The sequence below is a fragment of the Mycolicibacterium xanthum genome (genome assembly GCF_019710635.1).
GTDB classification, from domain to species: Bacteria; Actinomycetota; Actinomycetes; order Mycobacteriales; family Mycobacteriaceae; genus Mycobacterium; species Mycobacterium xanthum.
The window spans coordinates 1-57,671 of the sequence record NZ_JAIFZS010000013.1 but is presented as its reverse complement, the minus strand read 5'-3'; the positions used below and the strand labels follow the sequence as shown (position 1 = coordinate 57,671).

General features: G+C 67.7%; 40 protein-coding genes (1 of these 40 running past the window's edge). 21 read left to right on the top strand and 19 right to left on the bottom strand.

The features are described from left to right. From JDV09_RS07910 to JDV09_RS07885, 6 genes are all read left to right on the top strand, one after another. Positions 1–266 carry the 3' portion of a hypothetical protein gene (locus JDV09_RS07910; RefSeq protein WP_221368572.1) on the top strand. Its footprint begins 91 nt before the window's first position, so the window shows 266 of its 357 coding nt (coding positions 92–357); its start codon lies off the left edge, out of view; its stop codon occupies positions 264–266. A gap of 179 nt (positions 267–445) precedes the next feature. Then, entirely contained in the window at positions 446–2,551 is a 2,106-nt protein-coding gene (locus JDV09_RS07905) for a glycoside hydrolase family 183 protein (protein ID WP_221368571.1), read from the top strand. A gap of 163 nt (positions 2,552–2,714) precedes the next feature. Further along, positions 2,715–5,081 (top strand): xanthine dehydrogenase family protein molybdopterin-binding subunit, encoded by a 2,367-nt coding sequence (locus JDV09_RS07900; protein ID WP_221368570.1) that lies wholly within the window; start codon positions 2,715–2,717, stop codon positions 5,079–5,081. A gap of 18 nt (positions 5,082–5,099) precedes the next feature. Further along, a complete protein-coding gene (locus tag JDV09_RS07895; protein WP_221368569.1) occupies positions 5,100–5,780 on the top strand; it encodes an SRPBCC family protein in 681 nt (226 codons plus the stop codon). Further along, positions 5,777–6,664 (top strand): FAD binding domain-containing protein, encoded by an 888-nt coding sequence (locus tag JDV09_RS07890; RefSeq protein WP_221368568.1) that lies wholly within the window; start codon positions 5,777–5,779, stop codon positions 6,662–6,664. Before JDV09_RS07895 ends, JDV09_RS07890 begins: the two co-directional genes overlap by 4 nt. Before the next feature lie 2 nt (positions 6,665–6,666). Beyond that, the gene (locus JDV09_RS07885; RefSeq protein ID WP_221368567.1) at positions 6,667–7,146 is read left to right on the top strand and encodes a (2Fe-2S)-binding protein; all 480 of its coding nucleotides are present in this window, start codon (positions 6,667–6,669) and stop codon (positions 7,144–7,146) included. Positions 7,147–7,255: 109 nt separating this feature from the next. Here the strand turns inward: JDV09_RS07885 and JDV09_RS07880 are convergent, their stop codons facing one another. Both JDV09_RS07880 and JDV09_RS07875 read right to left on the bottom strand, forming a co-directional pair. Continuing rightward, positions 7,256–8,098, bottom strand: coding sequence for an SDR family oxidoreductase (locus tag JDV09_RS07880; protein ID WP_221368566.1), 843 nt, complete (start codon positions 8,096–8,098; stop codon positions 7,256–7,258). A gap of 55 nt (positions 8,099–8,153) precedes the next feature. Then, entirely contained in the window at positions 8,154–9,077 is a 924-nt protein-coding gene (locus tag JDV09_RS07875; RefSeq protein ID WP_221368704.1) for an enoyl-CoA hydratase, read from the bottom strand. A gap of 40 nt (positions 9,078–9,117) precedes the next feature. Between JDV09_RS07875 and JDV09_RS07870 the strand changes: the two genes are divergently transcribed. Both JDV09_RS07870 and JDV09_RS07865 read left to right on the top strand, forming a co-directional pair. Continuing rightward, the gene (locus JDV09_RS07870; protein ID WP_221368565.1) at positions 9,118–9,282 is read left to right on the top strand and encodes a hypothetical protein; all 165 of its coding nucleotides are present in this window, start codon (positions 9,118–9,120) and stop codon (positions 9,280–9,282) included. Next, the gene (locus JDV09_RS07865; RefSeq protein ID WP_221368564.1) at positions 9,282–10,784 is read left to right on the top strand and encodes an alpha,alpha-trehalose-phosphate synthase (UDP-forming); all 1,503 of its coding nucleotides are present in this window, start codon (positions 9,282–9,284) and stop codon (positions 10,782–10,784) included. Before JDV09_RS07870 ends, JDV09_RS07865 begins: the two co-directional genes overlap by 1 nt. 30 nt (positions 10,785–10,814) lie before the next feature. Here JDV09_RS07865 and JDV09_RS07860 read toward each other — a convergent pair whose 3' ends face one another. Together JDV09_RS07860 and JDV09_RS07855 are read right to left on the bottom strand one after the other, a co-directional pair. Continuing rightward, positions 10,815–11,753 (bottom strand): 3-oxoacyl-ACP reductase, encoded by a 939-nt coding sequence (locus tag JDV09_RS07860; RefSeq protein ID WP_255605020.1) that lies wholly within the window; start codon positions 11,751–11,753, stop codon positions 10,815–10,817. Between the two features lie 13 nt (positions 11,754–11,766). Continuing rightward, the gene (locus JDV09_RS07855; RefSeq protein WP_221368563.1) at positions 11,767–11,958 is read right to left on the bottom strand and encodes a ferredoxin; all 192 of its coding nucleotides are present in this window, start codon (positions 11,956–11,958) and stop codon (positions 11,767–11,769) included. A gap of 139 nt (positions 11,959–12,097) precedes the next feature. On the opposite strand from JDV09_RS07855, the gene JDV09_RS07850 reads away from it, so the two are divergent. From JDV09_RS07850 to JDV09_RS07830, 5 genes are read left to right on the top strand one after another with little or no spacing between them, the layout of a single operon-like run. Then, positions 12,098–13,276: an acyl-CoA dehydrogenase gene (locus JDV09_RS07850; protein ID WP_221368702.1), complete on the top strand. Its 1,179-nt coding sequence runs from the start codon at positions 12,098–12,100 to the stop codon at positions 13,274–13,276. A gap of 16 nt (positions 13,277–13,292) precedes the next feature. Then, a complete protein-coding gene (locus tag JDV09_RS07845; RefSeq protein WP_221368562.1) occupies positions 13,293–14,396 on the top strand; it encodes an acyl-CoA dehydrogenase family protein in 1,104 nt (367 codons plus the stop codon). 33 nt (positions 14,397–14,429) lie between these two features. Beyond that, positions 14,430–15,932 (top strand): long-chain-fatty-acid--CoA ligase FadD17, encoded by a 1,503-nt coding sequence (gene fadD17 / locus JDV09_RS07840; RefSeq protein WP_372452864.1) that lies wholly within the window; start codon positions 14,430–14,432, stop codon positions 15,930–15,932. Positions 15,933–15,957: 25 nt separating this feature from the next. Beyond that, positions 15,958–17,517 (top strand): FAD-binding protein, encoded by a 1,560-nt coding sequence (locus JDV09_RS07835; protein ID WP_221368561.1) that lies wholly within the window; start codon positions 15,958–15,960, stop codon positions 17,515–17,517. Beyond that, positions 17,510–18,649, top strand: coding sequence for a 3-ketosteroid-9-alpha-monooxygenase, oxygenase component (locus JDV09_RS07830; RefSeq protein ID WP_221368560.1), 1,140 nt, complete (start codon positions 17,510–17,512; stop codon positions 18,647–18,649). Before JDV09_RS07835 ends, JDV09_RS07830 begins: the two co-directional genes overlap by 8 nt. Positions 18,650–18,655: 6 nt before the next feature. On the opposite strand, the gene JDV09_RS07825 is transcribed toward JDV09_RS07830, so the two are convergent. From JDV09_RS07825 to JDV09_RS07815, 3 genes are read right to left on the bottom strand one after another with little or no spacing between them, the layout of a single operon-like run. Further along, entirely contained in the window at positions 18,656–20,200 is a 1,545-nt protein-coding gene (locus JDV09_RS07825; protein WP_221368559.1) for an acetolactate synthase large subunit, read from the bottom strand. A gap of 22 nt (positions 20,201–20,222) precedes the next feature. After that, positions 20,223–21,344 carry an NAD(P)H-dependent flavin oxidoreductase gene (locus tag JDV09_RS07820; protein ID WP_221368558.1) on the bottom strand — a complete coding sequence of 374 codons (1,122 nt, stop codon included), beginning with the start codon at positions 21,342–21,344 and terminating at the stop codon, positions 20,223–20,225. 54 nt (positions 21,345–21,398) lie between these two features. After that, on the bottom strand, positions 21,399–23,051 hold the full coding sequence (locus JDV09_RS07815; RefSeq protein WP_221368557.1) for a medium/long-chain-fatty-acid--CoA/3-oxocholest-4-en-26-oate--CoA ligase: 1,653 nt from the start codon (positions 23,049–23,051) through the stop codon (positions 21,399–21,401). A gap of 68 nt (positions 23,052–23,119) precedes the next feature. Between JDV09_RS07815 and JDV09_RS07810 the strand changes: the two genes are divergently transcribed. Next, complete coding sequence (locus JDV09_RS07810; RefSeq protein WP_221368556.1) at positions 23,120–23,920, top strand: crotonase/enoyl-CoA hydratase family protein; 801 nt, start codon at positions 23,120–23,122, stop codon at positions 23,918–23,920. Between the two features lie 77 nt (positions 23,921–23,997). Here JDV09_RS07810 and JDV09_RS07805 read toward each other — a convergent pair whose 3' ends face one another. Next, complete coding sequence (locus JDV09_RS07805; RefSeq protein WP_221368700.1) at positions 23,998–38,763, bottom strand: BTAD domain-containing putative transcriptional regulator; 14,766 nt, start codon at positions 38,761–38,763, stop codon at positions 23,998–24,000. Between the two features lie 136 nt (positions 38,764–38,899). Here JDV09_RS07805 and JDV09_RS07800 point away from each other — a divergent pair, with 136 nt between their 5' ends. After that, positions 38,900–39,472: an HD domain-containing protein gene (locus JDV09_RS07800; protein WP_308124055.1), complete on the top strand. Its 573-nt coding sequence runs from the start codon at positions 38,900–38,902 to the stop codon at positions 39,470–39,472. A 116-nt stretch (positions 39,473–39,588) separates the two neighbouring features. Here the strand turns inward: JDV09_RS07800 and JDV09_RS07795 are convergent, their stop codons facing one another. The 3 genes from JDV09_RS07795 to JDV09_RS07785 form a co-directional block, all read right to left on the bottom strand. Continuing rightward, positions 39,589–40,797 (bottom strand): cytochrome P450, encoded by a 1,209-nt coding sequence (locus JDV09_RS07795; RefSeq protein ID WP_221368555.1) that lies wholly within the window; start codon positions 40,795–40,797, stop codon positions 39,589–39,591. Next, positions 40,794–41,489, bottom strand: a complete 696-nt coding sequence (locus JDV09_RS07790) for an acetoacetate decarboxylase family protein (protein ID WP_221368698.1) — start codon at positions 41,487–41,489, stop codon at positions 40,794–40,796. The genes JDV09_RS07795 and JDV09_RS07790 overlap by 4 nt, the downstream gene beginning before the upstream one ends. A 109-nt stretch (positions 41,490–41,598) precedes the next feature. After that, complete coding sequence (locus JDV09_RS07785; RefSeq protein ID WP_221368554.1) at positions 41,599–42,630, bottom strand: LLM class F420-dependent oxidoreductase; 1,032 nt, start codon at positions 42,628–42,630, stop codon at positions 41,599–41,601. Positions 42,631–42,688: 58 nt separating this feature from the next. Between JDV09_RS07785 and JDV09_RS07780 the strand changes: the two genes are divergently transcribed. Genes JDV09_RS07780 through JDV09_RS07770 form a run of 3 tightly spaced genes read left to right on the top strand, consistent with a single transcriptional unit; the run spans position 42,689 to position 45,948 of the window. After that, entirely contained in the window at positions 42,689–43,678 is a 990-nt protein-coding gene (locus JDV09_RS07780; RefSeq protein ID WP_221368553.1) for a Zn-ribbon domain-containing OB-fold protein, read from the top strand. Between the two features lie 9 nt (positions 43,679–43,687). Continuing rightward, the gene (locus tag JDV09_RS07775; RefSeq protein WP_221368552.1) at positions 43,688–44,755 is read left to right on the top strand and encodes a thiolase family protein; all 1,068 of its coding nucleotides are present in this window, start codon (positions 43,688–43,690) and stop codon (positions 44,753–44,755) included. Continuing rightward, a complete protein-coding gene (locus tag JDV09_RS07770) occupies positions 44,755–45,948 on the top strand; it encodes a thiolase family protein (RefSeq protein ID WP_221368551.1) in 1,194 nt (397 codons plus the stop codon). The genes JDV09_RS07775 and JDV09_RS07770 overlap by 1 nt, the downstream gene beginning before the upstream one ends. A 340-nt stretch (positions 45,949–46,288) precedes the next feature. On the opposite strand, the gene JDV09_RS07760 is transcribed toward JDV09_RS07770, so the two are convergent. The 4 genes from JDV09_RS07760 to JDV09_RS07745 form a co-directional block, all read right to left on the bottom strand. Then, entirely contained in the window at positions 46,289–47,599 is a 1,311-nt protein-coding gene (locus tag JDV09_RS07760; RefSeq protein ID WP_221368550.1) for an adenylate/guanylate cyclase domain-containing protein, read from the bottom strand. A gap of 117 nt (positions 47,600–47,716) precedes the next feature. Continuing rightward, positions 47,717–49,018, bottom strand: coding sequence for an adenylate/guanylate cyclase domain-containing protein (locus JDV09_RS07755; protein WP_221368549.1), 1,302 nt, complete (start codon positions 49,016–49,018; stop codon positions 47,717–47,719). A gap of 177 nt (positions 49,019–49,195) precedes the next feature. Further along, positions 49,196–49,810: a TetR/AcrR family transcriptional regulator gene (locus JDV09_RS07750; RefSeq protein ID WP_308124054.1), complete on the bottom strand. Its 615-nt coding sequence runs from the start codon at positions 49,808–49,810 to the stop codon at positions 49,196–49,198. 9 nt (positions 49,811–49,819) lie between these two features. Then, on the bottom strand, positions 49,820–51,058 hold the full coding sequence (locus tag JDV09_RS07745; protein WP_221368548.1) for an MFS transporter: 1,239 nt from the start codon (positions 51,056–51,058) through the stop codon (positions 49,820–49,822). Between the two features lie 145 nt (positions 51,059–51,203). Between JDV09_RS07745 and JDV09_RS07740 the strand changes: the two genes are divergently transcribed. Together JDV09_RS07740 and JDV09_RS07735 are read left to right on the top strand one after the other, a co-directional pair. Then, positions 51,204–52,349 (top strand): 3-ketosteroid-9-alpha-monooxygenase, oxygenase component, encoded by a 1,146-nt coding sequence (locus JDV09_RS07740; protein ID WP_221368547.1) that lies wholly within the window; start codon positions 51,204–51,206, stop codon positions 52,347–52,349. Next, positions 52,346–52,795, top strand: a complete 450-nt coding sequence (locus tag JDV09_RS07735; RefSeq protein WP_221368546.1) for a hypothetical protein — start codon at positions 52,346–52,348, stop codon at positions 52,793–52,795. Before JDV09_RS07740 ends, JDV09_RS07735 begins: the two co-directional genes overlap by 4 nt. A gap of 12 nt (positions 52,796–52,807) precedes the next feature. On the opposite strand, the gene JDV09_RS07730 is transcribed toward JDV09_RS07735, so the two are convergent. The 4 genes from JDV09_RS07730 to JDV09_RS07715 all read right to left on the bottom strand — a co-directional run bounded on the left by JDV09_RS07730 (position 52,808) and on the right by JDV09_RS07715 (position 56,527). Continuing rightward, positions 52,808–53,353, bottom strand: a complete 546-nt coding sequence (locus JDV09_RS07730; RefSeq protein ID WP_221368545.1) for a hypothetical protein — start codon at positions 53,351–53,353, stop codon at positions 52,808–52,810. A 115-nt stretch (positions 53,354–53,468) separates the two neighbouring features. Then, positions 53,469–54,614: a sulfotransferase family protein gene (locus JDV09_RS07725; RefSeq protein ID WP_221368544.1), complete on the bottom strand. Its 1,146-nt coding sequence runs from the start codon at positions 54,612–54,614 to the stop codon at positions 53,469–53,471. Further along, positions 54,614–55,396, bottom strand: coding sequence for an SDR family oxidoreductase (locus tag JDV09_RS07720; protein ID WP_221368543.1), 783 nt, complete (start codon positions 55,394–55,396; stop codon positions 54,614–54,616). The genes JDV09_RS07725 and JDV09_RS07720 overlap by 1 nt, the downstream gene beginning before the upstream one ends. Positions 55,397–55,399: 3 nt before the next feature. Beyond that, positions 55,400–56,527 (bottom strand): hypothetical protein, encoded by a 1,128-nt coding sequence (locus tag JDV09_RS07715; protein WP_221368542.1) that lies wholly within the window; start codon positions 56,525–56,527, stop codon positions 55,400–55,402. 106 nt (positions 56,528–56,633) lie between these two features. On the opposite strand from JDV09_RS07715, the gene JDV09_RS07710 reads away from it, so the two are divergent. Beyond that, the gene (locus JDV09_RS07710; RefSeq protein ID WP_221368541.1) at positions 56,634–57,521 is read left to right on the top strand and encodes an IclR family transcriptional regulator; all 888 of its coding nucleotides are present in this window, start codon (positions 56,634–56,636) and stop codon (positions 57,519–57,521) included. The last annotated feature ends 150 nt before the right edge of the window (positions 57,522–57,671 follow it).

Below are 57,671 nucleotides of genomic sequence, written 5' to 3'. Positions count from 1 at the left end.
ACCTGGCGGGGTTGCGCGAGCGCGGGAAGATCGAGCGGTTCGACCGGGTAGTGCTCAAACCGCAAACCATCGAGCTGGGCGGCTTCGTCCTGATCCAAGGGTCGGTCGAGCAGATCGACGAACTCCGCCGCGACGAGGAGTTCCAGGTCTGGCTCAACCGTGTGCAACTCGTCGCAGACCAGGTGGGAGTCGTCGACGCATGGCTCGGCGACGGCGTCGCCGAGGCCGTCGAGCTGTACGAGAAGGCGCTGGAGCGCCTCGACTGAACTGACCAGTCAATATGTGCTGGTTCTGGGCCCATCCGGCCGTGACATGGGCAAATGCGCAGGGGCACGGTTGCGATGTCATCGACGTGTCGATTCGGCTTTTGCTCCCCGGGCGCTGATCGATGCGCTTCAATGGTCACGGCGACCGAGGTCGAACTGGGCTCAACCGAAGGGGTTTCATGGGTGCCGCAGCGTATGTCGGCCGAGTCGGCGGTCTGGCCGTCGCACTGGGCGTCGGCTCAGCCGTATTCGTCGGCCAGGGGGTGGCCTGGGCCGAGGAGAACGATTCGCCCACCCCGACGTCGGGGTCGTCAGCAACCGTGGAGTCACCGACCTCATCCGACACCGAGACCGGGGCCGCGCAGGACGCCGACGACGAAGAGGCCGACGACGAAGAGGCCGAGCCCGAGGAAGAACCGGTCGTCGAGGACGAGGTCGACGAACCCGAGCAGGAAGCCGGGCCCGAGGAAGAGCCGGCCATAGCGGACGACGCGGGAGACCCCGAGGAGGAGGCCGAGCCGACCGGCGAGACCGAACCGACCGAGGAGCTCGAGCCGGAAACCGAACCGACCGAGGAGGTCGAGCCGAAACCCGCGCCGGAGCCCGAGGCGCCGGCTCCGGCGACGTACGCCGCACGGCAGGCCGTGGAACCGGTCGAGGACAGCATCGAGGTGCCCGCCGAGGAGCCCGACACCGACGAGGCGACCACGACGCCGGTCAACGATCCGGCCGAGCCACCCAAGGAGCCCACCACCGTCGCGGTGTTCGCCAGCGCGACCAGCCTGGCCGCTGCCGCCACCACGCCGGTCACGTTCGAGCCGGTCACGGAAGCGCCGCAGAAATTCACCCTGGCCACCGCGGTCGTCAATGTCGTGAACAGCATGATCGACTGGGCCCAACAGACGTCGAACCCGGGCCCGGGCAGCACCCCCCAGCCGCCGTTCCTGTGGGCCCTGCTGGCCTTCGCCCGGCGCGAGCTGGAGAACCTGTTCGCCGCGTACGGCGCGAACCACCCGGCCGGCAGCGTCGCCACGCAGACGACAAGCCTGGCCCTGGCCGAGGCGACGACGGCCGACGTCACGACCGCGGCCGCGGTGGTGCCCTACTCGCCGTTCCCGAACCCCCAGCTGAGCGAGTCCACCAACTTCGTCAGCTGGGTGACGGGCCCCTACATCTACGATGACCCGACACTGGCCAACACCAAGATCCGCTTCGACGTCCACGGCACCGATATCGGCGCCGTGTGGGACAACGGGATGGTCGACGACCCGAGCACCCCGCAGAACGAACACCAGGTGCTCATCGCCGTGGGTGACACGTTCGGCAGCGCGAACATGACCGGCAGGCACATCTACAACACGTTGTTCCGCAGCTCCGACGACGACCTGTCCGACGGGATGACCATCCCCAACGGGGAATGGTTCAACGGCAACATGTTCGGCGGCGCGCCGCTGTCGGGTCCGACGGAGGCGCGCCCCATCATCAACCGGCCCTCCTGGGCGCCGAACTCGGTGACGCTCATCCCGACCGCCGGCATCTCGGTGCCCACCGAGGTCACCGAGGAAACCCCGTTCGGCACCATCCAGTACGTCAGCTTCATGTCGGTCTCGAACTGGGGTTCCTCGGGCAGCTGGACCACCAACTACTCGGCCATCGCCTACTCCACCGACAACGGCGAGAACTTCACCGTCGCACCCGAAAGTGTGCGCTACAACTCGATTTTCAGCGGCGACAAGAACTTTCAGCAGTCGGCGTTCGTCGAGGGCGACGACGGCTACATCTACATGTACGGGACCCCCAACGGCCGAGGGGGCGCCGCCTATCTGGCCAGGGTCACGCCCGAGAACATCACCGATGTGTCCGAGTACGAGTACTACCAGGCGGCCTCATCGTGCTTGTTCTTCAGCACGCCGGAACAATGGGTGAAGAACAACCCGTCGTCGGCCTCGGCGATCATCGGCAAGTCGGGCGGTCCCTGTGGGGCCTTGCAGCCGGGCTACACGGTCAGCGAGATGTCGGTCCAGTACAACGAATACCTGGACCAGTACGTCGTGATGTACGGCGACCAGTTCAACAACATCGTCATCCGCACGTCCGACCGGCCCGAGGGAACCTGGTCGGACCCGACCGTGTTGATCGGCCAGCAGAACGGCGGCATCTACGCACCGATGATGCACCCGTGGTCACCGTCGACGACGGGCACCGGCTCGGATCTGTACTGGAACCTCTCGCTGTGGTCGGAATACAACGTCATGCTGATGCGAACCGACCTCGCCAAGCTGTGACCGGTCGTCGGTCGGACGAGAGGCCGGGCGACCGCTGACGGAGCCGTACCGACGAATCGACCACGATGCGTGAGGCGCCACGCCACGCGTGAGACATTCACAGTGGAAATGTCGCATTCGGATGGGATAACGTCGTTCTTCGATTCCGAGGAGAGTGATCCACGTGACCGACACCGCCGTCGATACCGTCACCGCGCGCTACGCCGGACGCCGGGTCGAACGTGTCGAAGACGGCCGTCTTCTCACCGGTCACGGCACGTTTGTCGACGACATCACCAGGCCGGGCATGCTGCACGCCTGCTTCGTGCGCAGCCCGTACGCCCACGCGGCCATCCGGCGGTTCGACGCCTCGGCCGCGCTGGCACTGCCGGGCGTGCACGCGGTGTTCACCGCCGCCGACCTGAACCCCGACGTCCGGGAGGCCTGGCACGCGGTTGCGGGCAAGAATGTTCCCGACACTCCACGCCCGCCGCTGGCCGAGGGTGAGGTCAAGTTCGTCGGCGACCCGATCGCCCTGGTCGTCGCCGAGAGCCGCTACCTCGCGGAAGACGCGATCGAGCTGATCGACGTCGACTACGATCCGCTGCCCGCCGTCGCCGACTTCACCAAGGCGGTCGGGCCCGGTGTCCCGGTCGTGCACGGGGCCTACCCCGACAACGTGGCCGGCGGGATGGGCGGCGCGCCCCCGGACGAGGACACCTTCGCCGGCGCCGCGCACGTCGCGTCGGCCCACGTCTACCAGCAGATCCACACCCCGGTGCCGATCGAGACACGCGGGATGGTGGTCGAGTGGCAGGCCAGCACCGGCGAGCTGACCGTGTGGGCGTCCACCCAGACCCCGCACGAACTGCGGGCGTTCGCCGCGCGGCTGCTGGGTGTCCCGGCCCAGCACGTCCGGGTCATCATGCGCGACACCGGTGGCGGGTTCGGCCAGAAGGTCGTCCCGATGCGGGAGGACATGTGCGTGCTGCTGGCGGCGCGGAAGGTGGCTGCGACGTCGAACGCGCATCGGGGCGCAGCGTCGCTGAAGTGGATCGAGGACCGCCGGGAGAACCTGATGTCGGCGGGGCAGGCCCGCCACGTCGACGGCGACGTGCGGATGGCCTTCGACTCCGACGGCACGATCCTGGCCGCCGACATCGATTTCGTCCAGGACGTCGGCGCCTACCCGACGCCGTACCCGGTGTTGACCACAGCCGCCATCGGGATGTTCTTCCCGGGTCCCTACCGGGTGCCCAAGGCCAGCTTCAACTACAAGACGGTGTTCTCCAACACCGCCGGGCTGGCCGCCTATCGCGGGCCGTGGCAGTACGAGACCCTGACCCGCGAGATCCTGCTCGACATCGCGGCCCGCAAGATCGGCATCGACCCGCTGGAGTTGCGCCGCCGCAACATCCTGCGCGGTGACGAGATGCCGTACTTCAACCCCAACGGCATGCCCTACGACCATGTCGCCCCCGCCGACACCCTCGAGCAGGCGGTGAAGATCCTCGACCACGAGGGATTCCGCAGGGCCCAGGCCGACGCGCTGGCACAGGGCCGCTACCTCGGACTGGGCTACTCGGCCTACATCGAGCCGACCGGCGCCGCGACCGGGAATCTGGCCTCCGAGGGCGCGATCATCAGGATGGAATCGACCGGCAAGATCAACGTCTACGTCGGCGGCGGATCGAGTGGCAACAGCATCGAGACCACCGTCGTACAGCTGACCGCCGACGCGCTGGGCGCCGACATCGCCGACGTCGCTGCCACCCAGGGCGACACCGAGGTAACGCCCTACGGAGCGGGTACCCAGGGCAGCCGCAGCGGGCCGATGACGGCGGGCGCGGTCAGCGAGGCCGGCGCGATCCTGCGCGGGCAGCTCGTCGCGATGGCCGCGGCACGGCTCGGCACCGACGAATCCGCGATCGAGCTGGTCGGCTCGAAAGCCGTTGTGCGCGATGACCCGTCGAAGTCGGTGAGCTTCGCCGACATCGCCTACCGGGCCTACTACGAACCCCAGCAGCTACCTGCCGGGATGTCGGCGACGCTGGAGGCGACCGCCCGATTCACCGCACCGCCGACCGCACCCATCCACTGGGCCAACGCCACCCACGCGTGCACCTGCGAGGTCGACATCGAGACCGGCCATGTCACGCTGACCCGCTACATCGTCAGCGAGGACGTCGGCCCGATGATCAACCCGAACATCGTCGAGGGCCAGATCGCCGGCGGCACCGTGCAGGGCATCGGCGGCGCACTGCTGGAGCAGATGTCCTACGACGACGACGGCAACCCGCTGTCCTCGACGTTCGTCGACTACCTGTTGCCCACCACGACCGAGGTGCCCGCGATCGAGTACGGGCACGTGGAGATCCCCGGGCCCGGTGTCGGCGGATACAAGGGCTGCGGCGAGGGCGGCGCGATCGGATCCACCCCGGCGGTGATCAACGCGATCAACGACGCGTTGGCCCCGCTGGGCGTCACGATCACCCGACTGCCCGCCACCCCGGCCGCGATCGTCGAGGCCGTCGAGCAAGCGCAGAAGTAGAGCCAGAGTGGAGCAATCATGGAGTTAGTCAACGAATTTCGGGTGCCCGTCCCGGCCGCGACGGCGTGGACGGTGCTGACCGATGTCGAGCGGGTCGCGCCCTGCATCCCCGGGGCCAAGCTGGTGTCGGTCGACGGCGACGACTTCACCGGGGAGGTCAAGGTCAAGGTCGGCCCGATCACGGTGTCCTACCAGGGCGAGGCCACCTTCACCGAGAAGGACGAGGCCGCCCAGCGGGTCGTCATCACGGCCACCGGCAAGGAGACCCGCGGCAGCGGCAACGCGGCCGCACTGGTCACCGCCCAGCTCAAGGACGAGGGCGACGTGACCGGAGTTGTGATCACCACCGACCTGACGATCTCCGGTAAGGCGGCGCAGTTCGGCCGCGGCGTGCTCGCCGATGTCGCGGCCAATCTGATCGGCCAGTTCGCCCAGCGACTGGAAGCAGACGTGCTGGGCGGCGCACCCGCCCCTGCGAACGCGGCCGCGGCCGCCCAGCCCCAAGCGGTCGCCACCGACGATTCCGTCGACCTGTTCAAGGTCGTCGCGGTGCCGGTGGCGAAGCGATACGCCCCCGTGCTGGCAGGGGTGGCGGTCGGCCTGGCCGCCGGCTTCCTGCTGGGCCGGCGCCGCAGGCGGTCCCACCTCCCGCCGGCCCTCGACGACCTGCTGGCCGCCCTGTCCCGGCTCACGTCATGAAGGCCGCCGCGTTCGCCTACCACCGGCCGGACTCGGTGAAAGAGGCCGTCGATATCCTCGCCGAGCTCGGCGAGGACGCGAAGATCCTCGCCGGCGGGCAGAGCCTGGTCCCGATGCTGGCGATGCGGCTGACCCATTTCGAGAACCTGATCGACATCTCCCGGCTCGACGAGCTGTGCGGCATCGACCTCGTCGACGGTGCGGTCCGGATCGGGGCCACGACGTCGCACGCGCTGGTCGGCCTGGACGACGAGGTGGCCGACTCGGTGCCGCTGCTGACGTTGGCCACCCCGCACATCGGTCACTTCCAGATCCGCAGCCGGGGCACCCTGGGCGGCGCGATCGCCCACGCCGACCCGGCCGCCGAGTACGCGGCCGTCGCGCTGGCCCTCGACGCCCGCGTCGAGGCGACGTCGTCGCGCGGCCACCGCGAGATCCCGGCGGGCGAGTTCTTCACCGGGCTGTGGGAGACCGCACTGGCCGGTGACGAGATCCTTACCGCGGTGCGGTTTCCGGTGTGGCCGGGCCGGTGCGGGTTCGCCGTCGAGGAGTTCGCGCGCCGCCACGGCGACTTCGCGATCGCTGGCGCCACCGTCGGGGTCCAACTCGACGGCGACGACCGGGTCGCGCGCTGCGCGATCGGTCTGCTCGGGCTGGGTTCCACCCCGCTGCGGGGCACCGCGGCGGAGCGGGCGGTGCTGGGCCGCACCGTGACCGACCTGGACGACGCCGGCCTGGCCGAGGTCGGTCGCGTGGCGATGGGCGCGATCGACGACATTCCCGCCGACCTGCAGGGCTCGGCGGCCTACCGCGCCAAGGTCGGCTCCACGATGGTGGCGCGGGCGCTCGCAAAGGCGCTCGCCGCGGCGAACGGGAAGGGGTGACGGTGCACGAGACACCGGTCGAGATCACCGTGAACGGGCATCCGGCGCGACATGAGGTGGAGCCCCGCCTGACGCTGGCCGACTATCTACGGGAGAAGTGCGGGCTGACCGGCACCCACCTGGGCTGCGAGCACGGCGCGTGCGGCGCCTGCACCGTGCTGCTGGACGGTCAGGCGGTGCGCTCGTGCCTGATCTTCGCGGTGCAGGTCGACGGGCAGGACGTGACCACGGTCGAGGGCATCGCGGGCGAGTCGGGCGAGCTGTCGCCCGTGCAGGCCGCCATGCGCGAATGCCACGGCCTGCAATGCGGTTTCTGCACACCGGGTTTCGTCACCAGCATCACCGCGCTGCTGCGCGACAACCCGTCGCCCACCGACGAGGAGATCCGCGAGGGTCTGTCGGGCAACTTCTGCCGCTGCACCGGATATCAGGGCATCGTCAACGCGGTGAAGCGGGCCGCCGAACTCCAGGGTCAGGGCTAGCTCGCCACCGCGCCGAACGTGCATCAATGGCCACCGCGCCGAGTGTGCATCCACTGCGAAAAGTCGGCGATTCTTTCGCAGCCGATTCACACTCGGCGGCGCGCGCGAGCTAGCTGGGCATCACCCCGCGCAGGCCCTCCGCGCCGAAGAGCGGCTCCAGCATCGCCGACAGGTCGGGGCCGCGGCGCAGTCCGTGGCCCCCGTCGACGTTGATGACCTGGCCGGTGATGAAACTTGCCGCATCGCTGAGCAGGAACACCGCCAGATTGGCGACATCCTCCACCTCGCCCACCCGCGGCAGCGGCGTGCACGCTGCATAGTCCTCGCTGAGCGCCGGCGTGTCGATGATCGGCGCCACCATGTCGGTGCGGGTCAGCCCGGGCCGGATGCCGTTGACGCGCACCGACGACGGACCGAGCTCGTCGGCGGCCACCATCATCAGGTTGTCGAGCGCCGCCTTGCTCGGACCGTACGCGCCGAACCATCGGTGGGTGTTGCTCGACGCGATCGACGAGATGCCGATGAACGACCCGCCGCCGCCACGCACCATCTCCCGCGCGGCGTGCTTCAGCACGTACATCGTGCCGTTGACGTTGAGGTCTACGGTGTTGCGCCAGGCCGCGGAGTCGATCTGGGTGAGCGGGCCGATCGTCTCGGAGCCCCCTGCACTGTGCACGACACCGTCGAGCCGGCCGTGCCACGCGGTCGCGGCCTCCACCAGCCGCGTCACCTCGTCCTCATCGGTCACGTCGGCCGGTTCGTACATCAGCGAGCCTGCACCCGCACCGGCCGCGGCCTTGATCTCGTCCGCGGCCGCCGCGAGCTTGTCGGCGTTGCGGCCCGCCAGCACCGCGTTGCCGCCCGATCCCCCGATCGCTGTCGCCACACCCTTGCCGATACCGCTGCCACCACCGGTGACCAGGTATGTGCGACCAGCCAACGAGAGCAGCACGGAAGACCCCTTCGACGTACAAGTAGAACTAACTAGAACAGGTTCCAGTTATACGTCACGGTTCGTCGCGGCGGGCCGGCTTCGGGGCACCCAGTGTGCGCCAGTCCGGAACGTCGGGCGGCATCCCGACCGGCCAGCGGTTCTCGTTGTGCGCGGCCCAGTGCGCGTGCCCGAGCTCGTGGACGTGGAACGCGTGGCGCAGCGCCTCGGTGAAGCCCATCGCGTCGCTGGCCGCGTTCACCGAATCCTTCAGCAGCAGCGCACCCATCGTCGGCCGTTCGGCGATGCGGCGGGCGAACTGCAGGGTCTTGTCATCCAGCTCGTCCCGCGGGAACACCTTCGACACCATGCCCAGCCGGTACGCCTCGTCGGCGTCGATGCAGTCCCCGGTCAGCAGTAGTTCCTTGGTCTTGCGCGGACCGAACTCCCACGGATGGGCGAAGTACTCCACCCCGGGCATCCCCATCCGCACCCCGACGACGTCGCTGAACTTGGCGTCGTCGGCGGCCACGATCAGGTCGCACGCCCAGATCAGCATCAGTGCGGCCGAGATGGCGTTGCCCTGCACCTGCGCGATGGTGATCTTGCGCAGGTCGCGCCAGCGGCAGGTGTTCTCGAAGTAGTAGTGCCACTCCTGCAGGTAGGTCCGCTCGGCGACCGAGTCCCTGGTCGCGCCGTTGATCGTGAATGTCGGGTGCTGGCCGGGGCCGGGGGTGCGCTCGGCCAGCGCCTGCTCCGAACCGAGGTCGTGGCCGGCGGAGAAGTTCTTGCCGCGCGCCGCCAGGATCACCACGCGGACCTGGTCGTCGGCCTCCGCCCGGCAGAACGCCTCGTCCAGCTCGACCAGCAGCGTCCGCGATTGCGCGTTCTGCGCGTCCGGCCTGTTCAGCCAGATCCGCGCGATCCGCCCCTCATCGAGGGTTTCGTATGTCACCTGTTCCGGGTTCGCCACGCCGTCCACCCTACGACTGGGGTACATCGGCCCTGGCACCACCCGAACCGTCACATACAGTTGTGTCATGCCTGCGAAATCAGATCCCGCCGAGATCGGCGACGTCGAACCCATCGCCGACAGCACCGAACGGCAGGCCCGCCGGGTCGTCGCCGCCTACGCGACCGACGCCGACGAGTGCCGGATCTTCCTGTCGATGCTCGGTATCGGACCGGCGAAACTCGACGCGTAATGACCCTCCAGAGCGGTCCCGAGGCCCGCTCCGGAGGTGCCGACTTCGTCGTCGTGGCCAACCGGCTGCCGATCGACATGGTCAAGCTGCCGGACGGCACCACCGAGTGGCGGAGAAGCCCCGGCGGCCTGGTCACCGCACTGGAACCGCTGCTGCGGCGGCGCCGGGGCGCCTGGATCGGCTGGCCCGGGGTACCCCAGGATCCGCACCACCCGGACGCCGCCGACGACGAGGTGATCGAGCAGGACGGCATGCACCTGGTCCCGGTGCGGCTGTCGGCCGACGATGTCGCCCAGTACTACGAGGGTTTCTCCAACGCCACGCTGTGGCCGCTCTACCACGACGTCATCGTCAAACCGATCTACCACCGCCAGTGGTGGGACCGCTACGTCGAAGTCAACCGGCGTTTCGCCGAGGCCACCGCGGAGGCCGCGGCCGAGGGCGCGACGGTGTGGGTGCAGGACTACCAGCTGCAGTTGGTGCCCAAGATGCTGCGGATGCTGCGCCCCGACCTGATCATCGGGTTCTTTCTGCACATTCCCTTCCCCCCGGTTGAGCTGTTCATGCAGATGCCGTGGCGCACCGAGATCGTCGAGGGGCTGCTGGGCGCCGACCTGGTGGGGTTCCACCTGCCCGGTGGCGCCCAGAACTTCCTGATCCTGGCCCGGCGGCTGGCCGGCGCCAACACCTCCCGCGCCAGCATCGGGGTCCGGTCACGCTTCGGCCAGATCCAGGTCGGCTTCCGCACGGTCAAGGTCGGTGCGTTCCCGATCTCGATCGACTCCGCCGAGATCGACCAACACGCCCGCACCCGGCAGATCCGGCAACGGGCCCGCGAGCTCCGCGCCGAGCTGGGCAACCCGCGCAAGATCCTGCTGGGCGTCGACCGGCTGGACTACACCAAGGGCATCGACGTCCGGCTGCGCGCGTTCGCCGAGCTGCTCGCCGAGGACCGGATCAACCGCGAGGACACCGTGCTGGTCCAGCTGGCCACCCCCAGCCGCGAGCGGGTGGACAGCTACAAGGTGATGCGGGAGGACATCGAACGCCAGGTCGGACACATCAACGGTGAGTACGGCGAGGTCGGCCACCCGGTCGTGCACTATCTGCACCGGCCGGTGCCGCGCGATGACCTGATCGCGTTCTTCGTCGCGGCCGACGTCATGCTCGTCACCCCGCTGCGCGACGGCATGAACCTGGTCGCCAAGGAGTACGTGGCATGCCGCAGCGATCTCGGTGGGGCGCTGGTGCTCAGCGAGTTCACCGGCGCCGCGGCCGAGCTGCGCCAGGCCTACCTAACCAACCCACACCACCTCGAGGGCGTCAAGGACGCGATCGAGGCGGCGCTGAACCAGTCACCCCAGGAGGGCAGGCGCCGGATGCGCGCACTGCGCCGGCAGGTGCTGGCCCACGACGTCGACCGCTGGGCGCGATCGTTCCTCGACGCGCTGGCGGCGGCCGGGGCCGATCGGGCCTCCCCCGCTCAGATCGACGTGACGTAGCCGATCAGCGGCTGAGATCCGATGGGGCCGTCAGGCCGGATCACCCAGCCCCATCGGGGCCGAGAAGCTGCGCCGCGGATCGCGGTCGGCGAAGTAATCCCGCAACGTGCCCGACAGCTTCCCCGGGTCCCACGCATCGCCGTCGGCGCTGAACTGTTTCTCGGCCGTCGGCGCCGCGACGAGCGTCACCGTCGGACCGTAGACGATGAACAGCTGACCGTTGACGCCGTCGGCGGCCGGAGACGCCAGGAAGCGCACCAGGTTCACCACATGTTCGGGGGACAACGGGTCCACTGCGCCCTCCGGCAACTCCGGCACGTCGCCGAACACCCCGGCCGTCATCGCGGTGCGGGCCCGCGGGGCGATCGCATTGGCCCGCACGCCGAACCGTCCGAGCGCCCGCGCGGCCGACAGCGTCAGCGCGGTGATACCGGCCTTGGCCGCCCCGTAGTTGGGCTGGCCGACCGGACCGGACAGGCCCGCCTCCGACGAGGTGTTGATGATCCGCCCGTACACGGTGCCGGTTCCGCCGTCGCCCCCCTGTTTGGCCTTCGCCCGCCAGTACGTCGCGGCGTTGCGGGTCAGCAGGAAATGCCCGCGCAGGTGCACCGCGATGACGGCGTCCCAGTCCTCGTCGGTCATGTTGAACAGGATCCGGTCGCGGGTGATCCCCGCGTTGTTGACGACGATGGCCAGCCCGCCGAGCCCGTCGGCGGTCTCGACCAGCTCGTCGGCGGTGCCGCGCTGGCTGATGTCACCGGCGACGGCGACGCCCTTGGTTCCGGCGGCCGCGATCTCGTCGAGAACGTCCGAGCGGTCCAGCGCCGGGGCGACGTCGTTGACGACGACGCTGGCGCCCGCCCGGGCCAGGCCGATAGCCTCGGCACGGCCCAGCCCGGCTGCGGCTCCGGTGACGACGGCGACCAGCCCCGACAGATCGGCTTCGGTCCTGGGGTCGGTAGGAGTCAAGATACGAATGCCTCTAGTCGTGTCGGATCAGGGCGGCGCGCGGGCACTCGGCGATCGACTGCTCGGCCAGCGCCTCCTGCTCCGGCGGCACCGGATCGGCCTTCACCACGGCGTAGTCGTCGTCATCCAGCTCGAACAGGTCGGGGGCTATTCCGACGCAGACCGCATTGCCCTCGCAACGGTCACGATCAACTTCCACTCGCATGAGAACCTCCTGTCGGTAGTCTTGCACCACCCTGGACCCCAACACTAGAACGTGTTACAACCAGGAGAGGCCTGAGGTACCGCCTCGGCATCTGGACGGGCACCCGGATACAGGCTCGCAGACAGTGGAGGACGACGCGATGCGGATCGGCTACACCCCCGAACAGGAGGAGTTGCGCCGCGAACTGCGGGCCTACTTCACCAAGCTCATGACGCCCGAGCGCGCGGAGGCGCTGGCCTCCAACGACGGCGAGATGGGACGCGGCAACGTCTACCGCGACACGGTCGCCCAGATGGGTAAGGACGGTTGGCTGACGCTGTCGTGGCCCACCGAGTTCGGCGGACAGGCCCGCCCTCCGATGGACGGCCTGATCTTCAACGACGAGGCGGCGATCGCCAGCGTCCCGGTGCCGTTCCTGACCATCAACAGTGTCGCGCCGACCATCATGGCGTTCGGCACCGACGAGCAGAAGAAGTTCTTCCTGCCCCGCATCGCGTCGGGCGACCTGCACTTCTCGATCGGCTACTCCGAGCCCGGCGCGGGCACCGACCTGGCCTCGCTGCGTACCACCGCGGTGCGCGACGGAGACGATTACGTCATCAACGGCCAGAAGATGTGGACCAGCCTGATCGCCTATGCCGACTACGTCTGGCTGGCGGTCCGGACCAACCCCGAGGCCAAGAAGCACCGCGGCATCTCGATGCTGATCGTGCCGACGACCGCGGAGGGCTTTTCGTGGACGCCGGTGCACACCATGGCGGGCGTCGACACCAGTGCGACGTACTACCAGGATGTCCGCGTGCCGGTGACCGCCCTGGTCGGCGAGGAGAACGCCGGCTGGAAGCTGGTCACCAACCAGCTCAACCACGAGCGGGTCGCGCTCGTCTCGGCACAACCGATCTTCCTGGCGCTCAACGGTGTCCGGGAGTGGGCCCAGAACACCAAGGACGTCCACGGCAAGCGGTTGATCGACTCCGAATGGGTGCAGCTGAACCTGGCCCGCGTGCACGCCAAGGCCGAGGTGCTCAAGCTGATCAACTGGGAGTTGTCCTCCACCGACGCCTCGCCGTCCCCGGCGAACGCGTCGGCGGCCAAGGTGTACGGGACCGAGCTGGCCACCGAGGCCTACCGGCTGCTGATGGAAGTGCTCGGCACCGCGGCGACCCTGCGCACCGACTCCGCCGGTGCGCTGCTGCGCGGCCGGGTCGAGCGGATGCACCGCTCGTGTCTGATCCTGACGTTCGGCGGCGGGACCAACGAGATCCAGCGCGACATCATCGGCATGGTCGCGCTCGGGCTACCCAGGGTGAACCGGTAGGAAAGGGCAGACCACGATGGACTTTTCGAGCCCGGAAGCGGCCGACGACCTCGGCGGACTGGTGCGCACGATCACCGAGTCGGTGTGCACGCCCGAACACCAGCGCGCGCTCGACGGCGAAGAGCAACGGTTCGACCGCGCATTGTGGGGCAAGCTGATCGACGCCGACGTGCTGTCGGCGGCCGCGCCGGAATCGCTGGGGGGCGGCGGTTTCGGGCTGCTCGAGCAGGTCGCGGTGCTGGTGGCGCTGGGCAGGCAGATGGCCGCCGTGCCCTATCTCGAATCCGCGGTCCTGGCAGCCGGCGCGCTGGAGAAGTTCGGCTCCCGCCAACTGTGCGCCGACTGGGCGGCGCCGGCGGTTGCGGGGCAGAAGATCCTGACCGTCGCCCTGGACGGCGACATGGGTGAGGGTCCGGTGCAGGCGCATCCGGCCGACGGCGGCCACCGGCTGACCGGCAGCCGCACCCAGGTCGGCTACGGGCCGGTGGCCGATGCGTTCCTGGTGCCGGCGGAAACCGAGGCCGGCGCGGCGGTGTTCCTGGTAGCGGCCGGCGACCGGGGTGTGAGCGTCGAGGCGCTGAACACGACGGGCCGCGGCAGCATCGCCCACCTGACGCTCTCGGGTGTGCAACTCGGCGCCGACCGGATGCTCGGTGGGCCGGGAGACCCGATCGTCTCGTGGCTCTCGACGCTGGCCACGCTGGGCCGCAGCGCGTTTCAGCTCGGCGTCGTCGAGCGCGCGCTGGAGCTCACCGCGGCATACGCACGCGAACGCGAGCAGTTCGAACGGCCCATCGGCAGCTTCCAGGCCGTCTCGGCGCGGCTGGCGGACGGCTACATCGACGTCAAGGCGCTGCGGCTGACACTCACGCAGGCAGCCTGGCGAATGTCCGAGGGACTACCCGCCGAGGTGGACGTCAACACGGCGGCGTTCTGGGCGGCCGAGGCGGGCCACCGCGTCGCGCACACCACGGTGCACGTGCACGGCGGCGTCGGGATCGACACCGACCACCCGGTGCACCGGTACTTCCTGGCCGCCAAGCAGACCGAGTTCGCAGTCGGGGGTGCCACCGGAGCCCTGCTGCACATCGGTCGTGAACTGGCCGACACACCAGCCTGATTCGTGCCGGTGCACACCAGCCTCGGACCGACGGTGGCTTCGTTGTTGGAGCCGCTGGCCGACGTCGACGACCGCGGCGTGGCGGCCATCGACGGGGACGACGCACCGGTGTCCTACGCCAGTTGGCGGGACCACATCCAGGCCGGCGCCGATCTCGCGTCGGCGTTGCGGGACCGGCTGAATCCGGACCGTCCCCCGCATGTCGGCGTGCTGCTGGGCAACACCGCGTTCTTCGGCGCCGTGCTGGTCGCGGCGGCGCTGTCGGGCATCGTGGCCGTCGGGCTGAACCCGACGCGCCGCGGCGCGGCGCTGCAGCGCGACATCGACCATGCCGACTGCCAATTCGTGCTGGCCGATCGCGGCAGCGCCGTCGACGGGATCACCGCGCTGGATGTCGAATCACCCGGTTTCGCGGAGGAACTCCGCGCGCACGCGGGGGCGACGGTCCGTTTTCCGGACGCCGACCCCGATGACCTGTTCATGCTGATCTTCACCTCCGGCACCAGCGGTGATCCGAAGGCGGTGCGGTGCACCCACGAGAAGGTCGCGTTTCCGGGTGTGATGCTGGCGCAGCGGTTCGGGCTCGGGCCTTCGGACACCTGCTATCTGTCCATGCCGCTGTTCCACTCCAACGCGATCATGGCGGGCTGGGCGCCGGCGGTGGCGGCCGGGGCGTCGATCGTGTTGCGGCGCAAGTTCTCTGCGTCGCAGTTCATCGGCGACGTCCGGCGGTTCGGCGCCACCTACGCCAACTACGTCGGCAAGCCGCTGTCCTACATCCTGGCCACCCCGGAGCGCCCCGACGACGCCGACAACCCGCTGAGGGTGGCCTACGGCAACGAGGGCGCACCGCGCGACCTGTCCCGGTTCGCTTCTCGGTTCGGGGTGGAGGTGGTCGACGGCTTCGGGTCCAGCGAGGGCGGGGTGGCGATCGCCCGCACCCCGGACACCCCGGAGGGGGCACTCGGCCCGCTGGCCGACGGCGTGGCGATCGTCGACGTCGACACCGGCGCACCGTGCCCGCCCGGGGTGGTCGGTGAGTTGGTCAACACCGCGGGCTGCGGCCAGTTCCGGGGCTACTATCACGATCCCGGGGCCGAGGCCGAACGGATGACCGGCGGCGTCTACCACAGCGGCGACCTGGCCTACCGCGACGACGACGGATTCGCCTACTTCGCAGGACGATTGGGCGACTGGATGCGCGTCGACGGCGAAAACCTCGGCACCGCGCCGATCGAGCGGGTCCTGATGCGCTACCCCGGGGTGACCGAGGTGGCGGTGTACCCGATCCCCGACCCCACCGTCGGTGACCGGGTGATGGCCGCACTCGTGCTGCCCGATGCGGGTGATTTCGATCCGGCCGACTTCACCGGGTTTCTCCGGCGCCAGACCGACCTCGGGCCCAAGCAGTGGCCCGCGTTCGTCCGGGTGGCCACCAGCCTGCCCCGCACCGAGACCTTCAAGGTCGTCAAGCGGCAGTTGTCCGCCGACGGCCTCGACTGCCCGGACCCGGTGCACGAGATCCGGCGGACGTGACCCGCCACCCACGGAAGGGAACACCATGCCGGACTGGGATGAGAGCACCGATGTGCTGGTGGCAGGCTCGGGTGCCGGTGGGGTGACGGGCGCCTACACCGCGGCACGGGAGGGCCTCGACGTCGTCCTGGTGGAGGCGACCGACAAGTTCGGCGGCACCACCGCGTACTCGGCCGGCGGCGGAATGTGGTTCCCCGCCAACCCGGTCCTGCTACGGGCCGGCACCGACGACACCGTCGAGGACGCGCTGGAGTACTACACGGCGGTGGTCGGTGACCGCACCCCCAGGGACCTGCAGGAGACCTACGTGCGCAGCGGGGCGCCGCTGGTGGAGTATCTCGAATCCGATGAGCTGCTGAAGTTCCACCTGTTGCCCTGGCCGGACTACTACGGCAAGGCTCCCAAGGCGCGTGCCGACGGGATGCGGCACATGGCGGCCAAGCCGTTGCGGGTCTCCGCCGCACCGGATCTGCGGGAACTGGTGCGCGGGCCGCTGGACGTCGACCGGCTGGGCCGGGCGGTACCGGGGGACTACTTCGTCGGAGGACGCGCCCTGATCGCCCGTTTCCTGACCGCGATCGCCCGCTACCCGAACGCGAGCACCCGGCTCGGCACGGCCCTGACCGAGCTCGTGATCGACGACGGGACGGTCGTCGGGGCGGTCGTGCAGACCGACAGCGGACGCCGCGCGATCCGGACCCGGCGCGGCGTCCTGCTGGCCGCGGGCGGGTTCGAGCGCAACGACGAGATGCGGGCGCGCTACGGCGTGCCGGGAAGTTCGCGCGACACCATGGGGCCGTGGGGCAACCGTGGCCTGGCCCACCTCGCGGCGATGGCGGTCGGCGCCGACGTCGACCTGATGGACCAGGCGTGGTGGTCACCGGGGCTCACCCACCCCGACGGCTCCTCGGCCTTCGCACTGTGGTTCACCGGTGGGATCTTCGTCGACGATCACGGCAGACGCTTCGTCAACGAGTCGGCGGCCTACGACCGGCTCGGCCGCGCCGTGCTGGCCGCCGTCGACGACGGCTCGGTGACCCTGCCGTTCTGGATGGTCTACGACGACCGCGACGACAACGGCGGCGTCCCGCCGGTACAGGCCACCAACGTGTCGATGGTGGCGCCGCAGGCCTACGTGGACGCCGGCCTGTGGAGCACCGCCGACACGCTCGAGGAACTGGCCGGACAGATCGGGGTGCCGCCGAAGAACCTGGTGGATACGGTGTCCCGGTTCAACGAGTTCGTCCGCCTCGGCGTCGACGCGGATTTCGGCCGCGGCGACGAGCCCTACGATCGCGCGTTCTCCGGCGGTACCCCGCCGTTGTACCCGATCGAGCGCCCGCCGTTCCATGCGGCCGCGTTCGGGGTCTCCGATCTGGGCACCAAGGGCGGCCTGCGCACCGATACCGCCGCGCGGGTGCTCGACGCGGCGGACAATGTCATTCCGGGCCTGTACGCCGCGGGCAACACGATGGCGGCCCCCAGCGGGACCACGTACCCCGGGGGCGGCAATCCGATCGGCACCAGCATGGTCTTCAGCCATCTGGCGGTGCGGGACATGGCGAAAGGGAGCACCCATGAGTGAGGCGGTACGCGAGATCGACACCGGGGCGCCGATGACGCGCTTCGCCCGGGGCTGGCACTGCCTGGGCCTGGCCGACGCGTTCCGCGACGGTGAGCCGCACGGCATCGAGGCGTTCGGCACCAAGCTGGTCGTGTTCGCCGATTCCGGTGGCGCGCTGCAGGTCCTCGACGGGTACTGCAGGCACATGGGCGGTGATCTGTCCCGGGGCGCCGTCAAGGGCGACGACGTGGCCTGCCCGTTCCACGACTGGCGGTGGGGTGGTGACGGCAGGTGCACGCTGGTCCCCTACGCCAAGCGGACACCGCGGCTGGCCCGCACCCGCGCGTGGCCGACCACCGAGGTCAACGGTCAGCTGCTGGTGTGGCACGACCCCGAGGGCTCCACGCCGGCCGCCGAGCTGACCCCGCCGACCATCGAGGGGTACGACGCCGGCAGGTGGTCGCCGTGGCAGTGGAGCTCGGTGCTGATCGAGGGCGCGCACTGCCGCGAGATCGTCGACAACAACGTCGACATGGCGCACTTCTTCTACATCCACCACGCCTACCCGACCTACTTCAAGAACGTCATCGAAGGCCACACCGCCAGCCAGTTCATGGAGTCCAAGCCGCGGCCGGACTACACCGCCGATCCCGACAAGCTCTGGGAGGGAACGTATCTGCGGTCCGAGGCGACCTATTTCGGCCCGGCCTACATGATCAACTGGCTGCACAACGACCTCGGACCCGGTTTCACCGTCGAGGTCGCGCTGATCAACTGCCACTACCCGGTGACCCACAGCTCTTTCATGCTGCAGTGGGGGGTGGCGGTGGCCGAGATGCCGGGGTTGCCCGCCGACAAGGCGGAAAAGCTTGCCGCCGCGATGAACCGGACGTTCGGCGAGGGCTTCCTCGAAGACGTCGAGATCTGGAAGAACAAGACCCGCATCGACAACCCGCTGCTCACCGAGGAGGACGGTCCGGTCTATCAGCACCGCCGCTGGTATCGGCAGTTCTACGTCGACGCCGCCGACGTCACCGCCGAGATGACCGACCGCTTCGAGCAGGAGGTGGACACCACCCACGCCTACGATCTCTGGCAGCAGGAGGTCGAGGACAACCTGGCCAGGCTCGGCCGGAGCACCATCACCCCGTGACGCTGTTCAGCCGGCCAGCACCGCGTCGATGAGGTGCGGGCCCGGTTCGGCGAACGCGTCGCGCAACGCGGCGGCCAGATCCCCGGCGGTGTCCGCCCGCTGGGCCGGTACCCCCATGCCCTCGGCGATCTTGACGAAATCGATGGTGGGGCGCCCGATATCGAGCAGGTCCAGCGCCCGCGGACCGGGTGCGTCGGCGTTCGCGGCGCCGACCCGCTGGAGCTCGATGCGCAGGATCTGATAGGCGGCGTTGTCGAGGATGACGGTGGTGATGTCGAGGTTCTCCCGGGCCTGGGTCCACAGCGCCGAGATCGTGTACATCGCCGAGCCGTCGGCCTCCAGCGACAACACCGGCCGGTCTGGGGCGCCGATCGCGGCGCCGATCGCGGTGGGCATGCCGAAGCCGATCGCGCCGCCGGTCAGCGTCAGCACGTCGTGCGCAGGGGCCCCCGCCATGGCTTGCGGCAGCAGCACCCCGGAGGTGTTGGCCTCGTCGACGACGATCGCGTCCTCGGGCAGCAGAGCACCGATGACGTCGGCGAACGACACCACGGTGAGCGGACCGGTGGCCGGCTCGGGGCGACGGGCCGCGGCCACAGCCGCGACGGTGCCCGGTGCGAGTTCGTCGGCCAGTTCGTCGAGCGCGACGGCGGCCCCGCGATGCCCCGCCAGCGGATGCACCTGGCAGCCGTCGGGCACCAGGTCGCTGGGCCGGCCCGGGTAGGCGAAGAACGACGCGGGCCATTTCGCCCCGGCCAGGATCAGATGGCGGGCGCCGGCCAGCTGGGTCTCGGCGGCCTCGGCGAAGTAGGCCAGCCGTTCGACCACGGGCACCCCGGCCCCGCGCTCGAGGCGGGTGGGGAACGTCTCGCACAGCACCCGCGCCCCGGTGGCCTGTGCCAGCCGGACCGCGGCCGACAGTCCGGGTCGGCGGGTCGCGTCGCCGCCGATCAGCAGGACCGCGGGCTCGCCCGAACGCAGCGTCGCCGCGGCGGCGCCGACCGCGTCGGCGTCCACCCGCGGCGGCGGCAGCGGCGGCGCGACCGCGGAGCCGCCGCCGTCGGTCCAGGACACGTCGGCGGGCAGGATCAACGTGGCCACCTCGCCGCGTTCGGCGGCCTGGATCGCCGACACCGTGTCGGCCCCGACGTCGGCGCTGCTCAGGCTCCGGTGCACCCAGCCCGACACCGTGCCGGCCACCGAATCGATGTCGGATTCCAGCGGGGCGTCGAAACGCTTGTGGTAGGTGGCGTGGTCACCGACCACGGCGACCAGCGGGACGTGGGCGCGCCGCGCGTTGTGCAGATTGGCCAGTGCGTTGCCGAGTCCGGGGCCCAGGTGCAGCAGCACCGCGGCCGGTCTGCCCGTCATCCGGGCGTATCCGTCGGCGGCCCCGGAGGCCACGCCCTCGAACAGGGCCAGCACCCCGCGCATCGCCGGAACGGCGTCCAGCGCCGCGACGAAGTGCATCTCGGAGGTACCGGGATTGGCGAAGCACACGTCGACGCCGTTGTCGACCAGCGTGGTCAGCAGGGCCTGGGCACCGTTCACAGCTCCCAGATATACCGCCGCGTCAGCCCTCGCGGATGCGGTCCAGCCGATTGGTCGCCTCGTCGAAACCTTCGACCAGTTCGGCGATGATGTCGGCGACCGGCCGGATCTCGTTCATCCGGCCCACGATCTGCCCGACCGGCATCGCGACGGTGCTCGGGTCGGTGGACTCGCTCATCCGCTGGTGTGCCTCGCTGACCAGGATGTTCTGCAGCGGCATCGGCAACGGTTCGGGAGCCCCGGCGGCGTCCCAGGCGTCGGTCCAGCGGCTCTTGAGCAGCCGGGCCGGCTTGCCGGTGTAGATGCGCCGGCGCACGGTGTCGGCCGACGTCGCGGCCAGCATCGCGTCCTGCACCACCGAGTGCCCGGACGGCAGCCGCACGCCCAGGTCGTACTCCGCGGAGGTCAGGAACGCCGAGCCCATCCAGACGCCCTGCGCGCCGAGCGCCAGCGCCGCAGCGACCTGTCGGCCGGTGCCGATACCGCCGGCAGCGAGAACCGGCGCCTTCCCGTCGAGGGCGTCGACGATCTCCGGCCACAGCACCATGGACCCGATCTCGCCGGTGTGCCCGCCGGCCTCATGCCCCTGGGCGACGACGATGTCGACACCGTTGTCCACATGGCGCAGTGCGTGTTTGGCGCTGCCCGCCAACGCGGCCACCGGCACGCCCGCACCGTGCACCTGCCCGATCACGTCGGCCGGTGGCGAGCCCAGCGCGTTGGCGATCAGCTTGATCGGGTGCTTGAGCGCGACCTCGACATGGCTGCGGGCCACCGAATGCAGCCAGCCCAGCACGCCCTCGTTGCGCTCCTCGTCCTCGGGCAGCGGGGGCACGCCCAGGTCGGCCAGCGTCTTGGCGACGAAGTCGCGGTGGGCCTGCGGGATCAGCTTGCCGATGTCGACGGAGGTGCCCTCGGTCGGGATCTTGGCCGGCATCACCACGTCGACACCGTAGGGCTTGCCGTCGGTGTTCTCGTCCATCCAGCACAGCACGTGCTCGAGATCGTCGGCGTCGTTGAACCGCACACACCCCAGTACGCCCAGCCCGCCCGCCTTGCTCACCGCGGCGGCGACCTTCTCCGACGGGGTGAACACGAAGATCGGGTAGTCGATGCCGAAGCGATCGCAGAGCTCGGTACGCATGTCGTCTTCCTTGCCTGGTTTTCCTCGCCCGGTTTTCTTGCCCGGTTTCCTTGCCTAGGAGGTCACCGTCGCGTGGTTGCCGTGGACGTCGTCGGCGCGACGCTCCTCGGTGACGTCCTTGGCCCAGCGGTAGTCCGGCTTGCCCGCCGGTGATCGCTTGACGTCTTCGACCAGCCACAGGCTGCGCGGCACCTTGTATCCGGCGATTTCGCTGCGCACGAACGCGTCGAGGTCGGCCAGTGTGGGGCGGGTGCCCGGGCGGGGCTGCAGCACCGCGGCGACGTGCTGGCCGAACCGCTCGTCGGGCACCCCGACCACGAGGGCGTCGAACACGTCCGGGTGGCCCTTGAGCGCGGCCTCGACCTCCTCGGGGTAGACCTTCTCGCCACCGGTGTTGATCGACACCGAGCCGCGGCCGAGCATCGTCACGCTGCCGTCGGCCTCCACCACGGCGAAGTCACCTGGGATCGCGTAGCGCACCCCGTTGAAGGTCTTGAACGTCTCGGCGGTCTTCTTCGGGTCCTTGTAGTAGCCCACCGGGATGTGGCCCCGCTTGGCGATCACGCCGCGCACCCCCGAGCCGGGTACGACCTCGTCACCGTTCTCGTCGAGCACGACGGTGTTCTTGTCGATCGTGACGCGCGGACCGCCGGTGTTCGACTGCCCCTTGGCCACGATGCTGGTGCCGCCGAAGCCGGTCTCCGAGGAGCCGATCGAATCGGTGATGATCCGGTTCGGCAGCAGTTCGAGGAACTTCTCCTTGATGCTGGTGGAGAACAGCGCAGCGGTGCTGGCGAGCAGGAACAGCGAGCTCAGGTCGTACTGGTCGGCTTCGCCCTGGTGCGCCAGCAGCGCGTCCAGCAGCGGCCGACCCATCGCGTCGCCGGTGAAGAACAACAGGTTCACCTTGCGGTCCTGGATGATGCGCCAGACCTCGTCGGCGTCGAATTCCGGTATGAGCAGGATGGTTTGGCCTGCGAACAGCGCCATCCAGGTCGCCGACTGGGTGGCGCCGTGGATCATCGGCGGGATCGGATAACGCACCATCGGCGGGTTGGCCACGGCCTGCTTGGACAGGTCGTACTCGTCGGCGAGGGGTTCACCGGTGGCGAAGTCGATGCCGCCGAACAGCACCCGGTAGATGTCCTCGTGACGCCACATGACGCCCTTCGGGAAGCCAGTCGTACCGCCGGTGTAGAGCAGGTAGATGTCGTCCTCACTGCGCGGCCCGAAGTCGCGCTCCGGGGAGTACCCGGCGATCGCGGCATAGAACTCGACACCGCCGTAGCGTTGGTAGTCCTCATCGGTGCCGTCCTCCACCACCAGGACGGTCTTGACCTTCGGCGTCTCGGGCAGCACGTTGGCGACCCGCTCGGCGTAGCGGCGCTCGTGCACCAGGGCGACCATGTCGGAGTTGTCGAACAGGTACCTCAACTCGCCCTCGACGTAGCGGAAGTTGACGTTGACCAGGATCGCGCCGGCCTTGACGATGCCGAGCATCGCGATGACGATCTCGATGCGGTTGCGGCAGTACAGGCCCACCTTGTCGTCCTTCTTGACGCCCTGCGCCTGCAGGTAGTGGGCGAAGCGGTTCGCCTTCTCCTCCAGCTGGGCATAGGTGAGCTGTTCGTCGTCGCCGATGAGGGCGACGCGGTCAGGCACGGCGTCGATGGCGTGCTCGGCGAGATCGGCGATGTTGAGGGCCACGGCTCTAAATTAGAACGTGTTACATTTCGTGACAAGTCTGTGGCAATGACGCTGGAAGGCGGACACCTGTGAGCGACACCGACAAGCAGCCCGACTGCCTGGTTGAGCAGCGCGGACACACGCTGATCGTCACGATGAACCGGCCCGAGGCCCGCAACGCGCTGTCCACCGAGATGCTCTCGATCATGGTCGACTCCTGGAACCGGGTCGACGAGGATCCGGAGATCCGCACCTGCATCCTGACCGGCGCGGGCGGGTACTTCTGCGCGGGCATGGACCTCAAGGCCGCCACGGCCAAGCCGCCGGGCGACTCGTTCAAGGACGGCAGCTACGACCCGTCGAAGATCGAGGCCCTGCTGAAGGGACGGCGGCTCAAGAAGCCGCTGATCGCCGCCGTCGAGGGCCCGGCCATCGCGGGCGGCACCGAGATCCTGCAGGGCACCGACATCCGGGTCGCCGGGGAGAGCGCGAAGTTCGGCATCTCCGAGGCGAAGTGGAGCCTGTACCCGATGGGGGGGTCGGCGGTGCGACTGGTGCGCCAGATCCCGTACACCATCGCGTGTGACCTGTTGCTGACCGGACGCCACATCACCGCCGCCGAGGCGCTGTCGTACGGGCTGATCGGCCACGTGGTGCCCGACGGCAGCGCGCTGGACAAGGCGCTGGAGATCGCCGAGGTGATCAACAACAACGGGCCGCTGGCCGTGCAGGCCATCCTCAAGACCATCCGGGAGACCGAGGGCATGCACGAGGAGGAGGCGTTCAAGCCCGACACCGCCAACGGCATCCCGGTGTTCCTGTCCGAGGACGCCAAGGAAGGCCCGCGGGCGTTCAAGGAGAAGCGCGCCCCCCACTTCCAGATGAAGTAGCCTTCCGCCGAACTGGCATTCCGGCAGAAAAAGTGTGAGAAGGGGCCTGCCGGAATGCGAGTTCGGCGACGGGGCTGCTAGGCGGAATTGAGTTCGTCGAAGCGGGCCAGCGCGGCGTCGAGGTCGGCCTCGTCGAAGTGTTCGCTGTGGCAGACCCGATCGCCATCGATCATCGAGATGTGAACTCCCCGCCACTCACCCTGGAAGCCCTCTGATGACGCGCCAACGGCTGCGATGGTGAGGACCGCCCCGCGCTCGCTGAGCCGATGCACGGCGTCGATCGAGAACTTCACATCCGGCGTCGTCTCCCAAGTCGCATTGAGGAAGGCGGGCAGATCGCCAGGCGAGATCGGTGCCACTATGCGGTGGTCGATGCTGACCGCGTCCGGCGTCCACGCCGGGAGTTCGTGCCGGTTGACCGCGCGCAGGTTCTGGACCAAGACCGCCCAGGTGTTCGCATAGGGCGCCGCCTCGCCGGCGAGGTACCGGGCGTCGAGTTCCTCGTAGGCGGCGTCGACGTCGTCGATGTCGAAGGTCACGGTGTCTCGCACAAGTTCGCCATCGCCCACCTCGACGACGGTCAGAACTTCGACCGTGATCGGCCGGTCGACATCGCTGGTATCTCGGGTCGTCACGTGCGTCAGCGCCAGCCGAGAACCTCTGGCGGCTAAGCCCTCCACATCCAATTGCCAACTCGTCGGTGCCTTGAAGATCTCGCGAAAAGCCTTTTGCCGCTCGGCGCCGTCCATAACGACAGTCAGTCCCTTTCGCCGGTCGTCCAATCTGCCGTCGGGAGAGATCCCAGCGAGGAACCTTTCGTTATCACGCCGGTTCAGCGCAGCAATGAGGCCTGACCATGCCCGACTCGCCGCGTTCTTCAGCTGGGGTGCTTGCCGACTGAGCTCGTCGAAATTCGCAAGGGCGGCGTCGAGGTCGGTCTCGTCGAACAGCTCATAGCGACTGATCAAATCACCGTCGATCATCACCAATACGACAGTTCGCCACTCGGCATTGAAGCCCATATGAGAGGTCCCGTTCGCAACCCCGCTGACGACCGCGCCGAAATCGGTCAGTCGGTGCACGGCCTCAACGGAGCGGTGCATGTACGGCACGACGTCAGACGTGGCACGAACGAATGTGAAGAAGTCGCCTGGAGCAAAAGCTGCCACATGCCGGTGGTCGATGCTGACCCAGTCCGGTGTCGTCGGAGGCACTTCGCGCCGGTTGAACGCGGCGGTTCCGTTCGTGATCACCGACCACGCGTGCGCGTGCACCGCCGCCTCGCCAGCGAGGTACCGGGACTCGAGTTCGGCGAAGGCGGCGTCGACGTCGTCGACGTCGAACGTGATGGCGGCCTTGAGCAGTTCCTCGCCGTTGATCTCAACGATGCTGAGCAGATCCCAATCGAGCGGACCCAGCAACTGGTCATGCCGAGAGACGTGGTGGTGACACAAGGCCAAGTGCTCGCCGCGGATCGCGAGGACCCGCGCGGTCATCTCCAAATCCCCGAACTCGGCGATGTGTTGCAGGTCTGCCAATTCGGCCTCGCGCCCATGACGAAGCCCTGCTCCTACACCCCGGCGACGGTCGTCGCTGTGGTGGTCATCTGCCAGCAGTCGAGAGACTGCGCCCCATTCGCGGGCGGTGCAGTGCGCCCAGATCCGTTCGAACACTCGGCTTGCCGTGTTCTCCAGCCCGGGAACTGACCGACTGAGTTCGTCGAATCGGGCCAGCGCGAGGTCCCGTTGGTCGGCATCGAACGTCTCGGCGCGGATGGCGCGATCGCCATCGAAAACCATGATGGTGATCCAAGGTAGCTCGACCGCGACATCGTCGGTCGACGTGCCCTTCACAACGACATAGCTCAGGACGCCGGTTGCCGAGCACGCGAGGATCTCAGCGACCTCGAATCTGAGGTCGGGGACGAGCGACGCCAGCATCCTCAGTGACGACATGTCTTCGACGGCTGTGCCGGCTCCGCTGGCGAGCTGGCGGTGGTTGACATAGGACGCGCCGACATGCCTCGCAGCCAGCGCGTCCCAGTCATGACGGTTGGCAGCTTCAGCGAACGGGCGCATCGCCTCGATGATCTCGGGATGCGCGACTTCTCCGGACGCGATCCAGCGGGCGGTGAGCTCATCGATCGCACCGTTGATGTCATCTGGGTCGAAAACCCCTACGTAGGAGACGAGCTCACCGGAGACCTCGGTGATCATCAAGAACTCGACCGTGATCCGCTCTCCAGCGGAATCGGTGTCACGGAACCTGTCGCGGGTCAATGCAAGGCGAGTTCCCCTGATCGCGACGGGTTCTGCCGCCAACCGCCAACTCGCGGGTGCATCGAACAACACCGCGTGAAGGAAATTGCGGTCAATGTGACCCACATTCCGCAGACTCTTGCGCCGATCGTCGAATCGAGCATCGTTGTGATGCAATGCAACTACCGCTTCGAGATCGCGAAGGTTCGATGCCGCCACGACACGATCCCGGACCCGGATCGCGATATTCTCGAGCCCGGGCCATCGGGCATCGAGTTCGTCGAATCTCGCGACAGCGGCCTTACGATCGGTCTCATCGAACAGCTCGCAGCGGTTGATTGCGTCGCCATCGAACGTGAGCAAGGCGATTTCACTCCACTCGGCGTCGAATCCCTCCTGCGAGGTGCCCCTCTCGGTGTGGGTGAACACCGCTCCCAGGTTGCTCAGCCGGTGCACCGCCTCGATCCGGGTGCTGATGTCCGGCACCTGCTCCCAAAAGGCGCTGACGTAGGAATTCATAGCGCCCGGAGCAAACCCGACCCCGAGCCGGTGGTCGATGTTCACCCAGTCCGGCCTGGTCTTGGGCATCTCGTGCCGGTTGAACGCGGCATACGTCTGGGTGACGAGTGACCACATGTTCGCGAGGGCGGCGGGTTCACCTGCCATGTACCGGGCGTCGAGTTCGGTGACGGCCGCATCCATGTCGTCAGGTTCGAAGATCACCTGGGCCGCGATCCGCCCGTCGGCGTCGAGCTCTGCGACTGCCAGGTTGTCGACGTGAAACGCCCCCGGCCGCTCGTCGTAACGCGTTTTCGCACGTACGAGGATCAGGCGCTCCCCACGGGTCGCGATGGAGGTCCACTCGAAACGGGAGACACCGACGTCGGCAGCCGCCCGCATATCTTCCAGTAGAGAGTCCCGACCCTGCCGAATCCCCCCGTTCACGACTCGACGGCGGTCCTCGTTGTACAGACCGTCGGCCAGCAGGCCGGCCATGGCCTCCCAGTTGCGGGCTGCGAAAGCAGCCGTCAATTGCTCGCCGACCCGGGTCGCCGCATTGCCCAGATCCCTCTTACGGCCCAGCTCATCGAAACACTCGAGGGCGGCGTCGAGGTCGGCCTCGCCGAAGAGCTCACAGCGTTCGATCAATCCATCGTCGACCATCAGAACGTTGATGCATCGCCACTCCACGTCGAGGCCTTCTTGAGATGTCCCATGTGCGGAATGCGTGACGACGGCGCCGTGGGCGCTCAACCGATGCACGGCCTCGACGCGGATGCTGCCGGTCGGCAGTTGGGCCCAGGATTCCTGGATGTTTGTGGCGGTTTCTCCGGGGGCGAACGTGAACGCTCGGCCACGCTGGTGATCCACCGTGACCCAGCCTGGGGTCGTCGCGGGGAGTTCGCGGCGGTTGAGTGCGGCGTACATCCGCGAGATGGCCGACCACGTGTCGGCAAAGGACGCGCCTTCGCCTGCCATGTACCGGGTGTCGAGTTCGGCGAGGGCAGCGTCCATGTCGTCCGGGTCGAAGATCACCTCATTCGTCACAAGCCGATCTACGTTGACATCGTGGATCACCAACGCATCAATTGCCACAGGGCGATCGACCTCGTCGACATCGCGGAAAGCGAGGCGACTGAGCGCCAGGTAGCGTCCCCGAATCGCTACCACCTCGACCTCCGCCCGGAAAATCCCGGCACGCTCGAACAAGGCGCGCCCGTAGACCATGTCAATTGGGCCCTTGTTGCGAAGTCCTCTTCGACGATCATCGCATCGAGAATCCGCCGTGTGCGCACCTAGATAGCCCTCCAGATCACAGCCATTGAAGGCGACCGCCATCTCTCGGACTACCTGTGTCGCAAAGTTGTCGAGGAGCGCGATACCGTCGAGTTCGTCGAAACGGGCTAGTGCGGCCGCGAGGTCGGCCTCGTCGAAGATTTCGCTGTGACTGATGGCCTCGCCTTCGACCATTGAAATCCCGACCTGTCGCCATTCCGCGCTGAAGCCTTCTCGCGTGGTCCCTTTCGCTATTCGGGTGACGACGGCGCCGCGATTGCTCAGCCGATGCACCGCTTCGACGTAGAACGAAGTCTGCGGTGAATCCTTCCACGTTGCATTGAGGAAGGGTTCCAAGTCGCCTGGCGACATTGCCACACCCCGCCGGCGATCGACGTTCACCCAGTCCTTCGTCGTCGGCGGAAGCTCGCCGTGGTTGACCGCAGCATAGAACCGCGCAATGACTCGCCACACGCGCGCGTTATCCGCTGCTTCGCCTTTCAGATAACGCATTTCGAGTTCGGTGAAGGCGGCGTCGATGTCGTCGGGATCGAATGAGACGGCCGCTGCGATCCGGTTGTCGGCGTCGATTTCGACGAGGTTCAGCACCTCGAGTTCGTATTCCGTAAACCCCCCATCGCGCGATACCCGGGCATGAACAAGTGCAAGTCGGTTCCCTCGGGTCGCGATGACGGACCGCTCGACGTTGTTCACTCCGAGGTCGGCGATGGCCCGCATATCCGTGAGCACGGCGTCTCGACCACGTTGGATGCCCATGTTCACCACTCGCCGGCGGTCCTCATGGACGATGTCGTCGGCAAGCATTTCCGCGATGGCGTCCCAATCGCGAGCCATCAGGCAAACGTTCGAGCGTTCGTTCAGTCGGCTTGCCGCGTTCTCCAGCCGCGGCGCGGGCCGGCTGAGTTCGTCGAATCGGGTGAGCGCGGCCTCGAGGTCAGATTCGTCGAACAGCTCATGGCGAGAGATCAGGTCGCCATCGACCATGAAGATGGCGATCATGCTCCACTCGGCGCATAAACCCTGTTGAGAGGTCCCGTAGCCGGTTGCGGCGATGACCGCCCCTACGTTGGTCAGACGATGCACGGCGTCGATGGAGCCGACCAGATCTGGCACTAGTTCCCACATTGCGCGGAAGGTCGCGACCAGCTCACCGTGCCCGATCGACGAAAGCCGCCGGTGGTCGATGTTCGCCCAGTCTGGTGTGGTCGGGAAGAGTTCGCGGCGGTTGATTCCGGCGACCGCGCCCGAGACGACCGACCATGTCCGTGCGTGGGGAGCAGCCTCGCCGGCCACGTACCGGGCATCGAGTTCAGCAACAGCCGCGTCGATGTCGTCGAGATCGAATGCGACGACGGCTGAGATGCGGTTTTCGGGGTCGATTTCGACAAGGTTCAGCGCCTCGGCTTCGTATTCGGTAAACCGCCCATCGCCCGATAGCCGCGCACGAGCAAGTGCGAGTCGGCTCCCGCGGGTCGCGATGACGGACCGCTCGACGTTGTTGACTCCGAGGTCGGCGATGGCCCGCATATCCGCCAGCACGGCGTCGCGACCACGTTCGATGCCCAGGTTCACCACTCGACGGCGGTCCTCAATGAAGATGTCGTCGGCAACCATTTCCGCCACGGTGTCCCAATCGCGAGCCATGAGGCACGCGTTCGAGCGGTCGTACAGTCGGCTGGCCGCATTTCCCAGCCGCCGGGCGGGGCGACTCAATTCGTCGAATCTCGCTAGTGCGGCGTCGAGGCCTTCTACGTCGAACAGCTCACTGTGATGGGTCTGGTCGTCATTCACAACGCCAACGACAACTTCACGCCACTCCGCCTCAAACCCTTCCCTCGACAAGCCTTTCATCACATGGGTGACGACGAAGCCGTCGTCGCTCAGCCGATGAACGGCCTCGACATAGATGCTGAGGCTGGGCATCTCATCGAATGTGGCCCGCACATATGCGGCCATATCAGTAGTAGCGGATACGATCGACTTTCGGTGGTCGACGTTCACCCAATCCTGCGACCCCTCGGGTAATTCGCGCCTGTTTATGGCGGCGTATGACCGCACATAGAGTGACCAGCCGCTCGCAAATGGGGCGGCTTCCCCCGCGAGGTAACGGGACTCGAGTTCGGCGATAGCGGCATCGAAATCCTCGAGATCGAACAGCACGGCAGCCACCGACCTGTCGTCTGCATCGACTTCGTAGACGGTCAGAATCTCAATACCGAACGCGTCATCGCGGGGACCGCCCGAAACGCGGGCACGGATCAGCGCGAGGCGGTCGCCTCGGGTGGCGACGACGGCCGCGTCGACGTAGGTGACCCCGACGTCGGCGGCGGCCCGCATGTCCGCGATCTGAGCGGCACGACCACGTCGGATGCCGCCGCTGACGACTCGGCGACGATCATCGGTGCACACGTCTTCTGCCACCATTTCGGCCATGGCGTCCCAGTCGCGCGCAACAAGATAGGCGTTGCAACGCTGATAGCTTCTGCTCGCCGCGTTCTCCAGAGATCCTGCTGGACGGCTGAGTTGATCGAATCTGGCCAGCGCGGTGTCGAGATCGTCCTCGTCAAACCGCTCGCTGCGGCTGATCAGGTCGCCGTCGATGGTCGAGAACGAGATTCCCCGCCACTCGGCCTGGAAGTCCTGGTTCGTGGTCCCGGTCGCGACGTAGGTGAACACCGCACCGAGGTCGCTGAGCCGATGTACTGCCTCGATGTAGAGCTTCAGGTCCGGTGTCTGCTTCCAGGTTGCGTGCACATATGCAGCAAGGTCGCCGGGGGCGGATGCGATCACCCTGCGGTGGTCGACATTCACCATGCCCGGGGTGAACGAAGGCAATTCGTGCCGGTTGAATGCGGCGATGTTCCGTTTGACGACGGACCACACCGCCGCATGCGCGGCCGCCTCGCTGGCGCCGAATCGACTATCAAGGTCTGCGAATGCAGCGTCGAGATCGTCCGGGTCGTACGCGACGCCGCCCACGAACCGGCTGTCGGCGTCGACTTCGATAACGATCAGCACGTCTGAACCGAACGCGTCGGGCCGCTTGTCGCCTGACACCCGTTGGCGAGCGAGCGCGAGGCGCTCCCCGCGGGTCGCGATGACATGCGGCTCGATGTTCGTGACCCCGACGTCGGCGATGGCGCGCATGTTGGCGATCACTGCTTCTCGACCGCGCTGAGTGCCGCCATTGACGACGCGACGGTGATCGTCGTGCACGATGCCTTCGCCCATCACGTCCGACATGGCGTCCCAGTCGCGAGCCCCGTACGTCGCCAACCAGCGCTCGTACGTTCGGCTCGCCGCGTTCTCCAGCCGCCGCACAGGCTCGCTGAGTTCGTCGAATGTCGCGAGTGCAGCGTCCAGATCGTCGAGCCTGAAGACTTCGCAGCGGTCGACCAGGCCGCCGGTAATCGTCGAGAGGCTGACCTCGCGCCACTCCACATCAAAGCCGTTTCCCGACGTTCCACTCGCCGCGTAGGTCACCACCGCCCCCAGATCGGTCAGCCGGTGCACGGCTTCGATGCGCATCCGAACATCTGGTGTGAGATCCCATAGGTCATCCACTGAGGCATAAAGACCTCCTTCCGGGACGGCTATGACGGGACGATGGTCGATGTTGATCCAATCAGGCGTCGTCGCTGGAAGTTCGTGCCGATTGAACGCGGTGAAGGCTCCGGCAATAACGGACCACGTGCCCGCATACCCGGCCGCTTCTCCCAGGACATACCGAGCATCGAGTTCGGCGTACGCCGCGTCGAGGTCGTCGAGGTCGAACGCGGCAAACATGGTGATCTGTTGCGCTGCATTGATCTCGACCATGTGGAGCACTTCGACAGCAAACGCATCCGGCTCGTCGCGACCCCAAAACCGGCTCCGCATGAGGGCAAGGCTGTCCCCTCGGATCGCGATGACGGTCGACGAAGCATTCCTGACGCCAAGGCCGGCAATGAACCGCATATGTTCGACCGCTGCGTTGCGACCCGGTTGATGCCCCGTCCCGACCAATCGGCGGCGGTCATCCGCGATGAAGTCGTCGGCCATGGTCTTGGCCAGGCCTTCCCAGTCGCCACTCATATCGCAGGCGTTGAAGCGTCGGTATTGGCGACTCGCCGCGTTCTCCAGGATTGGGGTTGGCCGATTGATTTCGTCGAACCGCGCCAAAGCAGCGCCCAGGTCGGCCTCGTCGAAGAGCTCACAGCGGTTGGGGAGATCGCCGTCGATCGTCAAGACATCGGTCAAGCGCCACTCAACGTCGAGTCCCTCGCGCGATACGCCCTTCGCCACGTGAGTCACGACCGCTCCGACCTCGGTCAGTCGATGGACGGATTCGACGTACAAGCAGTTCTCGGTGAGGTCGTCGAAAGCCGCTCGCAGGTAAGCCTGCAAACCACCGGACTCGACCCCCGTGACACTCCGATGGTCTATGTCCACGAAGCCGGGCGCCGCGGCAGGAAGTTCGAGCCGATTCACCGCGTAAAAAACCTGCGCGATCACCGAGTATGTGTCTGCACACGGCGCGGCTTCACCCGCGAGGTAGCGGACATCGAGTTCCGCCAAGGCCGCGTCGAGATCGTCGAGGTCGAACAGAACGTGGCCGGCGATCGTGTCGTCGGTATTGATCTCGACGACGTCGAACGCTTCGGAGTGGAACGCCCCGGGCCCCTGGTCGCGGCCGACCATGCGGCACTTGGTGAGTGCGACGCGCTCGCCGCGGGTCGCGATCACCGTAAAGAGCGCGTTCTTGGTGCCCAGACCGGTCATCACTTGCAGGTTTGCGATTTCGGCGTCACGACCGCGCTGCATCCCTGCGTTCACCACCCGACGGCGATCTTCGGCGTTGAAGTCGTGCGCCAGTATCTCGGCCATGGTGTCCCAGTCGCGGGCGGGATAGTACGACCAGTAACGCTTGACAAGTCGGCTCGCCGCGTTCTCCAGACGTGGCGCCGGTCGGTTGAGTTCGTCGAACCTCTCCAGCGCCGCCGCGAGGTCTGACTCGTCGAAGATCTCGCCGCGGCTGATGGCATCGGCGTCCACCGTGACGACGTCGATCGCACGCCACTCGGCGTCGAAGCCTTCCCGGGAAGTCCCCCTCGATGACCGGGTGAACACCGCGCCCAGGTCGCTGAGACGGTGCACGGACTCGATGTACAGGTTGAACTGCGGAGCGAGGTCCCACGACGCGTGGAGATAGGCGATCCCTTCGTCGGGTGCCATCGGGGCGACGTGCCGATGGTCGACATTCACCAAGTCCGCCGTCGTCTTGGGCACCTCGCCCCGCGTCATCCCAGCGTAGGCGTCCGTGATGACCGACCATGCATCCGCATACGGCGCCGCCTCCCCGGCCAGGTAGCGGACGTCGAGTTCGGCGACCGCAGCGTCGAGGTCGTCGTTGTCGAAGATCACCCCTGCCACGATCCGGCCCTCGGAATCCGTTTCGATGATGTTGAGGATCTCGCCGCGAACCAGGTCGCCGCTCGAGGTGCGGAGACGATCCAGCACGAGTCGTTGCCCGCGGGTGGCAAGGACGGTCGCCGACACGGTTGCCCCGATACCGGCGAGTCGGCGCAAGTCTGCCAGCTGAACATCCCTGCCACGTTTCATTCCGGCGTGCACCGTCCGCCGGCGGTCCTCATCGGTGACGCCCTCGGCGAACAGGTCTGCGACGGTGTCCCAGTCACCCGCTGCGAAATTCCTCCAGAGACGCTCGTAGACAACACTTGCCGCATTGCTGATCCCGACTGCAGGACAGCTGAGTTCGTCGAACCTTGCGAGCGCCCTGTCGAGGTCGTCTGCGTCGAACAACTCGCTGCGGGTGACCAGATCGCCTTCCACCGTCAGCAAGTTGACGTCTCGCCATTCCGCCTCGAAGCCGGCCTGCGAGATTCCCTTCGCCGCGTGAGTGACGACGGCGCCGAATTCACTCAGCCGATGCACTGCGTCGACGAAAATTCTGGTGTCCGGCGAGTCGGCCCAGGCTGCCGAGAGGTATTCGGCCATATGCCCCGGCGCGAATGCTGCCCCGCGCCGGTGGTCGATGTTCACCCAGCCCGGCGACGTCGCGGCGATCTCGCGCCGATTGAACGCGGCGTAAGCCCCTACAACGACCGACCATGCGTGCGCATACGGCGCCGCTTCACCGGCGAGATAGCGGTCGTCGAGCTCGGCAATGGCAGCGTCGAGGTCGTCCAGGTCGAACACCACTCTGGCCACCATCAAGCCATCCGTGTCGACCTCGTTGATCTCCAGCGATTCAGCGAAGAACGCGCCGACCTGCCGGTCGCGCTCCTCAAACCGTACGTGGCTCACACTGAGGCGATCCCCGCGTAGGGCGAGAGGCGTATGTGTAACGACCACACCGATATCGGCTATCGTACGGACGTTCTCGAGTGCAGTCTCGCGATCGTTACTCTCCCGGCGAAGCCCTCTACGGCGATCTTCGAAGTGAAGGTTGTCGGCATACAGCGCACCGATCTCATCAAGGTGGCCGCCGGCGAACAACGCGTATGCCTGGCTATCGGCACGTGTCGCGGAGTTCTCCAGCCGTGGTCGACGCTTCTCCGTCTCGAACCGCGCCTGCAAACTGTCCATCTCAGCGATCGCGGCGTCGAGGTCATCGATGTCGAACCACATCTGCAGGAACATCCTGCCCTCGTCGTCGATGCCTGCCAGTTGGAGGAACTCGTCCTGCGGGGCGCCGAGGCTGGCATCGTTGGTTCGCGTCGACAGCCTGACGAGTACAAGTCGCTCGCCCCGTGCCGCGACGAGTGTCTGCGGGTAGCGAATCATACCCAGGTCGATATAGCGACTCATCTCGTGCCGCCATTGGTCAAACGAGCGTTTCCGTGGCGCGACGCCGACGATCAACCGCCGACTTTCGAAATGGACCTCAGGAGCGAGAAGTTGTTTCACCTCGCCCCATGCTTGGCGTTCGACGGCATCAACTATCCGGCGTCCTGCCTGAAAGCACGCATTCTCGGTCCTCGTGGTTGCCGCCTCGGTCGGCGCAGGAACGGCCGGCACAGGCTGCTCACCCAGCAGGCGGCGAGCCTTCTCCGCCAGCGCCGCAGCACCTTTCATCTCATACAGCCCCAGCGCCCGTTCGGCGGCCACCCGCGCGCCAGCAGCGTCACCCGCAGCACCCAGCACCACTGCCAGCGCCAGACACGCGTCGCCGTGATCGACCAGTGCGTCGGTGCGCTCGGCGATGGCGACCGCCTCTTCGGCTACCCTCCGCGCTTCACCGTGTTCGCCTGCCCGCGCCAGCAGCTGCGCCCGAACCGTCCGCCAGGCGATCGCGGCCTTAAACGCGTGTCCGGCGAGCCGTTCACTCTCCGTGCACAATTCGTCGGCCTCGGCATCCCGGTCGAGCGCGAGACAGGCCCGCGCCAACAACGCGGCGGTCTCGGCGGTGTCAGCATCCAGGCGCATGCGGCGAAAGCCGTTGTAGGCCTTCCGCAGATGCCGCTCGGCGGCAGTCGCATCGTCGGCGACCAACTCGACGATGCCGGCGAACTGCTCCACTTCGAGCACCGCATGCCGCATGCCCAGCTCGCTGAGCGTGCGCCGGGCTGAGTCGATCAGCTGGCGGCCCGCCGCGGCGCGCCCGCGCAGTGCATCCAGCACGCCCTGGCACCGCGTCGATGTCGCCTCCACGACCGGGGAACCGGTGGTGATCCGCAGCAGCCGCACGACATCGAGACACCGCCCGCCAGCCCGAGGAACCGGGTTGGGACCCCACAGTGCCGCCGGTGGTGCCCCGGCCAGGACGGCGTTGACCCGCCGGTGTTCGCGCGCCCGGCGGGCTGCGGTCAACGCCTGGTCCAGCGCGGCCTCGCAGTCGCCCACCCTCCCGAGGCGGGCCAGACACCCGGCGCGTACGGTGTGGGCCTTGGCCTCCCCCGCCGCGTCCTCCAGCGCCGCCAGCGTTGCAGCGGCCGCCTCCAATGCGACCTCGATCTCGTCAAGGCGCTCCGGGTCGGTCAGCATCGACAACTGTCCGTCGAAACACGCTCCCCAGGCCGCGATCCGGGCGGAATCACCGGCAGCCGAGCGCAACTGTGCCACCGCTCCGGTCGCCGACGCCACGTCGCCGGCCGCCAGCAGCGCTTCACACCTGGCCACCAACAGCTCGGCCTGCTGGTCGTCGCGGTCGGGCAGTTCCTCGTCGAGTTCCTCGAGTGCGTGCAGCGCCTTGTCGTACAGGTCGGCCGCGCCTTCGTAGCCGAGGCGCGCCATCGCCTGATCCGCGGCCCGCCGGCAGTACTCGACGGCCTTGCCCGCATTGCCCGCCCACGCACATTCGAAGTAGTGGTAGGCGAGTTCGGCGAGGAGTTCATCGTCGGTGCCCGGTTCGGCCTCCAGGGCTGCAGCGATCTTCTGATGCAGTCGCATGCGCCGCACGGAGGGCAGTTCGGCGAGTAGCGACTGCCGCACGAGCGCGTGGTTGAACCGGTATCGGCCGCCGGGTTCTTCGATGACGATGCCCGCCTTGCCGGCCTCGTCGAAGGCATCGACGAGGTCGCGTTCGACCACCCGCTCGACGAGCTCGATGCCGAACCGGCTGCCGACCACCGCGGCCGCGGCGAGCGCGGCATTGGCCTCGTCGCCAAGGCGGGAAAGTCTGCGGCTCACCGCTTCCCGGATCCCCTGCGGCAGGCTGTTCGCATCCCAACGACCGTCACTTTCGTCGACGTGCCGCAGAGCCTCGATGAGGAAGAACGGATTGCCCCCGGTGACCGACGCCAGTGCGCGGCCCAGCTCTTCGTCGTCGTAGCCGACTTCGGCGACATAGGCGTTGACGTCGTCCACGTCGAGGCCGCCGAGCGCGAGGCGAGTGGCGGAGCCGTCGCGGTGCAGATCGGCGAGCATCGCCGCCAGCGGATGCGCACGGTCGAGGTCGGTGCTGCGGTAGGTGCCGACGATCTGCACACGAGCCTGCTCTCCGAAGCGGAGCAGATGACGCAAAAGCAGCAGCGTCGGTTTGGCGGCCCAATGCAGGTCATCGAGAACCAGGACGATCGGCGCACTCGCCGAGGCGATGCCCAGCAGCGCGACGACGGCGTCGAACAGCGCATAGCGCTCGGCGTCGGGGGCGGCGCGGGGCGCCGCGGCCAGGTCGGGTAACACGTCGGTCAGGGCCGGGACGAGCGGAAGCAGCGACTCGACGCCGCGCAATCCGCGTAGCCGATCGGCGCCCAGGCAGGGAACCAGCGTCCGCAACGCCTCGGCGAAGGGCTGATACGGCGCCCCCAGATCCTCATCACAGCGTCCGTACACGACGACAGCGCCCAGGCCGTATGCCTGACGGCACCATTCGCCGGCAAGCCGGGTCTTGCCGACGCCCGGTTCGCCGGCGATCAGCACCGCGTGCGCGCCTGCGGTGAGCGCGGTCTGCCACGCCGCCAGCAGCCCTTCGAGTTCGCTGCCGCGGCCGACGAACGGGCCGGGTCCGGTCAGCACGGCCGGCAGGCCCGGCCGGTCCAGCGCCGTGTCGGCGGCGACAACGGGGAAATCGTCGGCGCGTTCCAGACGCAACTCGAACACGTGCTCCAGGCGTGCCAGGTTCTTCAGCTGGCGCATCCCCAGGTCCGCCAACACGACGTTGTCGGCCAGGGAATCGATGACGAGTTCGGCGGTGGCCCCCGAGCACAGGGTCTGCCCGCCGACGGCCAGCGATCGCAGCCGCGCCGCCCGGTTGACGGCCCGACCGAAGTAGTCGCCGTCCCGGAACTCGACCTCCCCGGTGTGCAGGGCGATCCGGATCCGCATCGGTTCGACGAGCGCCCACGGTTCGCGGCCGATCGCTTGCTGTAACTCGACGGCGGCCGCGGCCGCTCCCGACGGGCGGTCGAACACCGAGAACGTCGCGTCACCCTCGCCGCGGGTCTTGATCAGGCGCCCACCGCCGAATGTGACTACCTGCTCGACGATCTCGTCGTGACGGGCGAGCGCCGCCCCCATGGCCTCCGCGTCGTACTCCCACGCGGCCGTGGAGCCCTCGATGTCGGTCAGCAGGAACGTCACCGCCCGCATGACGGACGAAACGTGTTCGAGGACAGGAAGTTCCAGTGATGCGTCTTGGACGACGATCTTGGATTCCAGCCGACGGAGATCCGGTCCCGGGTCGACCCCCAACTCGTCGGCGAGCAGCGCGCGGACCCGCTGGAACGCAGCGAGGGCTTCGCCCTGCCGGCCGGCACGGTAGAGGGCGAGCATCAGCTGGCCCCAACGCCGCTCGCGTAACGGCGCGTCGGCGATCGCGGCTTCGAGTTCGCCGATCAGCTCCGCGGCCCGGCCGGTGGCCAGCAGCGCATCGGCCCGGTCCTCGACCAGTGCCGCATGCCCCTCTACCCAGCGGGTCCGCTCGGTTCCCCCACGCCGGCCGTCGGGCAGTTCGGGCGCGCCGCGCCACAGCTTCAGCGCGTCGTCGAAGCGGGCCACCGCTTCGCCGGCGTCCCCGGCATCCATGGCGGCGCGACCCTGTGCGGCGGCCGTCGTGTAGCCGATGGCGTCGATGTCGGCCGTGTTCAGGGTCCAGCCCGTCCCCTGGGTCAGCACGAAGCCGTCCCCGAGCGCGCGACGCAGGGCCGAGATGTGGGTCTGCAGGGCCTTGGCGGCGGTGCGCGGTGGATCCGTCCCCCACAGCAGTTCGACGAGCGTGTCCCCCGGAACGACGGCACCGCCGTACAACCCGAGCATCGTCAGGATGGCGCGTGGCTTGGCGCCCGGGATCGCGACCGGCAGACCGAACTGCCGGACCTGCAGAGGACCCAGAACCCCCAGCTCCACCGAAGAAAGCGTACTCACGCTTTCGATGGTCGGCGGGCGGATTCACCACACGGTCAAGGTCCGGTAAAGGTCCCGGTCGACGGGCCCGACCGCTGCGCGATTGCCGGGGCCCGGGTGGGTCGCTAGCTTGGGAATTGTGACCGGGACACTCGCGTCGCAGGCCCGAGCTCTCGCCACCGATCTGATGCGGGACGAGCCGGTGCGGTTGTCGCATGTCGAAGCCGTCGCCACCCGATCCGAAGTGCTCGCCGTGACCGTGCCCGTGGCAGAGGCCGAGGCTCTGGTCGCGGCCGGCTGGCTGCACGACATCGGATATCTGCCGGCCTTGCGGCAGTCGGGATTCCATCCGCTCGACGGCGCGCTGTACCTGCGCGACGAGGGCTGGCCCGGGACGGTCTGCGATCTGGTGGCCCACCATTCCGGTAGTCGATTCGTCGCGAAGGTCTGGGAGCTGACGGACGAGCTGCGGACGTTCGAGTTCGTCGAGGACGCGTCCTCCGATGTCCTGACCACAGCCGACAACACCGCCCAACAGGACGGCTCGTTCATCACGGTGTCCAAACGGCTGCGGGAGAAGCTGGCACGTCACGGTCCGACATCGCCGGGAGCGCTGGCCAATCCCCAACGCGACGACTACATCCGCGCCGCCGCCGCCCGGGTCAGGCGACGCCTCCGCACACTCGGGCACTCCGACCCGTACCTGCACTGACCCCTACCCGCCGCCGAAATGGCATTCGGTGTTACCGCCGAAATGGCATTCCGGCAGAAAAAGTGCGAGAAGAGCCCTGCCGGAATGCGAGTTCGGCGGGGAATAGGCGCGGGAACTCAGCCGCGCACCGGGGCCGACGGGGTGAACACCACCGGCATGGACTCCAGCCCGCTGACGAAGTTCGCCGGGCGCAGTGGCAGCCCCGACTCGTCGGCCAGCCGCAGATCGGGCATCCGCTGCAGCACCCGCGACAGCATCGTCTTGAGCTCGAGGCGTGCTAGCTGGTTACCGAGGCAGAAGTGGGTGCCGAAGCCGAACGCCAGGTGGCTGTTCGGGTTGCGGTCGATGCGGAAGACCTCGGGATCGCCGAACACCGACTCGTCGAAGTTGGCCGACTCGAACATCAGCATGATCTTCTCGCCGGCCTTGAGCTCGGTGCCGTGGAAGACGGTGTCGGCGGTCAGCGTCCGGCACATGTTCTTCACCGGCGACGTCCAACGCAGCATTTCCTCGATCGCGCCGGGCAGCAGCTCCTCATCCGCGACCATGGCGTCCCACTGATCGTGGTGGCGCAGCAACTGCTCGGTGCCGCCGGACAGCGTGTGGCGGGTGGTCTCGTCTCCGCCGATCAGGATCAGCAGGGTCTCCATGACGATCTCGTCGTCGGACATCCGCTGACCCTCGACCTCCGAGTTCACCAAGATGGAGAACAGGTCGTCGGTCGGCTCTGCCCGCCGCTTGGCGATGACCTCCATCGTGAACGCGGTGTAGGCCGCGAAGGTGTCCATCACCTTCTGGATGGTGAGCTCGTCGAGGTGTGAACTCAGCCCGCCGACCAGTTCGTCGGACCAGGTCAGCAGCATCTCGCGCTCCTCGGGCAGCACCCCGAGCATGTCGCCGATGACCGCCATCGGCAGCGGGGCGGCGATGTCGCGGACGAAGTCGCACTCGCCTTTCTCGCAGACCGCGTCGATGAGCGTGTCGCACAGCGCCTCGATCGACGGCACCTTGTCCATCACGCGCTTGCGGGTGAAGCCGGCGTTGACGAGCTTGCGCCGCAGCAGGTGTGCCGGGTCGTCCATGTCGATCATGTACGGCATGCCGCCCTGGTCCGGCCGGATCCCGCCGGCGCTGGAGAACAACTCAGGGTCGCGTTCGGCGTCCAGCACGGCCTGATAGCTCGCCGCGGCCGCCAGCCCGTTGCGGTCCCGGAAAACCGGCTGGTTGGCCCGCATCCACCGGTAGGCCTCCCGCGCGTTGCCGTCGGCGTAGAACCGGCCGTCGGCCAGGTCCACATCGGGCTTGGTGGAGGCAAAAGTCGTCACGCGATCTCCTTGGCGTCGCCGAATGTCATGTCCACGTTGGCAGCCGAGCTCGACACCAGGGCCCGTTTGGGCAATCCCAGCGCAGCGAGCTCGGCAGCATAGGGGTGGTCACCGAGCCGCAGCGAGACGCCACCCGGCCGGTAGCGCACCCCGGACATCACCATCTCCCCCGGTGTCTCCCGGGTGACGCCGTCGAGGTGCGAGTACGTCGAGTGCACCTGCCTGCGGGAGGTGAAGGCCGACGGCACCGGCAGGCCGGGCCGGAACTCCATGCTCACCGCCAGCCGGCCGTCGATCGTCACGTCGAACCCGAACTGGCGGCCGTTGCGGACGGTGAAGTCGGCCATCACCTTGGGGTAGCCCCAGATGGTGCGGCCGGCCTCCAGCGTGAAGGCCTGATCGACGGGCAGGTGGTGGACGAACGCACCGGCCGATTGCAGGGCGCTGAATCCGCTCGCTTTGGAGGGCGGGGTTCCCGGCGGATCGACCATCACGTTGGTCCCGTACTCGTAGTACCGACCGAGGTCGGTGTCGTCGTAGTGCATCAGCATCAGCACGACGAGCGCGCGGCGGGCCCCCCGGCCGAAGCGGCACACCCGCAGGCCGCTGTAGTCGATCATGCGCTGGGCGGGGTCGGCGTCCACGACGAACATCGCGGTGTGCTGCTGTGCGGTACGGACCCGCACCGGCATGGTCAGGACAGTGCCGGCGATGGTGTGGCGCGAGACGGCGGTGTCGTGAGTCACACCGCCAATCTAGAACGTGTTCTAGACAGTCGGCAAGAAGTGTCTACTCTCGGCCTCAGATCAGCGCGGCCAGATCGCGGATCTGTTCGGGTGAGCGGGCCCCGACCACCATCATCGTCACCCCGGCAGCCTCCCAGGCCTTGATCTGCTGCTGCACGTAGGCGAGGTCCCCGACGATCGCCGAGTCGTCGACCAGTTCGTCGGGGATCACCGTGGCCGCCTCCTCCTTGCGGCCCGACCGGAACAGTGTGGTGACGTCGTCGACCACCTCCGCGTATCCCATCCGGCGGTACACGTCGGCGTGGAAGTTGGTGTCCTCGGCACCCATCCCGCCCATGTACAGCGCCAGGTGCGGCTTGATCAACTCCATGATCTCGGGCCGGTCGTCGGTTACGACGACCTGGGCCGTCGCGCAGATCTCGAAGGTCTCCCGGGTGCGCCGCGCGCCGGGGCGGGCGAACCCTTCGTCGAGCCATTCGTTGTACATCGGCGCGATGCGCGGGGAGTAGAAGATCGGCAGCCAGCCGTCACAGATCTCGGCGGCCAGCGCGACGTTCTTGGGCCCCTCGGCGCCGAGCATCACCGGGATGTCGGCACGCAACGGGTGGGTGATCGGCTTGAGGCTCTTACCGAGACCGGAGGTCCCCTCGCCGGTCAGCGGCAACGGATAGTGCGGGCCGTCGCTGCGCACCGGGGCCTCACGTGCCCAGACCTGGCGCAGGATGTCGATGTACTCCCGGGTGCGGGCCAGCGGCTTGGGGAATTTGGCGCCGTACCAGCCCTCCACCACCTGCGGCCCGGACACTCCCAGGCCCAGGATGTGCCGGCCCCCGGACAGATGATCCAGCGTCAGCGCCGCCATCGCACAGGCCGTCGGAGTGCGCGCCGACAGTTGGATCACCGATGTGCCCAGCCGCATCCTGCTGGTCTCGCGCCCCCACCAGGCCAGCGTCGTGTAGGCGTCCGACCCCCACGCCTCGGCGGTGAACACGGTGTCGAACCCGGAGTCTTCGGCCGTGGCCACCAGTTCGGCGTGGTTGGTCGGGGGCTGCGCACCCCAGTACCCGAGCTGCAAGCCCAGCTTCATCGGTCCGCCTCCAGACACATGGTTGAAACCATTCTTAGAACCTGTTCTACTCGATGCCGTGACCACCAGCAAAGGCAGCCCGGTGCAGATCGACCCTCATGAGAAGCCGTTGTCAGCGCCGCTGAAGCTCTCATTCGACTACACCCGTTCAGTAGGTCCACTGCTGTCCCAGTTCTTCACCGCCCTGCGCGAACGACGTATCATCGGCGTGCGCGGATCGGACGGGCGCGTACTGGTTCCGCCCGCTGAGTATGACCCCGTCACCTACGAGCCCCTGACCGAGGTGGTGCCGGTCGCCGGCGTGGGGACGGTGGTGTCGTGGACGTGGCAGCAGTTCCTCCTTGAGGGGCAGCCGCTGGACCGCCCGTTCGCGTGGGCGCTGATCAAACTCGACGGCGCCGACACCCCGATGCTGCACGCCGTGGCCGCCGACTCCGCCGACGCGGTCGGCACCGGCGTGCGGGTGCACGCGCACTGGGTCGACGAGCCCGTCGGCGCGATCACCGATATCGCCTACTTCGCGCTCGGCGATCAGGCCGAACCCGAGGGGCCGCCGGTCGACCTCGACCCGGTGGCGATTCAGGTGGCTCCCTCAAGCATCGAGATCCAGCACACCGCTTCGCTTCCCGAGTCCACATTCCTGCGGGCACTCGAGGAGGGCAAGCTGCTCGGCGCGCGCACCGACGGGACCGGGAAGGTCTATTTCCCGCCCAAGGAAGCCGATCCGGCCACCGGCCTGGAACTCGACGAGTACGTCGAGCTGTCCGACAAGGGCACCGTGACGACCTTCGCGATCATCAACATCCCGTTCCCGGGCCAGCGCATCAAACCGCCCTACGTCGCGGCATATGTATTACTGGACGGCGCCGACATCCCGTTCCTGCACCTGGTCACCGAGATCGATCCGGCCGACGTCCGGATGGGCATGCGGGTGCAGGCGGTGTGGAAGCCTCGCGAGGAGTGGGGCCTGGGTATCGACAACATCGACTACTTCCGGCCGACCGGCGAGCCGGACGCCGACTACGACTCCTACAAGCACCACCTGTAAAGGGACCTTATGACCCTGAATGATTCAGTTGCAGTGGTGGGCTTCGCACACGCGCCACATGTGCGCCGCACCGACGGCACCACCAACGGCGTCGAGATGCTGATGCCGTGTTTCCATCAACTCTACGACGAGCTGGGCCTCGAGCAGACCGACATCGGCTTCTGGTGCTCAGGATCCTCGGATTATCTTGCCGGAAGAGCATTTTCGTTCATCTCGGCGATCGACTCGATCGGCGCGGTACCCCCGATCAACGAGTCCCACGTCGAGATGGACGCCGCGTGGGCGCTCTACGAGGCCTATATCAAGATCCTGACCGGCGAGGTGCAGACCGCGCTGGTGTACGGGTTCGGCAAGTCCTCGGCGGGCACGCTGCGCCGGGTGCTGGCCCTGCAGACCGACCCCTACACGGTGGCCCCGCTGTGGCCGGACTCGGTGTCGATGGCCGGGCTGCAGGCGCGTTTCGGCCTGGATGCCGGAAAGTGGAGCGCAGCGGACATGGCCCAGGTCGCGCTGGACTCGATGGCTGCGGCCGCGCGGACCGACTCGGTCGAGCCGGCCGACTCCGTCGAGGACCTGCTGGACCGCCCGTTCTTCGCGGATCCATTGCGGCGCCACGACATCGCACCGATCACCGACGGCGCATCGGCGATCGTGCTGGCCGCCGGCGACCGTGCCCGCGAGCTGCGCGAGAACCCGGCCTGGATCACCGGAATCGAACACCGCATCGAGACACCGGTGTTGGGCGCCAGGGACCTCACCACCTCACCGTCGACCACGGCCTCGGCCGCGGCTGCCACCGGCGGGGATACCGGCTCCATCGACGTCGCCGAGCTCTACGCACCGTTCAGCCACCAGCAGCTGATCCTCACCGAGGCGATCGGGCTGAACGGGTCGACGAAAATCAACCCGTCCGGCGGTGCGCTGGCCGCCAACCCGATGTTCTCCGCCGGGCTGGAGCGGATCGGTTTCGCCGCCCGGCACATCTTCGACGGCAACGCCTCGCGCGTGCTGGCCCATTCGACGAGCGGGCCTGCGCTGCAACAGAACCTGGTAGCAGTCCTGGAAGGCAAGAACTGATGGCTTCTCAAACACGGAAGAGGCTCGCCGCGGTGCTGGGCACCGGACAGACCAAGTACGTCGCCAAACGCAAGGACGTCTCGATGAACGGCCTGGTGCGCGAGGCGATCGACCGAGCGCTGGCCGACGCCGGTGCCACGATGGCCGACATCGACGCCGTCGTGGTCGGCAAGGCGCCGGACTTCTTCGAGGGCGTGATGATGCCCGAGCTGTTCATGGCCGACGCCACCGGCGCCACCGGCAAGCCGCTGATTCGGGTGCACACCGCCGGATCGGTGGGTGGTTCGACCGCGATCGTCGCGGCCAGCATGGTGCAGTCCGGTAAGTACCGGCGGGTGCTGACCATGGCCTGGGAGAAGCAGTCCGAGTCCAATGCCATGTGGGCACTGAGCATTCCGGTGCCGTTCACCAAGCCCGTCGGTGCGGGTGCGGGTGGGTATTTTGCCCCGCACGTGCGGGCCTACATCCGCCGTTCCGCCGCCCCGGGCCACATCGGCGCCATGGTGGCGGTCAAGGACCGGCTCAACGGAGCGCGCAACCCACTGGCCCATCTGCACCAGCCCGACATCACCCTGGAGAAGGTGATGGAGTCGCCGATGCTGTGGGACCCGATCCGCTACGACGAGACCTGCCCGTCCTCCGACGGCGCGGCGGCCATGGTGATCGGCGACGAGGCGAGCGCCGACGCCCGGGTGGCCGACGGACATCCGGTGGCCTGGATCCACGCCACCGCGCTGCGCACCGAACCGCTGGCCTACGCGGGCCGCGATCAGGTCAACCCGCAGGCCAGCCGCGATGCCGCGGCCGCGCTGTGGAAGGCCGCCGGGATCACCAGCCCGATCGACGAGATCGACGTGGCCGAGGTCTATGTGCCGTTCTCCTGGTACGAGCCGATGTGGCTGGAAAGCCTGGGTTTCGCCGCCGAGGGTGAGGGCTGGAAGCTCACCGAGGCCGGCGACACCGCCATGGGCGGCCGCATCCCGTTCAACCCGTCCGGCGGTGTGCTGTCGTCGAATCCGATCGGCGCCTCGGGCATGATCCGGTTCGCCGAGTCCGCGATCCAGGTGATGGGCAAGGCCGGCGAGCATCAGGTGCAGGGCGCCCGCAAGGCGCTCGGCCACGCCTATGGCGGTGGCGCACAGTACTATTCGATGTGGGTCGTCGGCTCGGAAAAGCCGGTCGCCGGGTCCTGACGGTGCAGTACACCTGCAGCATCGCGATGGGTCCTCTCGACCAACTCGTCGCGCTCGCCAGAACCGCCGAGGACATCGGCTTCGACTCCGTTGCGCTGCCGGACCAGTTGTTCTAACCGCAGATTACGGCCGTGCCGAGGCTCTCGGAGTTCCTGTGCCGGCGTGACCTGACCTGCCGTCGGCCTGGGTGTGACGCCCCGGTGGCGGGCTGCGACATCGACAACACCCAGCCCTGGCCGTTCGGGGTCTCCCAACGCGTCCCGCCTCGAGCACTACTGCCGTACCCATCGAGTGCACAGGCGCTTGCGACAAGGCGAAATCAATTCGCCGGAACCCACCGCTACCCAGATGCGACGGCGAAGAGACGCCACTCGCCGGGCACACCCTTGAGCTCATGAGCGCCGCGCTCCTGAAACTCGAGCCCTGATCCGATCACGAGGTCGCGCAGCGTGCTGGACACCAGCACATCGTTCGGCCCGGCCAGGGCGCTCACTCGCGCGCCGATGTGCACGGCGATCCCGCCGATGTCATCGCCGCGCACTTCGCACTCACCGGTATGCAACCCGGCGCGCACCTCGATGCCGAGTGCCTTCACCGCGTCGCGAATTGCCATCGCGCAGCGGATCGCTCGCTGTGGGCCGTCGAACATCGCGAGGAACCCGTCGCCCGATGTGTTCACCTCGCGGCCACGAAACCGAGCCAGCTGCGACCGGACGACGGCGTCGTGCGCATCAAGCAAGGCATGCCAGTCGCGGTCACCTATCTCGGCGGCGCGGTGCGTCGAGCCCATGATGTCGGTGAACAGCACCGTCGCGAGAACCCGATCATCGGCCACGTCAGCCTGCTGGCCGGTAAGGAACTCGTGGATCGCCTCGAAGGACGGTCGCCACGGTTCAACGAAGTGGTACCAGTTGCGGCCCGGCAGCTCAACGTATTTCGCGTCGGGTATGTGGTCGGCGATGTACTTGCCCTTCGCGGGCGGGATGATCACGTCGTCGGAGTGCTGGACGACCAGAGTCGGCACACGGACTGTCGGAAGGACCGCCCGCACGTCCACTTCCGTCACGAGAGGTATCGCCAGAGCTAACGTCCTTGGGCTCGCCGCGAGACGTTCCATTCGAGCCCACGTGGCCCGGATTTCCTCGTTCCACGGCATGTCCGGATTAGACAGATGTTGAACCTTCCCGCTACCCCACATGTGGACCCACGCAGCTTGAACTTCGTCTTGAACGAGTCGGGTGCCACCCGGATCTGCGTAACCGCCGAGCACGACCAGCGCGGTGGTGCGAGACGGATGTGTCGCCGCGAACAGCGCAGCGGGCGCGAACGCTCCGTCGACCGCCACGAGAACCGCTTCGCGACTCCCGAGGTCGTCGAGCACCGCGGTGATGCTGTCGGCCCATTGCTCCAAAGTCGGCAGCGCGTCCGGTGTGACGGGATCGGATGCTCCGGTGCCCGGCTGGTCGAAGAAGATCAGTCGACCGAGCGATGTCATCGCCTCGACCCACCCCTGAACGGACGGTAGCTCCGGGACAACCTCACAATTTGTGAACCAGTTCGGGACGTACACGATGTCGCGAGGACCTTCGCGTGACGTGCGATAGGCGACGCGCAAGTCCCCGTTCAGCGCGTAGCGCGTCTCCGAGAACACGCCCGAAGTCTAAGCCGACGAACGGGTCGGGCGGTGCGCATTGGCAGCGTTTATGCTGATCACAAGCGTTCCCGTGAAGGGTTCTTCAGCTAGTCGGTGCTACCGGGTGCACAAGAGCTACACGACGGCGAAGAGGCGCCATTCGCCGGGCACGCCCTTGAGTTCGTGTGAGCCGCGCTCCTCGAATTCCAACCCTGACCCGATCACCAAGTCGCGCAGCGTGCTAGACACAAGCACCTCGTTCGGCGCGGCCAATGCGCTCACCCGCGCGCCGATGTGCACGCCAATCCCGCCGATGTCGTCGCCACGGACCTCGCACTCGCCGGTGTGCAGCCCGGCTCGCACCTCGATGCCGAGGGACTGCACCGCGCCGCGAATTGCCATCGCGCAGCGGATCGCTCGCTGCGGGCCGTCGAACATCGCGAGGAACCCATCGCCCGACGTGTTCACCTCACGGCCTCGAAAACGAGCCAGCTGCGACCGGACGACGGCGTCGTGCGCATCGAGCAACGCATGCCAGTCCCGGTCACCCATCTCCGCTGCCCGGCGAGTCGAGTCGACAATGTCGGTGAAGAGCAGGGTGCCAAGAACCCGATCATCGGCCACGTCGGCCTGGTGGCCGGTGAGGAACTCGGCGAATTCCTGGAAGGACGGCCGCCATGGTTCGACGAAGTGTTGCACGTTGCGCCCTGGAAGCCCGACGTACTTCGCACCCGGTATGTGGTCGGCGACGTACTTGCCCAGCGTGGGCGGGATCAGCGGATCGTCGCTGTGGTGGAGAACGAGGGTGGGCACGCGGACTGTGGGAAGCACCGCCCGCATGTCCAGAAAGGACACCAACGGCTGCATGAGGGCGACGGTCCCGGGGCTCGCCGCCAGGCGTTCTTGTCGGGCCCACGCTGCCCGGATCTCTTCGTTCCACGGCATGTCCGGATTCATGACATGTTTGAACTCGCCCGTCCCCCACATCGCGACCATCGCTGCCCGCACTTCCTCGCCGGTACGTGGACTTGCTGGATACGCGTAGCCCTCGAGCACCACGAGCGCGGTGGTGCGTGACGGATGTGTCGCCGCGAACAGTGCCCCCGTCGCAACCGCGCCGGCGCTCGCGAGCAGGACCGCGTCGCGACTGCCGAGATCGTCGAGCACCGCGGTGATGCTGTCGGCCCATTGCTCCAACGTCGGTAGCGCGCCCGACGTGACGGGATCTGACACTCCTGTGCCCGGCTGATCGAAGAAGATCAGTCGCCCAAGCGATGTCATCGCCTCGACCCACCCTTGAAGGGACGGTAACTCCGGGAGGTGCTCGCAGCACGTGAACCAGTTCGGGACGAATACGATGTCGCGCTCACCCTCACGTGACGCGCGATACGCGACGCGCAAGTCCCCGTTCATCGCATAGCGCGTCTCCGAGAACACGGCCGAAGTCTATTCTCGGGGGAGCACGCCGACAGACGTTTATGCTGTTCAAGAGCGCTCCCTGAAATGTTCTTCAGCCAGTCGGTGCCCATCACCTGATCAAATCGTTCTGCACCGGAGCGGTCTCGAGATCAACGCAGAACGCGAACGCCGGCACCCAGCCTGGCTGGCCGCGACCTACGAACCACCGCCCTCTTGATCGGTTCGGCACCCGCGCCACACGGTGTGCACCAGGGCGGCGATGGCGGCATCGTCCAGCGGTGCCATGCCGAACATCAACCGGTAGTAGGGCGGGGACACCAGCGCGTCGACCGCAACCCGGACATCGGTGTCGGCGGGCAGTTCACCGGCGCGTACCGCCGCGCGCAGCGTGGTCGCGACGGCTTCGCGGCGGGGGCCGATCCACTGCTCCAGCAGCGCCCGTTCGATCGCCGGATCCGAGGCCGACGCGGCGATCGCGTTGCGCAGCAACGGCCCGGTGGCCGGGTCCGCGAGGATGGCGAACAGGGCACCGACGTGGTGCACGAGCGCCTGCACGGTGGTGCTGCCCGTCGGGCGCACGATCGATTCCCGGACCGACTCCAGCAGACCTTCGAGCACGATCGCCGCCGCCGACGGCCACCAGCGGTAGATCGTGGTGCGGCTGACCTCGGCGCGTTTGGCGATGGCCTCCACCGTCGCGGCACCGGGCCCGCCCTCGAGCGCCAGCTCCGCAGCGGCCCCCAGCACACGCCCGCGCACCGCCTCGCTGCGCGGGCGCCCGCGACGTGAGGTCCGTTGGGTGCCGCCCACCCGGCCAGCTTATGGCCGCGACCTGCGCGCCCCCAACGCGACCACGGTCAGGCATCCGAGCGCGGCCAGTGATCCTGCGCCGAACATCACCGGATAGCTCAGCAACCCCGGCACGCGCTGCGACAGGAACGCCAACGCGGCGGGAACGGCGAAGCCGAGATAGCTGACGCTGTAGAACACCGCGGTCAGCCCGGCGAGGTCGTCGGGGCCTGCGATGCGCTGGATCTCCTGCAGGCCGGCCAGCATCGCCATGCCGTACCCCGCTCCGAGCGCAGCGGCCGCGACCAGTGCGGAGAAGATCGTCAGCGCGACCGCTGCCCACGCCGCGATCGCCATCCCGGCGATCAGCAGCATCAGCGCAGTGACGACCGGCCGCAGCCCCCCGCCGAGTCGGCGGGCAAGGTGCTGCACCGTGAAGCCCACCCCGAGCGTCACCACGCACAGCAGGGCGGAGAACGCGATCGGCGCCCCCGCTGCGCGTTCGGTCATCAGCGCGGGCAACACCGCGTAGGCCGAGGCCGCGGCGCCGAACACCCACGGCGCGACGGGCAGGACCACCAGCAGGAAGCGCCGCCGCGTCCCGGCCGGCACGGCCAGGTCGGCCCACCACGGCCTGCCGGAGTCGTCGCGCGCCCGGGTCTCAGGTGCGGCCACCAGCAGCAGGGTCGCCGCCAGCGCCACCGCGATGTTCACCGCGTACGACAAGGTCGTGGGTGCGGGCGCCCACTGGGCCAGCACCCCGGCTGCTCCGGCCCCCAACCCGAACCCGGCGGTCAGGCTCATCGCCGCACGTCGAGCACCGGCGCCGCCCTCGTCCCACGGCGGGCTGGACAACTCCTTGATCCAGCTGCCTCCGACCGCCATCGCCAGCCCGAGCGCGATTCCGCTGAACACCCGGCCGACCCCCAGCACCAGCGCCGAGTTCCCACCGAGGGCCAGCACCAGCGAGCCCACCGCTGCCAGCAGCGGGGCCGGCAGCATCAACGGGCGGCGGCCGAATCGGTCCGACAGCGGCCCGCCGATCAACAGGGCGGGCACGATGCCGAACACGTAGGCGAACAGCAGCAGGTCCACGGTCAGTGCAGAGAAGCCGTCGCGACCCCGGTACATCACCAGCAGCGGGGTGAACTCGTTGCCGCCCCACGCGACGGCGAACGTGGCCACGGCGACCGCCAGCCATGCCCGCGGTCGCCGGCCGGCCACGACACCGGCCGAGGGCAGCGGGAGAACGGCAGAATTAGTGAACATACTGTTCACTATATAAGGGGCGTGGGTCAGCGGCGAGTGAGGGTCTTTCGTCACTTTCTCCGCAGGTGAACGCCCATCGGATTGCGCTCGCCCGGCGAAAAACTGTAACGTGTTCTAATTCGAGGAAATGACTGGGAGGCCCGAGGTGAGCACCGAAGTCGCAGGCGTTCGCGAGATCGACACCGGCACCCTGCCCGACCGGTATGCCAGGGGATGGCACTGCCTGGGGCCGGTGAAGAACTACCGGGACGGCAAGCCGCACGCCGTGGAGGCGTTCGGCACCATGCTCGTCGTGTTCGCCGACTCCCACGGCGAGCTGAAGGTCCTGGACGGGTACTGCCGGCACATGGGCGGCAACCTCGCCCAGGGCACGATCAAGGGTGACGAGGTCGCCTGCCCGTTCCACGACTGGCGCTGGGGCGGCGACGGCAAATGCAAGCTGGTGCCATACGCCAAGCGCACCCCCCGACTGGCCCGCACCCGCGCCTGGCACACCGACGTGCGCGGCGGTCTGCTGTTCGTCTGGCACGACCACGAGGGCAACCCGCCGCAGCCCGAGGTCCGCATCCCGGAGATCCCGGAGTGGGCCAGCGGTGAATGGACCGACTGGAAGTGGCACACGCTGCTGATCGAGGGCTCCAACTGCCGCGAGATCATCGACAACGTCACCGACATGGCGCACTTCTTCTACATCCACTTCGGCCTGCCGACCTACTTCAAGAACGTCTTCGAGGGCCACATCGCGTCGCAGTACCTGCACAACGTCGGTCGGCCCGACATCGACGACATGGGTACCGCCTACGGCGACGCATCGCTGGATTCGGAGGCCAGCTATTTCGGGCCGTCGTTCATGATCAACTGGCTGCACAACAAGTACGGCGATTTCAAGTCCGAGTCGATCCTGATCAACTGCCACTACCCGGTCACCCAGGACTCGTTCGTGCTGCAGTGGGGTGTCATCGTCGACAAGCCCAAGGGGCTCGACGACGCCACCACCCAGAAACTGGCCGACGCGTTCACCGACGGTGTCAGCAAGGGCTTCCTGCAGGACGTGGAGATCTGGAAGCACAAGACCCGCATCGACAATCCGCTGCTGGTCGAGGAGGACGGCGCGGTCTACCAGATGCGACGCTGGTACCAGCAGTTCTACGTCGATGTGGCCGACGTGACGCCGGAGATGACCGACCGCTTCGAGATGGAGGTCGACACCACGGCCGCCAACGAGAAGTGGCATGTCGAGGTCGAGGAGAACCTGAAGGCCCGCGCCGCGGCCGAAACGCAGGCGACATGAAACCCGACGTGGACCGGATCGCCCGGTCGATGGTCCAGCTGCACGGCGGGCACGACGCCGCTGACCATCACCACGCTCCAGGTCCCGACGTGCCCGGATCCTGGCGCAAGGCACCGGATTTCGCATCGAATCCGGATCGGGCGGCCGCGGTGCACGAGAGCACCCGCCAGGATCGCGAGCGCTACCTCACCGCGGGACTGGCAGCGGTCGACTGTCGGCACTGCCACGTCACCGTGCAGGTCAAGAAACTCGGACCGGCACACACGTCGGTGCAGTGGAGTACCGAGGCCACGCAGCGATGTGTCTACTTCGCCGAGATCCGGGAATCCGGTGGCGATCCGGCCCGCGCGCGGTCGTGTCCCCGGCTGACCGACAGCATCCGCCACGCAGTGGCCGAGGGTTGCCTCGAGGAGTACTCCAACGCTCCGGCACCCGGCGACGGCTGACGCGTCCGGCGGTCAGTCGCCCTTGCAGTTGTCCGGGACATCGGAGCCGGCGATCGTGAAATCCGAGCACCTCATCACGCGGTCGTTGTTGCTGCCGACGAGGAATCCGACCAGCGCCACCGCGGCCACCAGCGCCACAATGCCCAGACGCTGCCGATGCCGGGCCGGCGAGGTCATCTCCGGATAGAACAACTCGAACAGCAAGCGCAACGTCAGCGGCACCGACACCACGATGATCAGCGCGGCCGCCCACGCGAAGACCGGCCGGTCCAGCGCACCACTGGCCGACCCGTTCACCAACAACGCGACGACGAGCCAGGCGAGCGGACCGGACAGGGCCAGCGCGGTCACCCAATTCCCCATTCTGCCGAACGGTCGGTAGACGACGGTGAGAACCACCAGGATCGAAGACGACACCACCAGAGCAAAGACGTCGTCGTAGAACACCGTCCCGTAGGCCCCCAGGTTGAATGCCAGCGGCCAGGTGAACAGGCCGACCAACAGGCTGGTGACCGCGACCGGCCCGGATAACACCTGTACCGACGGTCGATCAGCCATCGTCTGGCCCGCCCACGCCGACCAATCGGGCATCGATTCGGCCCATGTACTCAGCGTTGCACATGACCGCCGGACGTGAGGCACGACGGCGGAACCGGATGCCCCCGAACGGGCGTCAGAGCCCCTTGAACCGGTCGGCGACCTGCTGGTCGGTCAGGCCGTAGTCGGCCAGCGAATACGTGTGCTTCGGCGCGCGTGGGCCCTGCTTGCTCGCCTCATGGCTGGCCTGCATCGCCGCACGGGCCTCACCGGTGGTCTCGATACCGAAGTGACGGTATATCGCCTCCACGGTCGCTACCGGGTCGGCGATGAAATCGAAGTAGTCCATGTCGTAGAACTGCGCCGGGTTCTGTTGTGCGCGCGCGGCATTGAACCGTTCCAGCCCGCGCGACCAGGTCTCCAGCGAATCCGCGCCGATCGTCTCGCCGACGAACACGTTGGACCAGCCCTCGGTGGTGTGCTGGGCGAGCGAGCACATCGACGCCATGATGGTCTCGGCCGGACGGTGGCACTGGATCACCAAAGCGTCGGGGTAGGTCGCCAACAACGCATCCAGTGCGAACAAATGGCTGGGGTTCTTGAGCACCCAGCGCTTGTCGGTGTCATTGAGCCCGATCAACTGCAGGTTGCGCCGGTGCCGCCGATACGGCCGGGTCCAGTCCTGCCTGGCCAGCCACTGCGAGTACGTGGGTACGTGGGCCAGCGTCTCATAGGACACCGAGTGCAGTGACTGGCGCAACAGCTGCCAGCACTCCTCGACCTCTTCGGCGGTCATGTAGTGCAGGCCGGTGTAGTCCGGGTTCTCGTTGTGCGCCTTGGTGAACTGAGCGTCCAACTGGGCGAACACCGGGTTCTGCGACCAGGTCTCGCGCGGTGGCCGTGGTTGTGGGAACTCCGCAAGCCACAGCTCCAGCCCCTGATGGCGGGGATCGGCGGCCAGCAACCGGTGCAACGCCGTGGTGCCGGTCCGCGGCAGGCCGGTGACGAAGATCGGCCGCTCGATCGACACCCCGGCGTGCTCGGGATGCTGCCGAAACGCCGCTTCCGAGACCAGCCGTGCGACCAGCGCGTTGCGGACGAAGAACCGTTGCATCTTGCTACCGAACTCGGTGAGATCGGCGTCGCGGGCATAGGAGTCGAGCAACACCGCGAGCGCCTCACGATAGTTGTCGTCGTCGGTTCCGAAGTCGTCAAGGCCGCAGGCCTTGGTCGCCGAGTCATGCAGGTCCTCGACGGTGCCCACGTTCGTCCGGGCGGACATCAGGCCTTGTACTCCCCGCAGTTGACGTCCAGCGCCTGGCCGGTGATGCCGCTGGACAGGTCGCTGGCCATGAACAGGATCGCCGAGGCCACCTCGTCCTCGGTGGGCAGCCGCTTGAGGTCCGACGCTGCCGCGGTGGCCCGGTAGATCTCGTCGACGGTGGTGCCGTACTTGCCGGCCTGGTGGGTGAAGTAACTCTCCAGCGTTCCACCCCAGATATAGCCGGGCAGAACGGAGTTCACCCGGATACCCTGTTCGCCGAGCTCGGTGGCCAGGGACTGCGACATCGCCAGCAGGGCGGACTTGGCCATCTTGTAGGCGCCGTACTTGGCCTGCGAGTGCCGGACCACCATCGAGTTCACGTTGACCACCGATCCGTTGGCCGCGGCCAGTGCCGGCGTGAATCCCTGGATCAGCCGCAGGGCACCGAACACCGTCAGCTCGATCGCCTCCCGCATGTGTTCGAAGGTGGTGTCGGCCAACGGCTTCATCGACGGAACCCGGAACGCGTTGTTGATCAACACATCGACCTTGCCGTAGGCCGTCATCGCCTCCTGGACCAGGTTGTCGACCTGCGCCTGATCGGTGATGTCGGTGCCGACCGATACCGCGCGACGGCCCATGTCGGTGACCTGCTTGGCCACGTCGTCGAGCCGCTCGACCGTTCGCGCGGCCAACACCAGGTCGGCGCCCGCCTGCGCGCACCGGCGCGCCAGTGTCGTCCCCAGCGCCGGGCCGACACCGCTGATGACCACGACCTTGCCCTCGAGCAGTCCGTTCATCACTCAACCCACCATCCTGTCTGCGATCTGTTTCTGGCGCAGCGCGATTCGATCCCGCCAGTGCTGTTCGGAGATCTTGTTGGAGTCGTGGTACGGCAGCGCCGCGGCCACCTTGTCGATGTCGACCACGTCGACTGTAGGGCCGTCGGCCTCGGTCATCTCGCGGGACAGCCGCTGCCACCGGAACTGCAGATAACCCTTGCGGTGTCCGAGCGCCTCGCACCAATTGGTGACGCCGGGATTGAGCTCGGAGACGACGATCCTGATCTTGCCGTCCGGATCCGCCTGCGCCTGAGTGCCGTTCAGCGACGTCTGGTGGTTGATGTAGTCCAGGGAGATGTACCACAGGCTACCCAGCTGGAAACCCATGTAGGGCGCGTCGGAGACCGGGACGGTGATGACCATGGCCTGTTCGGGGGCCAGGTCGAAGTGCCCGACCGAACTGTACTGAGTCGCCAGACCGCCCGGGGTGAGCCGCGGCGCGACCATCGTGTTCACCGGCAGGTTGTTATAGAACCACTGCGGGAACTGCAGCCAGGTCTTCACCCGCTGTACGAGTTGCCTGGCGGCGACGGCATAGCGCTTCTCGACGAGTTCTCTGCTCAGCGGTGGCGGCGCGGTTCCCGCCGTGTCGGTTCGCGCGATGCTGATGAAGCCGCGCCGGGCCGACCAGTCGTTGTAGACCTCACGGACGAGCAGCTGCGACGGGCTGTTCGGCGTGATCCGCCACTCGAACGACCCGTCGGCGGCGATGGCGAGCTCGCGGTCGTCGAACGCGGCCTGACTGACCGGCACATTGTCGTCGGTGTACTCACCGCCGAGCATCTGGAAGCTCAGGTCGGTCGTGGTGCCGCGAACCCCGGTGACGACGTATTCGTGGCCCGGCTGGACCCGGGTGCCGAAGTACAGGGTGTCCGGGTTATCCAGGCCCATCTTGGTGAACGGCCCGGTGCCCGACTGCATGAACGGATGGTCACGGTCGTAGTCGAAGGCCAGGTGCGTGCATGCCGCGATGCACCCGGCGAGGTACTGCAGACCCTCGAGCAGATCGGCTTCGGACTCGATGAACGGCGCGGCCGCGACGAGGCCCTCGGCCTCGGCGATCGCGTCGGCCAGCGGCTGGGAATACATGCGGCGGATGCCTCCACGGTTCAATATTGGACCGGATCGGTAGAGTTCTGGTCCGAGACTAGAACTCGTTCTAGTTCGAGTCAACGCGGTCGGAGGGGCAGCAGCCATGAGCGGTCGGGCGTCGCCGCCGACGCAGCGCGTCATCGCGGTGCTGGACTTCCTGGCCCGGCACCCGCACGACCGATTCGGCGTCTCCGAATTGGCCAGGCGCACCGGTCAGAGCAAGCCGACGTGCCTGGGCATCATCACCACGCTGGCCGAATCCGGCTACCTCGTTCGCGATGCGGCCGACAAGACCTACCGCCTCGGCCCGTCGCTGATCGCCCTCGGTCATATCGCCCAGGAGTCGTTGCGGGTCAATCCGGCCGTCCGCGAAGAGCTGCGCGAGCTCGCCGCGGTATCCGGCACCACGGCGGCGCTGTCGGCGGTGGTCGACGACCGCATCACGCTGCTCGAGCTGGTCGCGCCGCCTGGGGTCAGCGCGCCGTTGCGGGCCGGGCAGAGTTATCCGTTCGCACCGCCGGTGGGCCTGATGTTCGTGTTGTGGGACGAGGACGCCCTGCGGGACTGGCTGGCCCGCCCCCCGACCATCCCGTCGCGCATCGATGCCGAGCGACTCGACCGCGTGGTCGCCGAATGCCGGGCCGCCGGCTATCTCGCCGAGCGACTCACCCCCGGCGGCAGGCGCCTCTATGCGCTGCTGGCCGGCATGTCCAGCACGCTGCCCGACGAACTGCGCGCGCTGCTCGGCGAGATGATCTCCGACATCGGCGAACGCGTCTATCTGCGTGGTGAATCCGGGGGCAGGGGCCGCCACGAGATCAGCGTGATCTCCGCCCCGGTCTACGATCACCACCAGCGTCAGGCGATGGTGTTGTCGCTGCAGATCGGCGCGGCCCTGACCGACGCCGAGATCGCCCGGCACGCCCGTCAGGTGATCGGCACCGCCGACCGGCTGACCACCCAGATCGGCGGGCGCAAGGCGGGCGGCTAGGTGGATGGTGTTTTTTGCGTGGCGGTGACCGGCTGATCGCCGCTGGTTGAGTTGAATGAGTGGGTGACGTTGGGACGGACGCCTGCTCAGGCGGATCTGCTGCGGTCGACGGCGAATTTCTGTGAGGGCCGGGTGGGTCCGGATTCGATT

Excerpts from the sequence above, each read along its gene's own strand:
- JDV09_RS07905 (WP_221368571.1), top strand. The coding sequence starts at position 446 with ATGGGTGCCGCAGCGTATGTCGGCCGAGTCGGCGGTCTGGCCGTCGCA.
- JDV09_RS07895 (WP_221368569.1), top strand. The coding sequence starts at position 5,100 with ATGGAGTTAGTCAACGAATTTCGGGTGCCCGTCCCGGCCGCGACGGCG.
- JDV09_RS07890 (WP_221368568.1), top strand. The coding sequence starts at position 5,777 with ATGAAGGCCGCCGCGTTCGCCTACCACCGGCCGGACTCGGTGAAAGAG.
- JDV09_RS07875 (WP_221368704.1), bottom strand. The coding sequence starts at position 9,077 with ATGTACCCCAGTCGTAGGGTGGACGGCGTGGCGAACCCGGAACAGGTG.
- JDV09_RS07870 (WP_221368565.1), top strand. The coding sequence starts at position 9,118 with ATGCCTGCGAAATCAGATCCCGCCGAGATCGGCGACGTCGAACCCATC.
- JDV09_RS07865 (WP_221368564.1), top strand. The coding sequence starts at position 9,282 with ATGACCCTCCAGAGCGGTCCCGAGGCCCGCTCCGGAGGTGCCGACTTC.
- JDV09_RS07855 (WP_221368563.1), bottom strand. The coding sequence starts at position 11,958 with ATGCGAGTGGAAGTTGATCGTGACCGTTGCGAGGGCAATGCGGTCTGC.
- JDV09_RS07850 (WP_221368702.1), top strand. The coding sequence starts at position 12,098 with ATGCGGATCGGCTACACCCCCGAACAGGAGGAGTTGCGCCGCGAACTG.
- JDV09_RS07845 (WP_221368562.1), top strand. The coding sequence starts at position 13,293 with ATGGACTTTTCGAGCCCGGAAGCGGCCGACGACCTCGGCGGACTGGTG.
- JDV09_RS07835 (WP_221368561.1), top strand. The coding sequence starts at position 15,958 with ATGCCGGACTGGGATGAGAGCACCGATGTGCTGGTGGCAGGCTCGGGT.
- JDV09_RS07830 (WP_221368560.1), top strand. The coding sequence starts at position 17,510 with ATGAGTGAGGCGGTACGCGAGATCGACACCGGGGCGCCGATGACGCGC.
- JDV09_RS07820 (WP_221368558.1), bottom strand. The coding sequence starts at position 21,344 with ATGCGTACCGAGCTCTGCGATCGCTTCGGCATCGACTACCCGATCTTC.
- JDV09_RS07790 (WP_221368698.1), bottom strand. The coding sequence starts at position 41,489 with ATGCCGGTGCGGGTCCGTACCGCACAGCAGCACACCGCGATGTTCGTC.
- JDV09_RS07785 (WP_221368554.1), bottom strand. The coding sequence starts at position 42,630 with ATGAAGCTGGGCTTGCAGCTCGGGTACTGGGGTGCGCAGCCCCCGACC.
- JDV09_RS07775 (WP_221368552.1), top strand. The coding sequence starts at position 43,688 with ATGACCCTGAATGATTCAGTTGCAGTGGTGGGCTTCGCACACGCGCCA.
- JDV09_RS07770 (WP_221368551.1), top strand. The coding sequence starts at position 44,755 with ATGGCTTCTCAAACACGGAAGAGGCTCGCCGCGGTGCTGGGCACCGGA.
- JDV09_RS07745 (WP_221368548.1), bottom strand. The coding sequence starts at position 51,058 with ATGTTCACTAATTCTGCCGTTCTCCCGCTGCCCTCGGCCGGTGTCGTG.
- JDV09_RS07735 (WP_221368546.1), top strand. The coding sequence starts at position 52,346 with ATGAAACCCGACGTGGACCGGATCGCCCGGTCGATGGTCCAGCTGCAC.
- JDV09_RS07730 (WP_221368545.1), bottom strand. The coding sequence starts at position 53,353 with ATGGCTGATCGACCGTCGGTACAGGTGTTATCCGGGCCGGTCGCGGTC.
- JDV09_RS07725 (WP_221368544.1), bottom strand. The coding sequence starts at position 54,614 with ATGTCCGCCCGGACGAACGTGGGCACCGTCGAGGACCTGCATGACTCG.
- JDV09_RS07720 (WP_221368543.1), bottom strand. The coding sequence starts at position 55,396 with ATGAACGGACTGCTCGAGGGCAAGGTCGTGGTCATCAGCGGTGTCGGC.
- JDV09_RS07715 (WP_221368542.1), bottom strand. The coding sequence starts at position 56,527 with ATGTATTCCCAGCCGCTGGCCGACGCGATCGCCGAGGCCGAGGGCCTC.
- JDV09_RS07710 (WP_221368541.1), top strand. The coding sequence starts at position 56,634 with ATGAGCGGTCGGGCGTCGCCGCCGACGCAGCGCGTCATCGCGGTGCTG.